General features: G+C 58.3%; 65 protein-coding genes, 1 tRNA gene and 1 pseudogene (1 of these 67 cut by a window edge). 27 read left to right on the top strand and 40 right to left on the bottom strand.

Annotation, left to right across the window (positions count from 1 at the left end):
• Positions 1 to 134, bottom strand: the start of a protein-coding gene (locus ACOZK9_RS10010) for a hypothetical protein (RefSeq protein WP_058413998.1). It extends 217 nt beyond the left edge of the window; only the first 134 of its 351 coding nucleotides appear in the window; it begins with the start codon at positions 132 to 134; the stop codon falls past the left edge of the window.
• A 212-nt stretch (positions 135 to 346) separates the two neighbouring features.
• Between ACOZK9_RS10010 and ACOZK9_RS10005 the strand changes: the two genes are divergently transcribed.
• From ACOZK9_RS10005 to ACOZK9_RS09960, 10 genes are all read left to right on the top strand, one after another.
• Positions 347 to 649: a DUF1883 domain-containing protein gene (locus tag ACOZK9_RS10005; RefSeq protein ID WP_058413999.1), complete on the top strand. Its 303-nt coding sequence runs from the start codon at positions 347 to 349 to the stop codon at positions 647 to 649.
• A gap of 26 nt (positions 650 to 675) precedes the next feature.
• Positions 676 to 846, top strand: coding sequence for a hypothetical protein (locus ACOZK9_RS10000; protein ID WP_421555754.1), 171 nt, complete (start codon positions 676 to 678; stop codon positions 844 to 846).
• Positions 847 to 849: 3 nt separating this feature from the next.
• Positions 850 to 1515, top strand: coding sequence for a DNA oxidative demethylase AlkB (gene alkB, locus ACOZK9_RS09995; protein WP_421555753.1), 666 nt, complete (start codon positions 850 to 852; stop codon positions 1513 to 1515).
• 75 nt (positions 1516 to 1590) lie between these two features.
• Complete coding sequence (gene ada, locus ACOZK9_RS09990) at positions 1591 to 2673, top strand: bifunctional DNA-binding transcriptional regulator/O6-methylguanine-DNA methyltransferase Ada (RefSeq protein WP_421555752.1); 1083 nt, start codon at positions 1591 to 1593, stop codon at positions 2671 to 2673.
• 73 nt (positions 2674 to 2746) lie between these two features.
• The gene (locus ACOZK9_RS09985; RefSeq protein WP_058414002.1) at positions 2747 to 3802 is read left to right on the top strand and encodes an NAD(P)H-dependent flavin oxidoreductase; all 1056 of its coding nucleotides are present in this window, start codon (positions 2747 to 2749) and stop codon (positions 3800 to 3802) included.
• A gap of 143 nt (positions 3803 to 3945) precedes the next feature.
• On the top strand, positions 3946 to 4719 hold the full coding sequence (gene modA, locus ACOZK9_RS09980) for a molybdate ABC transporter substrate-binding protein (RefSeq protein WP_421555751.1): 774 nt from the start codon (positions 3946 to 3948) through the stop codon (positions 4717 to 4719).
• Entirely contained in the window at positions 4720 to 5400 is a 681-nt protein-coding gene (modB, locus tag ACOZK9_RS09975) for a molybdate ABC transporter permease subunit (protein ID WP_058414004.1), read from the top strand.
• 5 nt (positions 5401 to 5405) lie between these two features.
• Positions 5406 to 6485, top strand: a complete 1080-nt coding sequence (gene modC / locus ACOZK9_RS09970; RefSeq protein ID WP_421555750.1) for a molybdenum ABC transporter ATP-binding protein — start codon at positions 5406 to 5408, stop codon at positions 6483 to 6485.
• Positions 6486 to 6557: 72 nt separating this feature from the next.
• A complete protein-coding gene (locus ACOZK9_RS09965; protein ID WP_421555749.1) occupies positions 6558 to 7607 on the top strand; it encodes a DNA topoisomerase IB in 1050 nt (349 codons plus the stop codon).
• Positions 7608 to 7690: 83 nt separating this feature from the next.
• Positions 7691 to 8395 (top strand): YoaK family protein, encoded by a 705-nt coding sequence (locus ACOZK9_RS09960; RefSeq protein WP_421555748.1) that lies wholly within the window; start codon positions 7691 to 7693, stop codon positions 8393 to 8395.
• A gap of 145 nt (positions 8396 to 8540) precedes the next feature.
• Here ACOZK9_RS09960 and ACOZK9_RS09955 read toward each other — a convergent pair whose 3' ends face one another.
• Positions 8541 to 8894 carry a hypothetical protein gene (locus ACOZK9_RS09955; protein ID WP_122251300.1) on the bottom strand — a complete coding sequence of 118 codons (354 nt, stop codon included), beginning with the start codon at positions 8892 to 8894 and terminating at the stop codon, positions 8541 to 8543.
• A 109-nt stretch (positions 8895 to 9003) separates the two neighbouring features.
• Here ACOZK9_RS09955 and ACOZK9_RS09950 point away from each other — a divergent pair, with 109 nt between their 5' ends.
• Positions 9004 to 9261: a hypothetical protein gene (locus ACOZK9_RS09950; protein WP_058414009.1), complete on the top strand. Its 258-nt coding sequence runs from the start codon at positions 9004 to 9006 to the stop codon at positions 9259 to 9261.
• Positions 9262 to 9576: 315 nt separating this feature from the next.
• On the opposite strand, the gene ACOZK9_RS09945 is transcribed toward ACOZK9_RS09950, so the two are convergent.
• From ACOZK9_RS09945 to ACOZK9_RS09935, 3 genes are all read right to left on the bottom strand, one after another.
• Positions 9577 to 9888, bottom strand: a complete 312-nt coding sequence (locus ACOZK9_RS09945; RefSeq protein ID WP_058414010.1) for an AzlD domain-containing protein — start codon at positions 9886 to 9888, stop codon at positions 9577 to 9579.
• Complete coding sequence (locus ACOZK9_RS09940) at positions 9885 to 10589, bottom strand: AzlC family ABC transporter permease (protein ID WP_152745098.1); 705 nt, start codon at positions 10587 to 10589, stop codon at positions 9885 to 9887. Before ACOZK9_RS09940 ends, ACOZK9_RS09945 begins: the two co-directional genes overlap by 4 nt.
• Before the next feature lie 71 nt (positions 10590 to 10660).
• A complete protein-coding gene (locus ACOZK9_RS09935) occupies positions 10661 to 10876 on the bottom strand; it encodes a hypothetical protein (RefSeq protein WP_058414012.1) in 216 nt (71 codons plus the stop codon).
• Positions 10877 to 11215: 339 nt separating this feature from the next.
• On the opposite strand from ACOZK9_RS09935, the gene ACOZK9_RS09930 reads away from it, so the two are divergent.
• From ACOZK9_RS09930 to ACOZK9_RS09900, 7 genes are all read left to right on the top strand, one after another.
• Complete coding sequence (locus tag ACOZK9_RS09930) at positions 11216 to 12499, top strand: arsenic transporter (RefSeq protein WP_058414013.1); 1284 nt, start codon at positions 11216 to 11218, stop codon at positions 12497 to 12499.
• 120 nt (positions 12500 to 12619) lie between these two features.
• Positions 12620 to 13231 (top strand): LysE family transporter, encoded by a 612-nt coding sequence (locus tag ACOZK9_RS09925; protein WP_058414014.1) that lies wholly within the window; start codon positions 12620 to 12622, stop codon positions 13229 to 13231.
• Positions 13232 to 13551: 320 nt separating this feature from the next.
• Complete coding sequence (locus ACOZK9_RS09920; protein ID WP_058414015.1) at positions 13552 to 13845, top strand: hypothetical protein; 294 nt, start codon at positions 13552 to 13554, stop codon at positions 13843 to 13845.
• Positions 13846 to 14080: 235 nt separating this feature from the next.
• A complete protein-coding gene (gene mgtA / locus ACOZK9_RS09915; RefSeq protein WP_421555747.1) occupies positions 14081 to 16789 on the top strand; it encodes a magnesium-translocating P-type ATPase in 2709 nt (902 codons plus the stop codon).
• A gap of 65 nt (positions 16790 to 16854) precedes the next feature.
• Positions 16855 to 17202, top strand: coding sequence for a DUF2493 domain-containing protein (locus ACOZK9_RS09910; protein ID WP_058414017.1), 348 nt, complete (start codon positions 16855 to 16857; stop codon positions 17200 to 17202).
• A gap of 18 nt (positions 17203 to 17220) precedes the next feature.
• Positions 17221 to 18042: a hypothetical protein gene (locus ACOZK9_RS09905; RefSeq protein ID WP_421555746.1), complete on the top strand. Its 822-nt coding sequence runs from the start codon at positions 17221 to 17223 to the stop codon at positions 18040 to 18042.
• Between the two features lie 72 nt (positions 18043 to 18114).
• A complete protein-coding gene (locus ACOZK9_RS09900) occupies positions 18115 to 18642 on the top strand; it encodes a DinB family protein (protein WP_421555745.1) in 528 nt (175 codons plus the stop codon).
• Between the two features lie 2 nt (positions 18643 to 18644).
• Here ACOZK9_RS09900 and ACOZK9_RS09895 read toward each other — a convergent pair whose 3' ends face one another.
• Positions 18645 to 19193: a hypothetical protein gene (locus ACOZK9_RS09895; protein ID WP_421555744.1), complete on the bottom strand. Its 549-nt coding sequence runs from the start codon at positions 19191 to 19193 to the stop codon at positions 18645 to 18647.
• A gap of 225 nt (positions 19194 to 19418) precedes the next feature.
• On the opposite strand from ACOZK9_RS09895, the gene ACOZK9_RS09890 reads away from it, so the two are divergent.
• The 4 genes from ACOZK9_RS09890 (at position 19419) to ACOZK9_RS09875 (ending at position 21020) form a co-directional block, all read left to right on the top strand.
• A tRNA-Leu gene (locus ACOZK9_RS09890) sits at positions 19419 to 19505 on the top strand.
• A gap of 165 nt (positions 19506 to 19670) precedes the next feature.
• Positions 19671 to 19880 carry a hypothetical protein gene (locus ACOZK9_RS09885; RefSeq protein WP_058414019.1) on the top strand — a complete coding sequence of 70 codons (210 nt, stop codon included), beginning with the start codon at positions 19671 to 19673 and terminating at the stop codon, positions 19878 to 19880.
• 85 nt (positions 19881 to 19965) lie between these two features.
• Positions 19966 to 20307 carry a hypothetical protein gene (locus ACOZK9_RS09880; protein ID WP_122251296.1) on the top strand — a complete coding sequence of 114 codons (342 nt, stop codon included), beginning with the start codon at positions 19966 to 19968 and terminating at the stop codon, positions 20305 to 20307.
• Between the two features lie 26 nt (positions 20308 to 20333).
• Entirely contained in the window at positions 20334 to 21020 is a 687-nt protein-coding gene (locus tag ACOZK9_RS09875; RefSeq protein WP_152745103.1) for an SOS response-associated peptidase, read from the top strand.
• A gap of 164 nt (positions 21021 to 21184) precedes the next feature.
• On the opposite strand, the gene ACOZK9_RS09870 is transcribed toward ACOZK9_RS09875, so the two are convergent.
• The gene (locus ACOZK9_RS09870) at positions 21185 to 21952 is read right to left on the bottom strand and encodes a DNA adenine methylase (RefSeq protein ID WP_058411393.1); all 768 of its coding nucleotides are present in this window, start codon (positions 21950 to 21952) and stop codon (positions 21185 to 21187) included.
• 246 nt (positions 21953 to 22198) lie between these two features.
• On the opposite strand from ACOZK9_RS09870, the pseudogene ACOZK9_RS09865 reads away from it, so the two are divergent.
• Together ACOZK9_RS09865 and ACOZK9_RS09860 are read left to right on the top strand one after the other, a co-directional pair.
• Positions 22199 to 22984, top strand: a pseudogene (locus ACOZK9_RS09865) (MCP four helix bundle domain-containing protein); the annotation flags it as partial.
• Entirely contained in the window at positions 22958 to 23839 is an 882-nt protein-coding gene (locus tag ACOZK9_RS09860; protein WP_421555775.1) for a methyl-accepting chemotaxis protein, read from the top strand. The pseudogene ACOZK9_RS09865 and the gene ACOZK9_RS09860, both read left to right, overlap by 27 nt.
• A 288-nt stretch (positions 23840 to 24127) precedes the next feature.
• Here ACOZK9_RS09860 and ACOZK9_RS09855 read toward each other — a convergent pair whose 3' ends face one another.
• The 28 genes from ACOZK9_RS09855 to ACOZK9_RS09720 form a co-directional block, all read right to left on the bottom strand.
• Positions 24128 to 24661, bottom strand: a complete 534-nt coding sequence (locus ACOZK9_RS09855; RefSeq protein WP_421555743.1) for a glycoside hydrolase family 19 protein — start codon at positions 24659 to 24661, stop codon at positions 24128 to 24130.
• 58 nt (positions 24662 to 24719) lie between these two features.
• Positions 24720 to 25271 (bottom strand): tail fiber assembly protein, encoded by a 552-nt coding sequence (locus tag ACOZK9_RS09850; protein ID WP_421555742.1) that lies wholly within the window; start codon positions 25269 to 25271, stop codon positions 24720 to 24722.
• Positions 25272 to 25274: 3 nt separating this feature from the next.
• Positions 25275 to 25916 (bottom strand): hypothetical protein, encoded by a 642-nt coding sequence (locus ACOZK9_RS09845; protein ID WP_421555741.1) that lies wholly within the window; start codon positions 25914 to 25916, stop codon positions 25275 to 25277.
• 1172 nt (positions 25917 to 27088) lie between these two features.
• Complete coding sequence (locus tag ACOZK9_RS09840) at positions 27089 to 31006, bottom strand: TipJ family phage tail tip protein (protein WP_421555740.1); 3918 nt, start codon at positions 31004 to 31006, stop codon at positions 27089 to 27091.
• A gap of 59 nt (positions 31007 to 31065) precedes the next feature.
• Complete coding sequence (locus ACOZK9_RS09835; protein ID WP_152750262.1) at positions 31066 to 31677, bottom strand: tail assembly protein; 612 nt, start codon at positions 31675 to 31677, stop codon at positions 31066 to 31068.
• Between the two features lie 62 nt (positions 31678 to 31739).
• Entirely contained in the window at positions 31740 to 32075 is a 336-nt protein-coding gene (locus tag ACOZK9_RS09830) for a hypothetical protein (RefSeq protein ID WP_152750260.1), read from the bottom strand.
• An 82-nt stretch (positions 32076 to 32157) separates the two neighbouring features.
• A complete protein-coding gene (locus ACOZK9_RS09825; protein WP_421555739.1) occupies positions 32158 to 32664 on the bottom strand; it encodes a hypothetical protein in 507 nt (168 codons plus the stop codon).
• 364 nt (positions 32665 to 33028) lie between these two features.
• Positions 33029 to 33295: a hypothetical protein gene (locus ACOZK9_RS09820; RefSeq protein ID WP_421555738.1), complete on the bottom strand. Its 267-nt coding sequence runs from the start codon at positions 33293 to 33295 to the stop codon at positions 33029 to 33031.
• Positions 33296 to 33795: 500 nt separating this feature from the next.
• Positions 33796 to 34557 carry a C40 family peptidase gene (locus tag ACOZK9_RS09815; protein WP_152745108.1) on the bottom strand — a complete coding sequence of 254 codons (762 nt, stop codon included), beginning with the start codon at positions 34555 to 34557 and terminating at the stop codon, positions 33796 to 33798.
• A 39-nt stretch (positions 34558 to 34596) separates the two neighbouring features.
• On the bottom strand, positions 34597 to 35118 hold the full coding sequence (locus ACOZK9_RS09810) for a hypothetical protein (protein WP_099235200.1): 522 nt from the start codon (positions 35116 to 35118) through the stop codon (positions 34597 to 34599).
• Positions 35119 to 35476: 358 nt separating this feature from the next.
• Positions 35477 to 36229 (bottom strand): phage minor tail protein L, encoded by a 753-nt coding sequence (locus ACOZK9_RS09805; RefSeq protein ID WP_421555737.1) that lies wholly within the window; start codon positions 36227 to 36229, stop codon positions 35477 to 35479.
• Positions 36230 to 36240: 11 nt separating this feature from the next.
• A complete protein-coding gene (locus ACOZK9_RS09800) occupies positions 36241 to 36579 on the bottom strand; it encodes a phage tail protein (RefSeq protein WP_058415656.1) in 339 nt (112 codons plus the stop codon).
• Positions 36580 to 36582: 3 nt separating this feature from the next.
• Positions 36583 to 40059 carry a phage tail tape measure protein gene (locus ACOZK9_RS09795; protein WP_421555736.1) on the bottom strand — a complete coding sequence of 1159 codons (3477 nt, stop codon included), beginning with the start codon at positions 40057 to 40059 and terminating at the stop codon, positions 36583 to 36585.
• A 10-nt stretch (positions 40060 to 40069) separates the two neighbouring features.
• The gene (locus tag ACOZK9_RS09790; RefSeq protein ID WP_122251279.1) at positions 40070 to 40363 is read right to left on the bottom strand and encodes a DUF1799 domain-containing protein; all 294 of its coding nucleotides are present in this window, start codon (positions 40361 to 40363) and stop codon (positions 40070 to 40072) included.
• Positions 40364 to 40380: 17 nt separating this feature from the next.
• Entirely contained in the window at positions 40381 to 40770 is a 390-nt protein-coding gene (locus tag ACOZK9_RS09785) for a phage tail assembly chaperone (RefSeq protein ID WP_421555735.1), read from the bottom strand.
• A gap of 2 nt (positions 40771 to 40772) precedes the next feature.
• Complete coding sequence (locus ACOZK9_RS09780; protein ID WP_421555734.1) at positions 40773 to 41444, bottom strand: phage tail protein; 672 nt, start codon at positions 41442 to 41444, stop codon at positions 40773 to 40775.
• 68 nt (positions 41445 to 41512) lie between these two features.
• The gene (locus ACOZK9_RS09775) at positions 41513 to 41932 is read right to left on the bottom strand and encodes a phage tail terminator-like protein (RefSeq protein WP_421555733.1); all 420 of its coding nucleotides are present in this window, start codon (positions 41930 to 41932) and stop codon (positions 41513 to 41515) included.
• Positions 41929 to 42525, bottom strand: a complete 597-nt coding sequence (locus ACOZK9_RS09770) for a hypothetical protein (RefSeq protein ID WP_421555732.1) — start codon at positions 42523 to 42525, stop codon at positions 41929 to 41931. Before ACOZK9_RS09770 ends, ACOZK9_RS09775 begins: the two co-directional genes overlap by 4 nt.
• A 1-nt stretch (position 42526) precedes the next feature.
• Positions 42527 to 42919, bottom strand: coding sequence for a hypothetical protein (locus ACOZK9_RS09765; protein WP_421555731.1), 393 nt, complete (start codon positions 42917 to 42919; stop codon positions 42527 to 42529).
• A gap of 2 nt (positions 42920 to 42921) precedes the next feature.
• Positions 42922 to 43299, bottom strand: coding sequence for a hypothetical protein (locus ACOZK9_RS09760; RefSeq protein ID WP_152750238.1), 378 nt, complete (start codon positions 43297 to 43299; stop codon positions 42922 to 42924).
• A gap of 10 nt (positions 43300 to 43309) precedes the next feature.
• Complete coding sequence (locus tag ACOZK9_RS09755) at positions 43310 to 43615, bottom strand: HeH/LEM domain-containing protein (RefSeq protein WP_099235211.1); 306 nt, start codon at positions 43613 to 43615, stop codon at positions 43310 to 43312.
• A 56-nt stretch (positions 43616 to 43671) separates the two neighbouring features.
• A complete protein-coding gene (locus tag ACOZK9_RS09750; protein ID WP_122251273.1) occupies positions 43672 to 44649 on the bottom strand; it encodes a major capsid protein in 978 nt (325 codons plus the stop codon).
• Between the two features lie 3 nt (positions 44650 to 44652).
• Positions 44653 to 45420: a hypothetical protein gene (locus ACOZK9_RS09745; RefSeq protein ID WP_421555730.1), complete on the bottom strand. Its 768-nt coding sequence runs from the start codon at positions 45418 to 45420 to the stop codon at positions 44653 to 44655.
• 89 nt (positions 45421 to 45509) lie between these two features.
• Complete coding sequence (locus tag ACOZK9_RS09740) at positions 45510 to 45995, bottom strand: DnaT-like ssDNA-binding protein (RefSeq protein ID WP_421555729.1); 486 nt, start codon at positions 45993 to 45995, stop codon at positions 45510 to 45512.
• An 8-nt stretch (positions 45996 to 46003) separates the two neighbouring features.
• On the bottom strand, positions 46004 to 47116 hold the full coding sequence (locus tag ACOZK9_RS09735) for a minor capsid protein (RefSeq protein ID WP_421555728.1): 1113 nt from the start codon (positions 47114 to 47116) through the stop codon (positions 46004 to 46006).
• Complete coding sequence (locus ACOZK9_RS09730; RefSeq protein ID WP_421555727.1) at positions 47034 to 48494, bottom strand: DUF4055 domain-containing protein; 1461 nt, start codon at positions 48492 to 48494, stop codon at positions 47034 to 47036. The genes ACOZK9_RS09735 and ACOZK9_RS09730 overlap by 83 nt, the downstream gene beginning before the upstream one ends.
• Positions 48494 to 49984 carry a terminase gene (locus ACOZK9_RS09725; RefSeq protein WP_421555726.1) on the bottom strand — a complete coding sequence of 497 codons (1491 nt, stop codon included), beginning with the start codon at positions 49982 to 49984 and terminating at the stop codon, positions 48494 to 48496. Before ACOZK9_RS09725 ends, ACOZK9_RS09730 begins: the two co-directional genes overlap by 1 nt.
• A 1-nt stretch (position 49985) precedes the next feature.
• Positions 49986 to 50585 carry a hypothetical protein gene (locus ACOZK9_RS09720; RefSeq protein WP_421555725.1) on the bottom strand — a complete coding sequence of 200 codons (600 nt, stop codon included), beginning with the start codon at positions 50583 to 50585 and terminating at the stop codon, positions 49986 to 49988.
• 78 nt (positions 50586 to 50663) lie between these two features.
• Between ACOZK9_RS09720 and ACOZK9_RS09715 the strand changes: the two genes are divergently transcribed.
• Positions 50664 to 51110, top strand: coding sequence for a hypothetical protein (locus ACOZK9_RS09715; RefSeq protein WP_421555724.1), 447 nt, complete (start codon positions 50664 to 50666; stop codon positions 51108 to 51110).
• A gap of 32 nt (positions 51111 to 51142) precedes the next feature.
• Here ACOZK9_RS09715 and ACOZK9_RS09710 read toward each other — a convergent pair whose 3' ends face one another.
• Both ACOZK9_RS09710 and ACOZK9_RS09705 read right to left on the bottom strand, forming a co-directional pair.
• The gene (locus tag ACOZK9_RS09710; protein ID WP_421555723.1) at positions 51143 to 51397 is read right to left on the bottom strand and encodes a hypothetical protein; all 255 of its coding nucleotides are present in this window, start codon (positions 51395 to 51397) and stop codon (positions 51143 to 51145) included.
• Entirely contained in the window at positions 51394 to 51585 is a 192-nt protein-coding gene (locus ACOZK9_RS09705) for a hypothetical protein (protein ID WP_421555722.1), read from the bottom strand. The genes ACOZK9_RS09710 and ACOZK9_RS09705 overlap by 4 nt, the downstream gene beginning before the upstream one ends.
• A 258-nt stretch (positions 51586 to 51843) precedes the next feature.
• Between ACOZK9_RS09705 and ACOZK9_RS09700 the strand changes: the two genes are divergently transcribed.
• Positions 51844 to 52062, top strand: a complete 219-nt coding sequence (locus ACOZK9_RS09700) for a hypothetical protein (protein ID WP_058415636.1) — start codon at positions 51844 to 51846, stop codon at positions 52060 to 52062.
• A 53-nt stretch (positions 52063 to 52115) separates the two neighbouring features.
• A complete protein-coding gene (locus ACOZK9_RS09695) occupies positions 52116 to 52379 on the top strand; it encodes a hypothetical protein (protein WP_421555721.1) in 264 nt (87 codons plus the stop codon).
• 10 nt (positions 52380 to 52389) lie between these two features.
• On the opposite strand, the gene ACOZK9_RS09690 is transcribed toward ACOZK9_RS09695, so the two are convergent.
• From ACOZK9_RS09690 to ACOZK9_RS09680, 3 genes are read right to left on the bottom strand one after another with little or no spacing between them, the layout of a single operon-like run.
• On the bottom strand, positions 52390 to 52536 hold the full coding sequence (locus tag ACOZK9_RS09690; protein ID WP_099235311.1) for a hypothetical protein: 147 nt from the start codon (positions 52534 to 52536) through the stop codon (positions 52390 to 52392).
• A gap of 10 nt (positions 52537 to 52546) precedes the next feature.
• Entirely contained in the window at positions 52547 to 52924 is a 378-nt protein-coding gene (locus tag ACOZK9_RS09685) for a hypothetical protein (RefSeq protein WP_421555720.1), read from the bottom strand.
• Positions 52921 to 53244, bottom strand: a complete 324-nt coding sequence (locus ACOZK9_RS09680; protein WP_099235224.1) for a phage holin, lambda family — start codon at positions 53242 to 53244, stop codon at positions 52921 to 52923. The genes ACOZK9_RS09685 and ACOZK9_RS09680 overlap by 4 nt, the downstream gene beginning before the upstream one ends.
• Positions 53245 to 53308 lie beyond the last annotated feature (64 nt).

Raw genomic sequence — 53308 nt, 5'->3', positions numbered from 1 at the left:
CGGACCACGCATGCGGCATACTCAGGCGGTTTTTTGCCTGAAATGACCACCAAGGTTGGCGGGGTCTGCTTGATATCTGCAACCGACGCACAGCCACCCAACGCCAAGGCAAGCACCAACACACTCCACTTCATACGAACACCTCCGATAAAGACCCTAGGACAGCGCCGAGAGAAAATTTCTCCCATCAATGTAGGACTTATCTCTAAAAACCTGAGAAATAACTGTTTTAAATTGTCGAACTCGTCGACGACGACCCGATAATAACCGCGCTAGGGCTGATAAACTCTATCTTATCCTACGTATCATTCTGATTTTTCAGAAAAAGCCCTTCTGGAGACACCCCATGAAATTCATCCACCAGCGCGAGCATCTCAACGAGGGCGACATCGTGGTCATCGAATGCTCGCAGACCTGCAACATTCGTTTGATGAGCGACGCCAACTTCCGCAGCTTCAAGAACGGTGGCCGCCACACCTACCACGGCGGCGCATTCGAGGACTTCCCGGCCAGAATCACCGCGCCGAGCACCGGGTTCTGGAACATTACCCTGGACGTGGTCACCCGCCGCGCCATCAGCGTTACCCGCAAGCCTGCTTTGTCCCACAAGATTCGCATCGTTCGTCGCACCAGCAGCAAACTGAGCTGATCCGAACACTCGACAGGAAGATAGCTGTGACCACCACGACTAAATACGTCATCAATTACAAGCTTAACGGCGAGCGCCGCTTTGAGTTCGCCCAATTGCATACCGATAGCGTCGATGAAGCCAAACAAGCACTGGCAAAAATGCACCAAGATGCCAGCGACGAAATCACCGATGTAAAAGTGAGCAAGGCGCTGTAAGCCATGCCAGGCCCTACTGCTGATTTGTTCGCCGATGACGCCCTGCAACAACCCGCGCGGCGCGAGCAGATTGGCGAAGAGTCTTACGTGCTCAGGGGCTACGCCCTGCCCTGGATTGAGCGCCTGCTGCCTGAACTGCGTCGGGTGCTGGCGCAGTCGCCGTTTCGGCAGATGGTCACGCCCGGCGGGTTTACCATGTCGGCGGCGCTGAGCAGTTGCGGCGAACTGGGCTGGACCACCGACAGTGCCGGTTATCGTTACAGCCCCCTTGACCCGCGCAGCCAGCAACCGTGGCCGGCGATGCCAGAGGCGTTGCGCCAACTGGCGATGCTGGCGGCGACAGACGCCGGCTTTGACGAATTTTTGCCGGACGCCTGCCTGATCAACCGCTATGTGCCTGGCGCTAAAATGTCCCTGCACCAAGACAAAAACGAGCGCTGCTACCGCGCGCCCGTGGTCTCGGTGTCGCTCGGCCTGCCGGCGATTTTCCTGTTTGGCGGCCACGCGCGCAGCGACAAGACGCAGAAGATCTCACTGTTCCATGGCGACGTGGTGGTCTGGGGCGGCGTTGATCGCCTGCGCTTTCATGGGGTGATGCCGATCAAGGAAGGTGTGCACCCGATCATGGGCCCGCAGCGTATCAACCTGACCTTTCGCACTGCCGGCTGATTTGACCGCAAGCTTGAGGGTGCCCAGCATGACCAACCCGGTTAATCTGCGCGTGACCCGTCAAGAGTGCAGGCCATGAGCAACCAACAAGACCCCCGCTGGGCCGCCATCGTCGCGCGCGACGCCAAGGCCGACGCGGTATTTGTGTATGGCGTAAAAACCACCGGCGTGTATTGCCGCCCCAGCAGTGCCTCGCGCTTGCCGCGCCCGGACAATATCGAATTCTTTGACAGCGCCGCCCTCGCCGAAGCCGCAGGCTATCGCCCGAGTAAACGCGCGCTGGGTGACCAGACTCAATTGGCCGCACACCAAGCGCAGTTGGTGGCGGATGCGTGCAGGCACCTGGAGCAGGCTGAAACGCCGCCCAACCTGGAAGCGCTTGCGCGCTTGGCCGGGTTAAGCCCTTTCCATTTCCATCGGGTGTTCAAAGGCGTCACCGGCCTGACGCCGAAGGGTTATGCCAGCGCCCTGCGTTCGCGCAAAGTACGTGATGGCCTGCACAGCCAGCACTCGGTGACCGAGGCGCTGTACGAGGCCGGCTTCAACTCCAACAGCCGCTTTTATGCCGCAGCCGACCAACTGCTGGGCATGAAACCCAGCGATTACAAAGCCGGCGGCAGCCACAGCCAGATTCTGTTTGCGGTGGGCCAATGCACGTTGGGCGCGATTCTGGTGGCGCAGAGCCAACGCGGCGTCTGCGCGATTTTGCTCGGGGACGACCCGGACACGCTGGTGCGCGAGCTGCAGGATAAATTTCGCAACGCCGAATTAGTCGGCGCAGATCAGGGCTTTGAACAGTTGATCGCCCACGTCGTGGGGTTTATCGAAGCGCCTGCGCTGGGGTTGAATTTACCGCTGGACTTGCGCGGCACCGCCTTTCAGGAGCGCGTGTGGCAGGCGCTGCGCGAAATTCCGCCGGGCAGCACCGCCAGCTACGCGCAGATCGCCCAGCGCATCGGCGCGCCCAAGTCGTTTCGTGCGGTGGCTCAGGCCTGTGCCGCCAACGCGCTGGCGGTGGCGATTCCGTGCCATCGCGTGGTGCGCAGTAACGGCGAACTGTCGGGCTACCGCTGGGGCATAGAACGTAAGCGCCAACTGCTGGAGCGAGAGCACGGCGGTGCAGAGCTTCACGAAACGTCGCCGTCGTCCAGTGAATAAAACGCACTGGCCGGGCGCCAAGCGCCCTGCTACAACAGCGCCACGCCTTACTGACGCTGGAGACGCATCCGCTATGAGCACCTGGCCAGACACTCGAATTCTCGACCTCTTGGGCATTGATTTGCCCATCATCCAGGCGCCCATGGTCGCGGCGACCACCACCGCCATGGTCAGCGCCGTGAATGCAGCGGGCGGCCTCGGTTCGATGCCGGCGGCCGGGGTGAGCATCGAGCAACTGCGCGAAGCCTTGACCACCCTGCGCCAGGCAAACGTGCGCCCGCTCAACGTGAATTTCTTCTGCCATCAACCGCCTGTGGCCGATGCACAACGTGACCGGCACTGGAAGGATTTGCTGGCGCCCTACTACCGCGAATTGGGCGCCGACTTTGACGCGCCGACCCCGGTGTCTGATCGCGCGCCGTTCAACGATGCCGCCTGCCAAATCGTTGAAGCGTTTCGCCCAGAAGTGGTGAGTTTTCACTTCGGCCTGCCGGAACAGGCCTTGCTCGACCGGGTAAAAGCCACCGGCGCCAAGGTGCTGTCGTCAGCCACCACCGTGGCCGAAGCCGTGTGGCTGGAACAGCACGGCTGCGACGCAATTATTGCGATGGGCATCGAGGCAGGCGGGCATCGCGGGTTGTTTCTCAGCGACGACCTGAATACCCAGATTGGCCTGATGGCACTGCTGCCGCAAATTGTCGACGCGGTCAGCGTGCCGGTAATTGCCGCAGGCGGCATCGGCGATGCACGCGGGGTTGTCGCGGCATTCGCGCTTGGCGCATGCGCCGTGCAGCTTGGCACCGCGTACCTGTTTACAGACGAGGCCAACATCAGCGCTTCCCACCGGCATGCGTTGCAACACGCGCAAGCCAGCGACACCGCGTTGACCAACCTGTTTACCGGCCGCCCGGCGCGCGGCATCGTTAACCGCGTAATGCGTGAACTCGGCGCGATCAACCCGGCAGCGCCTGCATTCCCCACCTCGGGCGGCGCGTTGATGCCGCTCAAAGCGCTTGATGAAGCGGGTTTTAGCAACCTGTGGTCGGGCCAGGCACTGCGCTTGGGCAAACACATGTCCGCTTACGACCTGACGCGCGAATTGGCCGAGCACGCGCTGGCCAGGCTGTAGCGTTTCAACACTGAGGCGGGTTGCCTGGAGAACTTTGCACTGTACCGGCGATGGCCAACCGCTATATATTCCCGTACATAGCGGTAAAGCCACCTGCCTATAACGCAACGTACAATCCTCGCCTCATAAAAAGGAGCTGCTTCATGATGATCCGCGCCTCACGCCTGGCCCCGACTGCCCTGGCCAGCCTGATTGCCGCCTTCGCCTTTGGTTCGGCCCACGCCGATGAAGTGCAAGTCGCCGTCGCCGCCAACTTCACGGCGCCGATCCAGGCGATTGCCGCCGACTTCAAAAAAGACACCGGCCACACACTGGTCGCCGCCTACGGTGCCACCGGCCAGTTCTATACGCAGATCAAGAACGGCGCGCCGTTCGAAGTGTTCCTCAGTGCGGACGACACCACCCCGCAGAAGCTCGAAAGCGAAGGTGACACGGTCAAAGGTTCGCGCTTCACCTACGCCGTCGGCACGCTGGCGCTGTGGTCGGCAAAAGAAGGCTACGTGGATGCCAAGGGCGATGTGCTGAAGAAAAATGACTTCAAGCACCTGTCCATCGCCAGCCCGAAAGCTGCGCCGTACGGCCTGGCCGCCACCCAAGTGCTGGCCAAGGAAGGCTTGACCGAGAAGGTCAAGGACAAGCTGGTCGAAGGCCAGAACATTACCCAGGCCTACCAATTCGTATCCACCGGCAATGCCGAGCTGGGTTTTGTGGCGCTGTCGCAGATTTACAAGGACGGCAAAGTCACAAGCGGCTCGGCCTGGATCGTCCCGGCGTCGATGCACGACCCGATCAAGCAGGACGCGGTGATCCTCACCAAAGGTAAAGACAGCGCCGCAGCCAAAGCCCTGGTTGAATACCTCAAAGGCCCGAAAGCCGCTGCGGTGATCAAGGCCTACGGTTACGAGCTGGCCAACTAAATGCCGCTGTCGAGTGCCGATTTTTCGGCGATCTGGCTGACCATCAAGCTGGCGTCACTGACCACCGTGATTCTACTGATCATCGGCACTCCGATTGCGCTGTGGCTGTCGCGCACGCGTTCCTGGTGGCGCGGCCCGATTGGGGCCATCGTCGCCCTGCCGTTGGTGCTGCCACCGACGGTGATTGGTTTTTACCTGCTGTTGAGCATGGGCCCGCATGGCTATTTCGGCCAGTTTACCCAATGGCTGGGGCTGGGCACGCTGACGTTCAGCTTCGCCGGGCTGGTGATTGGCTCGGTGATCTACTCCATGCCGTTTGTGGTGCAGCCGTTGCAAAACGCCTTCTCCGCCATCGGCACCCGTCCATTGGAGGTGGCCGCGACCTTGCGGGCGAATCCGTGGGACACCTTTTTCACGGTGATTTTGCCGCTGGCGCGCCCCGGGTTTATCACCGCCTCAATTCTTGGCTTTGCGCATACGGTGGGCGAATTTGGCGTGGTGCTGATGATCGGCGGCAACATCCCGGACAAAACCCGCGTGGTCTCGGTGCAAATCTACGACCACGTCGAAGCCATGGAATATGCCCAGGCGCACTGGCTCGCGGGCTCGATGGTGGTGTTCGCGTTCCTCGTGTTGCTGGCGCTCTACTCCAGCCGTAAAACCAAAATGGGCTGGAGCTGACCACGATGATAGACGTACGACTGCACCTCAACTATGCAGGCTTTGCGCTGGACGTCGACCTGCATCTGCCCGGCCGTGGCGTGAGCGCGCTGTACGGGCATTCCGGCTCCGGCAAAACCACCTGTCTGCGCTGCATCGCCGGGCTGGAGCGCGCCGAAGCCGGGTTTGTGCAGGTTAACGATGAGGTCTGGCAAGACAGCCGTCACGGGCTGTTTGTGCCGCCACATAAACGCGCACTGGGTTATGTGTTCCAGGAAGCGAGTCTTTTTCCGCACCTGTCGGTGCGGGCTAATCTTGAGTTCGGTCTCAAGCGCATACCGCGCCAACAGCGGCGGGTGGACATGGCCCAGGCCACCGAACTGCTCGGCATCGGCCACCTGCTTGAGCGCCATCCGCAGCACTTGTCCGGCGGTGAGCGCCAGCGCATCGGCATTGCGCGCGCGCTGCTCACCAGCCCTAAATTGTTGTTGATGGATGAACCGTTGGCGGCCCTCGACAGCAAACGCAAAGGCGAAATACTGCCTTACCTCGAACGCCTGCACGACGAGTTGGACATACCGGTGCTGTACGTCAGCCACGCGCAGGACGAAGTAGCGCGGCTGGCGGATCACATCGTGCTGCTCAGCGACGGCAAAGCCCTGGCCAGCGGCCCGATCGGTGAAACCCTGGCGCGGCTCGACCTGCCGCTGGCGTTGGGCGACGACGCCGGCGTGGTGATCAATGGCACGGTCAGCGCCTACGACGCGCACTATCAACTGCTGACCCTGCAGTTGCCTGACAGCCCGCTGCAGATGCGCGTGGCCCACGCGCCGCTGGCGTTGGGCAAACAGTTGCGGGTCAAGGTGCAAGCGCGCGACGTCAGCCTCAGCCTGCAGGCGCAAGAGCCGAGCAGCATCCTCAACCGTTTGCCGGTGACGGTCACCCAAGACATCGCGGCGGACAACAGCGCCCACGTGCTGGTGCGCCTCGACGCGGGCGGCACGCCGTTGCTGGCGCGCATCACGCGCTTCTCCCGCGACCAGTTGCACCTGCACCCCGGCCAGCAACTGTGGGCGCAAATCAAGGCGGCGGCGGTGCTGGCCTAACTAATTGGCACGCGCGCAAAACTCTGCGGTCAATCAGACATACCGGCCTGATCTTGCCAAGGAATTTGCACCATGCCCGACTCTGCGATGCTTGCCGACCTGCCCCGTGACCTGCATTACGTTGACGATACTCAGCCCGGCATCCGCCGTAAAAAACTGCGCGGCAAGTTCCAGTACGTCGACGCTAAAGGCCAGCGCATTACCGATAAAGATGAGATCAAACGCCTGAACGCATTGGCCGTGCCGCCCGCCTACACCGATGTGTGGATTTGCGCCGACGCGCGTGGCCATCTGCAAGCCACCGGGCGTGATGCGCGCGGCCGCAAGCAGTACCGCTACCACGCGCGCTGGCGTGAGGTGCGCGACACCGACAAGTATTCGCGCCTGCAAGCGTTCGGCGAGGCCTTGCCCAAGCTGCGCAAGCAACTGGAAGCACAAATCGCCGAGCCAGGGTTTACCCGCGAAAAAGTTCTCGCCACCGTGGTGATGCTGCTCGACGCCACGCTGATTCGCGTCGGCAATACCCAGTACGCGCGCGACAACAAATCCTACGGGCTGACCACCCTGCGCAACCGCCATGTCGACGTCAAAGGCAGCGAGATTCAGTTCCAGTTTCGCGGCAAAAGCGGGGTTGAGCATCAAATCAGCGTCAAGGACCGGCGCTTGGCCACGGTGGTCAAGCGCTGCATGGAATTGCCTGGGCAAAACCTGTTTCAGTACCTGGACGAAGACGGCGAGCGGCACACCGTCAGCTCGCATGACGTCAACGCCTACCTGCACAGCCTCACCGGCGCCGACTTCACCGCCAAGGATTACCGCACCTGGGCCGGCACCGCGCTTGCGCTCGCGGTGTTGCGCGAGCTGGAATGGCAGCCGGAATCGGATGCCAAGCGCCACGTGGTAGCGATGGTCAAGGACGTCGCCAAGCAACTCGGCAATACCCCGGCGGTGTGCCGCAAATGTTATATCCACCCTGCCGTGCTCGAGCATTTCAGCTTGGGTGAGTTGTCGAAACTGCCCAAACCTCGGGTGCGCAAGGGTTTAAAAGCCGAGGAAGTCGCGCTGGCGATGTTTCTTGAGCAGTTGGCGGCGGACTTGCCGAACAAAGCCAAAGCGAGTTAGCCGCTGATGCTCTGAAGCCATTGCGCAGCCAATCAAAGCGTCTTACGGTAGTGGCCAAATAATCCCACCCGGAGCCCGGCCGCATGCTGCCGTCGTCGCGCAAGCCTTACGCCAACGCCGCACTCGCGCATCGCCATCGATGGCGCGGCCGGGTCGGCTTGATGCTGGTGGCCAGCCTTTCGGTGCTGGCAGGCATGACCGATGCCATCGGGTTTATGGCCAGCGGCGATTTTGTCTCATTCATGAGCGGTAACACCACGCGCCTGGCCGTGGCGATCAGCGCGGGCGACCTCGGCCTGACGGGGCGTTTGCTGTTGCTGGTGGCGACGTTTGTTGTCGGCAATGCGTTGGGTGTGGTGGTCAGCCGCATCAGCCGGCGGCATGCCCTGCCCTTGCTGTTATGCATCGCCGCCTTGCTGTGCGGCGGCGCCGTGTGGCCTGCAAACGATGCGTTGCCTGCGCTGTTGGCGGCGATTGTCGCGATGGGCATGCTCAATGCTGCCGTCGAAGAGGTCAACGGCCTGCCGGTCGGCCTGACTTATGTGACGGGCGCGTTATCACGCTTTGGGCGCGGGCTGGGCCGCTGGGTGCTGGGAGAAAGGCGCAATGGCTGGCGGGTGCAACTGATTCCGTGGGGCGGGATGTTTTTGGGCGCGATCATCGGCGCACTGCTGGAGCAGCAACTGGGGCTTAAGGCGTTGCTGGTGAGTGGTGTATTGGCCGCGGTGCTGGGGCTGGTGTCGCTGAAGATTCCGCGGCGCTGGCACTTGGGTTACATGCCGCGATAAGCCGGTAAAGACGCTCGCCCGACGTTTGGGCCTCGACGTCCGTGTACTGGTAAAGAGCTTTGGCGTCGAGCGAGCGGTGTGAATCATAGGCCAATGCTCGGCGGCTGTCCCGCCGGGCATTTCCGAATATCACGCAGGCAACGGATTAAAGGCAGGTCGCGAGAGCGGCCAAGCGACGTTTGGCCGGCATCGTGTCGTCGCCAGCAAAGTAATTGACGGTAGCACCGGCGCCAGCGCTGCGCACGTCGGCAAAATAATCGCCGCCAGTGGTGTACACCGTGAAACCGCCAGCCTCGATCGGCTCCTTGAAGCCACCCGCGTCAACCCCGAACACGGCCTCGTCCTGCCAGCCGAACTGGATGCATTGCGCAACCACCAACGGCGCCTTCTGCGAAGCCAGGGTTTTGTAGGGCACGCCGGTGCGCGCTTGGGTCATCTTCGAGCTCGCGCAACCGGACAATGCTGCCACTATTAATGCGCCAATTACCAACGTTCGCATGCCATCGCCTCCTTGGAAAAACCGCGACTCTACCATTAGCAGGCGACACCCAAGCATTATTACGTCACCCTGTCGCCTACTTGTGACTGCACCTTTACCTGGAAAACCGATGACGCCCAACGCCGAACGCTATAACCCGTCCACCGACTACGCCGACAAGCTGATCAGCCGCATCGGCCAGACGCCAACGTGGATTGCCAAACGCATCGGCGTCACAGACAAGCGCATCCGCTACATACTCGATGGCGAGCGCACTGTGAAGGGCGAAAGCACGCCGATCCAGATGACCTACACCGAGCAGTTTGCGCTGGAGTGCCTGGCGGCAGAGGCCAAGGCCAAGAAGAAGCCAGTTCCGGCGGCTGAATAAATTTAGTTTCACTGTGAAGGGAGATTGCGCCGCTTATAGTGAGCAGGCTCATTTTTTAGAAGTCTCCCTTCTGCCCGCCCTCCCGCGGGCTTTTTTTTGCCTGCCGGTCGTGGTTTAACGGGGCGACTTGGATCAAAAGCGGGGTTTGCATGCACAGCAGATCTGCTTTTTTGCTTTTTGTGGGAGGGGGCTTGCTCCCGATAGCAGTGTGTCAGTTGAAAAATATTTACCTGACACACCGCAATCGCGAGCAAGCCCACACAGTTTGACCATATTCTGTTTGGGGGATGGGGTCGGCTTTTGAGCCGCCTGCATTCAGAGCCACCAGCGCAGCAAATAGAATATCGCCATGCTCAGCAGCACCGTGATTAATACGCTGCGCGTGTAAACCATCAACGCCACGGCGCAAACACCCGCCAGCATGTACGGGTTGGCCAAACTCACGTTAAGCCTATGCTCGGCAAGAAAAATGATCGGCCCGCAAATCGCCGTCAACATCCCCGGCACTGCAAACCCCAGAAACTCGCGCACGCCGCGATTGAGCCGCACCGGCAAGCGTGGTTCGATAAACAGGTAGCGGTTGAGGAACACCACCAAACCCATCAGCACAATCATGCCGTAAATCATCGCTGTGCTCCCCCCGCCAGTCCCAGCCGCTTGCACGCATAACCCGCGCTCATCCCCAGCACACCCGACACCACCACCGCCGACTCCCAGTGCAAGTAACTCAGCCATACCGAAAACAGCAGCGAAACAGCGACGCAGACCACGGTGGGTACATCGCGCACCACCGGGGTGATCAACGCGATAAACGTCGCCGCAATCGAAAACTCCAGCCCCAACTGGTCAAGGCCCGGAATGCTTTTGCCGAGCACGATGCCCGCCAAGGTGAAGAGGTTCCAGGCGATATAAAACGTCAGGCCGACGCCCAGCGCATACCAGCGGTTGAAGGTTTGACGGTCGTAATGGTTGACCAACGCAAAGAACTCGTCCGTCAACAAGAACCCCAGGCTCATGCGCCAGCGCGTATTGAGCGCCGACAACGTGGGGCGCATGTGCATGCCGTAGAGCAAGTGCTGGGACGTCAGCAACAAGGTGGTCAGTACAATCGAAATCAGGCTGGCGCCGCTTTTGACCATGCCGATAGCCACCAGTTGGGCAGCCCCGGCGAACACGATGGCGGACAAACCCTGAGCTTGCAGCGGGGTAAATTGCGCATCAATGGCCATCGAGCCGGCCAGCAGCCCCCACGGCGCACAGGCCAGGGACAGCGGAATAACGGCAATCGCACCGCGACCGAAGGCGTAATAAGGCAGGGTTGCAGGCATGGACACGGCTCATCGACAGACAGTCGACAAGCATGCCAGCGTCATGCGGTGGTTGTCTTGAACGATCTTGCTCAGGCGAGCTTTACCGACACCAGTTCTACCGAGTCGCGCGCCAGGCGCAGCTCGTGAGCGTCTTGGTTGAGACGATGAATCGTATTGAGCAGGCGTTGACGCAGCACTTCATCGCCGAGTTTTTCGACGGCGCGCATCAGGTCAAACGCCGCCGTTTCGTTATTATCGGCGACGGCATCAAGGGTCTTGCGCAGGTTGCGAGTGGCACGGGTCACGCTGGCGTTTCCTTCTTTAGCAGTGGGAGGCACTTTAGGACATTCGTGTTTCAGTTTAATTTCAAACACTTGTGGTCGATTTACGCGCATTTGATCCACGTCAATCGAACTCGGGATTTTCCCTACGTACAGACATATGCGTATTCACAAAGGCGTAGGGGAATGCCCGGCCGGTGCCCTCCGCGTGCGATTGAGGTTATTCACTCTGCGCGCCGGCGAACTTTGTGCGTACGAACTGATCCATGCCTTGGCTACGCAACGACGCAAAGCGTCTTGCGGCAATGGGCAACAGACCACAACGGGCAAGCACGTGCTGCTGAGCCCCCGGAGCGTTTATTCATGCTTGTCGCACTTGCGATTTTCATTTTCACCATCGTGTTGGTCATCTGGCAGCCCAAGGGCCTGGGCGTCGGCTGGAGCGCAACGATGGGCGCGATCCTGGCCCTGGCCCTTGGCGTCGTCAGCCTGGCTGACATTCCGGTGGTGTGGCACATCATCTGGAACGCCACTGGCACCTTTGTCGCGCTGATCATCATCAGCCTGTTGCTCGATGAAGCCGGCTTTTTTGCCTGGACCGCCCTGCACGTGGCGCGCTGGGGGCGTGGGCGCGGCCGACGCTTGTTCGCCTATATGGTGCTGCTCGGCGCGCTGGTGTCGGCACTCTTTGCCAACGACGGCGCGGCGTTGATTCTGACGCCCATCGTGATGTCGATGCTGCTGGCGTTGCGTTTTTCACCGGCCGCCACGCTGGCGTTCGTGATGGGCGCGGGGTTTATCGCCGACACCGCGAGCCTGCCGCTGGTGGTGTCGAACCTGGTGAACATCGTCTCGGCGGATTACTTCAAGATCGGCTTCAACCAATACGCCGCCGTCATGGTGCCGGTGAACTTCGTCAGTGTGGCGGCCACGCTCGCGGTACTGATGTGGTTTTTCCGCCGCGATATTCCGCAGACCTACGACCCGGCCGACCTGGAAGAACCGGCGAGCGCCATCCGTGACCGTGGGACTTTTCGCGCTGGCTGGTGGGTACTCGGTATTTTGCTGGTCGGCTGTTTCGCGCTGGAACCGCTGGGCATTCCCATCAGCGCGATTTCCGCCGTGTGCGCGGTGTTGCTGCTGGTGATCGCCGCCAAGGGCCACACTATTTCCACGCGAAAAGTGCTGAAGGACGCACCCTGGCAGATCGTGATCTTTTCCCTCGGCATGTATCTGGTGGTCTACGGCCTGCGCAACGCGGGCCTCACGACCTACCTGGCGACCTGGCTCGACACCTTCGCTACCTACGGCGTATGGGGCGCGGCCATGGGCACCGGGGTGCTGACGGCACTCTTGTCGTCGGTGATGAACAACTTGCCGACGGTGTTGATCGGCGCGCTGTCCATCGAGTCCAGCCATGCCGTGGGCGTGGTCAAGGACGCGATGATCTACGCCAACGTGATCGGCAGCGACCTTGGCCCCAAAATCACCCCCATCGGCAGCCTGGCCACGTTGCTGTGGTTGCATATTCTGGCGCGCAAAGGCATCACCATCACGTGGGGCTACTACTTCAAGGTCGGGATTGTGCTGACCTTGCCGGTGCTGTTGATCACCCTCGCGGCGCTGGCCTTGCGCCTGAGTGTGTAAGCGCTCGACTGAGTTGACGGCTGCAGGAGCGCACGCTGCGGCCGTCAACGCGCCAACCGATACTCGATTTTGCCACCGCTGCCGTCGTATGCTTTTGCACTTTGTCGAAAGGACGCGGGCATGTTGACGATCTTTTTTTACGCACTGGTGTTCGGTTTTGTATTTTGCCTGTCGCCGGGGGCGGTGCTCGCGGAGACCTTGCGCCGTGGCCTGCTGCAAGGCTTTACCCCGGCATTGCTGGTGCAAGTCGGTTCGCTGGTCGGCGACGCGGTGTGGGCGGTCATTGGCCTCACCGGTATTGCGCTGTTGATCCAGCATGACGCGGTGCGTGTGCCACTGACCATCGTGTGCGCGCTGTACCTCGCGTGGCTGGGCGTGCGCAGCCTGATCGATGCCTGGCATTTGCCACAAGAAAGCAGCGCACCGGCCGGCAGCGCGCAGAACGCGCTGGCGGTAGGCGCCGCGATTTCCCTGGCCAACCCTAAGAACATCGTTTATTGGGGCGCGCTGGGCAGCGCGTTGTCCGGCATCGTTGGCGCGACGCCGAGCCATGCGCAGACACTGACGTTTTTTGCAGGCTTCATGCTGGCGTCGGTGCTCTCGTGTTTTCTGACGGCGGCACTGGTCAACCTATTGCGCAAGAATGCATCGCCATTGTGGCAGCGCGTCAGTTATGCACTGTGCGGGCTGGTACTCTTGTATCTGGCTGTTCTGGCTGCACGCGGTGTATGAAGTTACAGTGCGCGAGTAACTTGTGAGTGCAGCGTGTCTGAATAAACTCTGAACACCGCAAGGTTTAATTAATCTTGCGTTGACATTTTGTAAGCGCCTGAGTAAATTCCCCCTGCCCGCAACTGGGGCCTTTTTTAAACCTCACAAAAGAAGCCAATGGACACAGTATCTAGTCGCTGCTCGAGCACCGCATCAGCGGGCATCGGGCGCCAAACCCAGAATATGACAGGACTCGCCGTTTCGGTCCGGTAAGCTGCGCTAGAGCTTGATGCTCCACCGTAACTGCCTCACCGGTCGCCCGTCCGGTCCCGAGGTGTGTTATGACCTTCCAACTGATTGCTTTGCCCGATGTACGCACACTGGCCGCCGCCCTGCGCGCCAAGTTGCGCCGCGAGCCCGTGGGCTTTTCGCCTACCCGCTCGACCTTTGCTGCACCCTCCCCTCAAGTACGCCCGGCGCCCCCGCTGGCGCACTGGCGCGCCTGCCCTGTCAGCGGCCAATTGCTGCAGCAGTGGGAGCACGCCGATCCTCAAGACCCGCAGAGACCGAAGGTTTCCACGCGGGCTCAAGCAGGCCTGATGCTCGGTGTTTACCTGAGCCATCGCGCCGCCTGAACCGGCTGGAAACAGCAACTTGCGCATAACCGTTCTGGCGTTCTTTATGAACATGGCCAGGCGTAGCCCGCTGCGCGTTAGTTAATTAACGCCTGCGTGGCGGGCACTGTAGAAGTTAAGTAACTCTCTTATTTAAACCGATCGCAAAGTTTGCGGCTCGGCATGCTTTCGCTTGCCTGTCATCAGGTAAGTACCGGGCATGTTTTGTCGTGAATTGGCGACAGGAGTACACACAATGAGCGCCGTAAAAAACACGCCTCTGCACACCAAAAATGGCACCGACACTGCACTCTCGATGCGTGCCGCGCGTGAAGCCCGCAACGGCCTCTCGGCGACCCTCGCCAACGTGCGGGCCACGCAGGATGGCCTGACCGAGCTGGACGCCAGCGCACGCCTGCAACGCGAAGGCTATAACGAGGTGGCGCATGACAAGCCGCCGCACGCCATCGTGCAGTTCCTGCAGGCACTCAACAACCCGTTCATCTACGTGTTGCTGACCCTGGCCGGCATCAGCTTTGTCACCGACTACTGGCTGCCATTGCAGGCCGGTGAAGACGTCGACCTGACCAAAGTCATCATTATCATGACCATGGTGCTGCTCAGCAGCCTGCTGCGTTTTTGGCAGGAACACCGCTCCGCCAAATCCGCCGAAGCCCTCAAGGCCATGGTGCGCACCACCGCCACCGTGCTGCGTCGCGAGCAAGTCGGCGCCGCACCGACCCTGCGCGAAGTGCCAATGCGTGACCTGGTGGCCGGCGATATTGTGCAGTTGTCTGCCGGCGACATGATCCCGGCCGACATTCGCCTGATCGAATCGCGCGATCTGTTCATCAGCCAGGCCGTGCTGACCGGCGAAGCGTTGCCGGTCGAAAAATACGACACACTCGGCGACGTCACACAGAAATCTGCCAGCTCATTGGCGGTCGACCAGGGCAACCTGCTGGACCTGCAGAATATCTGCTTCATGGGCACCAACGTGGTCAGCGGCCGGGCCAAGGCCGTGGTGGTTGCCACGGGGCCACGCACCTACTTTGGCTCGTTGGCCAAAGCGATTGTTGGCTCCCGGGTGCAAACCGCGTTCGATCGCGGGGTGAACAGTGTCAGTTGGTTGCTGATTCGCTTCATGCTGGTGATGGTGCCCATCGTGTTCCTGCTCAATGGCTTCTCCAAAGGTGACTGGGGCGATGCCTTCCTGTTTGCCCTGGCGGTTGCCGTCGGCCTGACCCCGGAAATGCTGCCGATGATCGTCAGCGCCAACCTGGCCAAGGGCGCCACGGCCATGGCCAAGCGCAAAGTGGTGGTTAAACGCCTCAATGCGATCCAGAACTTCGGTTCGATGGACGTGCTGTGCACCGACAAGACCGGCACCCTGACGCAGGACAAAATCATCCTCGAACACCACGTCAATGCGGCGGGTCAGCGCGATGACGCGGTGCTGTCGCTGGCGTGGCTGAACAGCTTTCACCAGAGCGGCATGAAAAATCTGATGGACCAGGCCGTGTTGCAGTTCTCGGAACAAAATCCGAAGTTCAAGGTGCCGTTTGCCTACAGCAAGGTCGACGAACTGCCGTTCGACTTTGTGCGCCGTCGCCTGTCGATCGTGGTCAAGGACGCCGCTGGCGATCAACTGCTGGTGTGCAAGGGTGCGGTGGAAGAGATGCTGAGCATTTCCACCCACGTGATGGAAGCCGGCGAAGCGTTGCCGCTGGATGATCGCCGCCGTGAAGCGCTGCTGGCACTCGCCAATGACTACAACGAAGACGGCTTCCGTGTGCTGGTGGTCGCGACGCGCAACATTCCCAACGCACTGGCGCGCCAGCAATACACCACGGCCGATGAGCGCAACCTGGTCATCCAGGGCTTCCTGACCTTCCTTGATCCACCCAAGGAAACCGCAGGCCCGGCGATTGCGGCACTGCAGCAAATCGGCGTGGCGGTCAAAGTGCTGACCGGCGACAACGCCGTGGTCACCCGCACTATCTGCCGCCAGGTCGGCCTCGACCCAGGCCAGCCACTGCTGGGCGTTGAAATCGAAGCAATGGACGACGCGACCCTGCTGCGCCGCGTGGAAGAACGCACGGTGTTTGCCAAGCTCACGCCGTTGCAAAAATCGCGGGTGCTCAAAGCGCTGCAAGCCAATGGTCACACGGTCGGCTTCCTCGGCGACGGCATCAACGATGCACCGGCGCTGCGCGATGCCGACGTGGGCATTTCGGTCGACAGCGGCACGGACATCGCCAAGGAGTCGGCCGACATCATCCTGCTGGAAAAGAGCCTGATGGTGCTGGAAGAAGGTGTGCTCAAGGGCCGCGAAACCTTCGGCAACATCATGAAGTACCTGAACATGACCGCCAGCTCCAACTTCGGCAACGTGTTCTCGGTGCTGGTAGCCAGTGCATTCATTCCCTTCATGCCGATGCTGGCCATTCACCTGCTGCTGCAAAACCTGATGTACGACGTCTCCCAGCTCGCGTTGCCGTGGGACAAGATGGACAAGGAATACCTGGCCAAGCCGCGCAAGTGGGACGCGAAGAACATCGGCCGCTTCATGATCTGGATCGGGCCAACTTCGTCGATCTTCGACATCACCACCTTTGCGCTGATGTGGTACGTGTTCTCGGCCAACAGCGTGGAAATGCAGACCCTGTTCCAGTCCGGCTGGTTTATCGAGGGGCTGCTTTCGCAAACCCTGGTGGTGCATATGTTGCGCACGCGCAAGATCCCGTTCTTCCAGAGCACCGCCGCCTGGCCGGTGTTGATGATGACGTGCGTGGTGATCGCACTGGGCATCTACGTGCCGTTCTCGCCGCTGGGCACACTGGTAGGCCTGCAGCCGCTGCCGCTGGCGTACTTCCCATGGCTGGTCGGCACCCTGCTCGCTTACTGCTGCGTCGCCCAACTGATGAAAACGATCTACATCCGCCGCTTCAAGCAGTGGTACTGATCACCCCCGCCGTTTAAACGGTGGCGGTCGCCCGGCCGCCACCGCGCAATAAAAGGAACGCCCGCATGCGCGTCTTGATCTGTGCAGGTCGTCATTACGCCGACAGCAAAAAATCCCGCCAAGTACTGGACGCCTACCACCGCCTGCGCCCGGTGCAGGTATTGATACACGGCGGCAACCAGTTCCTCGGCAGTGACATTGAGGAATGGGCGCGAGAAATCGGCATCGACGTGGTGCGCTACCCGCCCAACTGGCAACGCCACGGCAAGCAGGCGGAACGCCAGCGCAACCATTTCATGCTCACCGACAGCCGCCCCGATGTGGTCATCGCCCTGCCGGGTGGTGACGACACTTCACAACTGATCTGCCAGGCAAAAGCCTGCGGCATTTCGGTGCTCACCGTAGAAAGCTGACTTCAAGCGAGGTGCATCATGCACAAAAAAACCAACCCAAAGCGGCAGGACGGGTTCGCCAAATACCGCGCGCGTCACTACCGCGGCGCTCGCCATACCCTGCTGTTGTTGCCACCGGCCAAGCGCCGCGCACTGCAGCGTAACCTGACCTTTATCGGCGTAACCCTGGGCCTTGTTTTGCTGATTGCGCTGTGTTCAAAGGCTCACGCGGCCGGCGGTGCTTATGCCGTCGACGACGGCGCGGTGAACGCGCCGGGAGAATGCAACGTCGACGTTTGGTACACCGCCGACCGGCACGCAGGCCGTGTGCATAGCCAAACCCTCAACCCCGCATGCACGTTCAGCGCACTGCCTGCCGTGCAATGGAGCGCGGCGCTGTCTCGCGCCAGCGACACCGGCGATGCCCAGAGCCAGGTCAGCCCGCAAGTCAAGGCGCAGGTTTGGTCACAGGAAGATTTGGGCCTGCAAATGGCGGTGTCGGCAACCGGTCATATTGCCGTCAACCGCGCGCATGCGTTCGACGGCGCGGACTTCAACCTTCCGCTGACCTGGCAACCGGTAGAAGCGCTGCGCCTTAACCTCAATGGCGGCTGGATGCATGCGTATGACGGCGGCGAGCAAAACCATCGCCTGACATGGGGCACCGGCTTCGAATATCAGTTGGCGGACGCGCTGACGCTGATCGGTGAGCGTTACGGCCAGGCAGGCGGCGACCAAGCGTGGCAAGCCGGGCCGCGATTGCACGTGGGCAAACTGATCGACGTAGACCTAATCGTCGGGCAAAGCCTCAGCGGTGACCGCAACCAATGGCTGACCACCGGCGCCACCGTGCGGTTCTAAGCGTTAGCTGGCATGACTGCCAGGCAAGCACGCTCTATGATGGCCCCACCGCGCCATCCAGAGAGCACGCACGTGAACCGCATTGAGCACATTACGTTGATGGCCGAGTACAACCAGTGGATGAACCGCAAGGTTTATGCGGCCGCCAGCACACTGACGGACGCCGCGTTAGCGGTGGATAGACAGGCATTTTTCGGCTCGATTATCGGCACGCTGAATCATCTGGCGTTAGGCGATACAGTCTGGCTGAAGCGCTTTGCCGAGCACCCGGCAGGTTTTGATGCGTTGGCGGCATTAAGCTCCGTCGCCACGCCTCGCGATCTGAAGGCGTTGGCGTTTGCTGATATTCGTGAGCTGTCGGCCCATCGCGCCTGGCTCGATCAACTCATCATCGATTGGGCGCAAAGCCTGCGCGAACCGGACCTGGATCACCGCCTGACGTACCACAACATGCGCGGCGTTGGGACCAACAAGCCGTTCTTCGGCTTGTTGGTGCATTTTTTCAACCACCAGACCCATCATCGCGGCCAGGTAACCACGCTGTTGACTCAGGCCGGAGTGGATGTAGGCGATACCGACCTGCTGGCGCTGATCGACTGAACTTATTTGACCTTGCTGCTTAACGTGTCGATGCTTCGCTTGAGGTCACTGATAGTGCGGTTCTGATCACTGACATCGCTTTTCAGGCGGGACAGATCACTGGAGCTGGAACTCGAATTGGAATTTGATTTGCTTTTCAAGTCTTCCACTTCGCTTTTCAGCTTGTCGATGGCGCTCTTCTGATCTGCAACCGTACGCTTCAGGTCCGACAATTGACTGTCACTGGCGCTTGAGCTTGACCCGTCCTTACGCTTGAACTCGTCGAAATAGCGCGCCTGCTCTTGCAGCTTGCTGTTCAAGCGCAGCAACTCCTGGTGATCACTTTTCTGGCCGTCCAGCAGCTTTTCAAGATCGCCCACGCTAAACGCGGTGGTAGACAACACGCGCTTCGCGCCCTCTGATGAACTGGTCGTGAGCTTATCGCCACTGCCTGGTCCGAAACTTCCCCACTGCACCTCACTTCCCGCCTGCGCCGTATTTACCCCTGTGGCGACCAACAGCCCGATTACGCCTGCAGCAATCATCCAAGAAGGCTTGCGAACACTGAGCATCAACTGATTCCTTTCCATAATGCCGGGATGGCATATCGCTATGACTGCGATTACCAGACCTTGTTCCCGCGCCTCCAGGATGTTTCGCAACAGACTAAAAATCGCCTGTAGATCACTGATCTACCGAGCTTTTTCAGGCAATCTTTTGTACAAGAAAGGCACCCTGTGACCTTGCATCGAAGCGCCCGGGTCTATATATTCCCAACCCTGCTACACCGCGCTACCGCCCGAATGGCGAAACTGGTAGACGCATGGGACTTAAAATCCCCCGCTCGTAAGGGCGTCCCGGTTCGATTCCGGGTTCGGGCACCATACATATCAAGGGCTTGCATGATGAACTTCATGCAGGCCCTTATCTTTAACGCTTCGCAATTTCCAAGCTTGCTCCGCAATTCCCCTCTCCGGCGTTCTGCCGACTCAAATCAAACCCTCCGTTTCGCCAACTGCTACGCTGTTCACTCCACCAGAGGAACACCGATGCCTAACTCAGACCTAATGCCCTCCCTTCTCTCCAAGCTCTACGAAAACCAGCTGGCTCTCGAATCCGCGATCATGGAGATTTCAAACTGGGTCGAGCAGCGCGGCTCAGCCGAAGTTTCCGAAAACGTGCGCGGCGCACTGCACACCATTGACGCTAATGAGGACTTCGTAAAGCTGACCTTGGCAGTGTTGATGGCGCCTGATTAAGACAGCACTGCAGCTCGTCGCCTCGAATAGCGCCATGCCCCAACCTCGATTACTGTGCATGCATACAGTATTCGGAATAGCCACCATGGACATTATTGACGAAGACACCTTCGGGTGGCTCGGGCTTCCTACGCCTCTCGAAATGTACAAGCAGCATTGCCTGTTGCTTGAAAACGAGATACGGGAATTGAACTCGCATCTGCGAAAAGCGCGAGCAGACGTTTTCTGCATCAGCCAGACGCTGCTGGAAACTCAGGCTAAGAACGCTGAGTTTTCTGGATACCTACGGGAAAGAGGTGCCGAAGCGGCGGTTATGCGCAAACAGTTAGAAGAGCTCACCACAGCGAACAGAGTAGGCAAGCGAGAATTGGACGAACTGCGCAGGATCGTAAATGAAATGAGGCCTCGCCCAACCACGATTGTCTAAGCTCAATTCAACATTGAGGAATAGCCATGTGTGGAAGACTGACGCAGTACCGGGGAATTCACGACTTCGTTGCGGCGCTGAGCATGCCCAATGCTCTGGCGAACTCTGTGGGCGAATTGCCCCTAGAGCGCTACAACGTCGCCCCCACAACTCAGGTCGCACTGCTCCACATCCAGGGCGAGCTGCTACTGGCCGATCCGGTGCGCTGGGGTTGGAGGCCGCATTGGGCCAAAGACCGCGCCGCGCCGATAAACGCGCGCGTCGAGAAGGTTGCTCACGGTCCATTCTTCCGGGCGATATGGCCGCATCGGGCAATCACGCCAATCGATAACTGGTTTGAGTGGGTGGATGAAGGCGGACCGAAAAAGCAGCCCTACCTGATCCGACGGCGGGATGGCGCACCATCACTGTGCGCAGCCATTGGTCAACTGCCTGACTCCGATGAGGGGCCGGGCGAACATGACGGCTTCGTGATCATCACCGCCGACAGCGCAGGTGGAATGGTGGACGTGCACGACCGGCGACCCGTTGTGCTGACGCCGGAATTGGCGCGTGAATGGCTTGACCCGGCCACACCCAAAGAGCGAGCCGAGCAGATGGTTCTGCACCAAGGCGAACCGTCAGAGGTCTTCGAGTGGTTCAAGGTCGACACAGCCGTTGGCAATGTGCGGAACAAAGGGCCGGAGTTAATTCAGCCCATCACTGCGCAGTAGCCCTGAAGTAAGCCTGGCAAGCTCGGAACGAGGACGCGGCAGAGCCTGGAATAATTTGCGCCGGCTTTTGCGCGCCGCTGTCTAGGGCTCCTGTTCCATCTTCTTTACATGGATTGAGGGCATTTTTTCATGCCCTCCGATGCAAAAGTCCAGGCACCCACTGGCTACCAGCTCATGATCGCCAACTCGCCAGTCACAGCGGCAGATGCCTTCCTCGGGTTGGCCGTGGTGTAACGAATATCCATCGCCTCCACGCGAAACCCCTCAAACACCCGCCGAATATCTGGGTGATCATTGATGCTCACCATTACCTTGCCTTCGCAGCTGCGCATGAACTCTGCCATGCGCTCGTATTCCTCGAAACCAAACTGGCCACCATACCCAGCGGTCTGCCAGTAAGGTGGGTCCATGTAATGGAAGGTGTGCGGCCGGTCGTATTTAACTGCGCACTTGAGCCAGGGAAGGTTTTCAACGTACGTGCCAGAAAGCCGTTGCCAAGCCTCTGACAAGTTTTCCTCGATCCGAAGAAGGTTGATAGGTCGGCCCGTGGTCGCAGTGCCGAAGGTTTGCCCGGTGGTTTTGGCGCCGAAGGCGTGCTGCTGGAGATAAAAGAACCGCGCAGCCCTCTGTATGTCCGTCAGTGTTTCCGGCACAGCCATTTTCTGCCACTCGAAGATTTGCCGCGAGCTGAGCGCCCACTTGAACTGGCGAATGAATTCCTCGAGGTGGTGTTGGACGACACGGTACAGGTTAATCAGGTCGCCATTCAGGTCGTTAAGCACCTCGACTTTGGCGGGCTGCTCGCGCTTGAAGTACAGCGCCGCGCCGCCAGCGAAAGCCTCAACGTAGCATTCGTGATCAGGGAACAGCGAAAGCAGGCGTTTCGAAAGGCGGCGCTTGCCGCCCATCCATGGAACGATTGGGTTTGTCATTTGCAATCCTTTGCAATGGGCTTTGGTGGTGGTTCCTATTTGCAGCTGATCGTCCGTAGCTGATCAAGCCGCGTTGTAAAGCTATGGCTCATCATTTAGAGGCGAATACCCCAAGTCTGGTTAGCGATAATCGTCATCTCTTACCGTCTGTCGTCGATCACTCAAGTGAATGGCTATCCGCGCTGATACAGATAATGGTCCAGAAATTTCTGGGGTTCAGGACAATCCATTAACGGTAGGCGCTTTATGAACCTTTTGCGTAACACTAAACTCGGGCCCAGGATGGTCACCGCCTTCGCAGCGTGTGCTGTAATTACTTTACTTGTAGGGTTGGTAGGTCGATCGGGGATAAATACGCTTAGCGATAGCCTTGACGGTGTTATATCTAACAACCTCGTATCAGTATACAAAACAAGCAACGCTCGGGCAAACGCTATTGCCCACTACCGGGACATACATCGTGCCCTTTTGTTAAAATACACTAAAGCACCAGCATCTCAATACAACGATACTGTAAAGTCCATAACAGATAACCAGAAAGAGGTAGAACAGCTTTTCAATGAGTATCGTCAGACACCGCTTGCTGACGATGAGAGAGCGGCCGGAGACAAATTCGAAAAAGACTGGCCAACTTACATTCGCATTTCAGATCAAATAATTTCTCTAATAACCCAGGGGAATCTTGATGGCGCTGCGGAGCTTCTGGACAAAGAAGGAGTGACTGCTTATAACACTGTAAATGATGAATTAAAAATTATCGTGAAATCAAATAACGACCAGACTGGCCAAGCGGCCGAAAGCGCAACACGCTCAGTATCCAAAGCTATTTGGAGCTTGGGCATTGGTGTCGTAATAGCTTTCATTGCAGCCATAATGCTAGGTATTTTGATCACGCGTTCTATCACCAGGCCACTTTCCAGCGCGCTTAAGAGTGCAGAGCAAATAGCCGATAGAGATCTGTCAAGGGTAGTGATAGTTGACGGGCGTGATGAGGTCAGCGATTTGATGGTCGCCCTTTCCAAGATGCAGAAAAATTTAAGAGATACTGTAACAGAAATCGGAAGCGCAGCAGATCAACTAGCATCAGCATCTGAAGAGTTGAATGCAGTTACTGAAGAGAGCTCGCGAGGTCTGCTACGACAAAACGATGAGATTCAGCAAGCTGCTACTGCGGTTAACGAAATGACCGCAGCCGTTGAGGAAGTCGCTCGCAACGCGACGGGCGCTTCCGAAGCCTCGGAGCAGGCAAGTTGTAATGCTATTGAAGGACGAGATCAAGTTAGAAATGCAGTAACCTCTGTCACCGCAATGGCAGATGAGATCTCTAGCTCTACAGAAAAAGTAGAAAACTTGTCGAATCGTATAAGTGAAATTACGAAGATTCTTGATGTAATAAGGGCCATCGCGGAGCAAACAAATTTGCTAGCCCTTAATGCTGCTATTGAAGCGGCCCGAGCGGGGGAGCAAGGAAGGGGCTTTGCTGTAGTGGCAGATGAGGTACGTGCTCTTGCTCACCGCACTCAAGCATCCACTACAGACATCGAATCTATGATGAAGCAGGTTAGAACCGGTGCTGACGAAGCAGTGATGGCAATGGTCAAGAGCAAGCATTTAGCATCAAAAACTCAAGCGGAGGCCATCGAAGCAGGTAACGCGCTTAATCGCATTACTGACGGAGTATCAATTATCAATGAAAAAAACATGGTTATTGCCAGCGCTGCTGAAGAGCAAGCTCAGGTAGCGAGGGAGGTAGATAGAAATCTGGTGAACATTCAAGACCTCTCAACTCAGACAGCAACTGGAGCGCACCAGACCAATGCATCAAGCTCTGAACTGTCCAGGCTTGCAAGCTCATTTGGAGTGCTTATAGGAACTTTTAAAATCTAGATTTTTTTTAGTTCTCTAGCCGTGTAGTTATTTTTTTGGAAAGCCCATTTTTTCCAATAGCTTAGGTACGAGGTATTTATTACTCGCTACCTTGGCAAGAGATGGTAGCAATCAGTTCATCTTCGTTGAATTGCTGCGCGCGGCGCAGCATTTCAACCTTATGCTGAAACTGACCATGGCGCGAGATCTATCAGTCAATCGCATGGTCGTAGACCGCGACAAACTCACCAGATAATCGCTGCAACGTTTGCCGTCAGCGCCGAATCAAACCCACAAAGCTCAAGGGCGTCATGCCAGCACCGCCAGCGCTTTGTCGTACAGCGACCGGCGATCTGCCAGGCCGTTGATGCCGCCGTTGATTCGGCGTGTGATTTTTACGAACTCCCCTTCGTCAGCGATGGTATTCAGCCCTCGCGTCGACCAAAACCAAGCCGCCGACATCGCAGCATGCTGCGGCTGCTCGAGCAGCTCCGGGTGATTGATCAAGTCCAGACCCAGCGATTCGCCGCAAGCGGCGTAATTGGCGCGCCCGGTGATCTGGATCAGGCCACGGCCACGGTACTTGGAGCCGTCACCCTTTACGGTATTGCCCAAGTCCTCCCGGCCCTCGTATCCAAGCTGCTGGGCGGTTGGCCCCCAAATTTCCCGCACGTAATGCAACTGGCCAGACTCGTGGCCGATCTGAGCAATAAACGCCGAGGCGCGCGCCGTGCCCACAACCGCGTACCGGTTCATGGCCGCGTTTAGAGCGGATACAAAAACGCCGGCTTGGCGGCCGGCGTTCGGGAGGATTTTCAACAACTGCTGCTCGGTGATCGGCATGGCTTTCTCCAGGCGAAAAAAAACCGCTCGGCGGCGGGTATTAGTGCGAACGCGGGCTCTACTGGGGAGCCTCGGGCCACGCAATGGCCTGCGGGTAACCGGGCTGATCGGGCACTCGGTTGAGTGCGACACGAAACTTCTTCCAGGATGTCAGCATTGCCAAATCTGAAGCGGTCGCGTCGTCAACATCGACCGCGTCCTGCAAAGGCGCGATTGCGTGGTCAGCGGCCGCGCGCAAACGATTGATCTCAGCCTGCGCATCCACCATCGGATCGGCGGCCGGCGGCGGGACGACGATCACCTCCAAGTCCGGTACCAGGATGTGCAGCGTGATCATTGTTTTCAGGTCATACGGCTCGCCATCCATCGTGACAGTGATGGTCAACAGCCCATCGTCGAAGGACGTATCGACCAGCGCCTGGCTTTCCGACGGGTGCAGTGAAAAGCCCCACCCCTGATCCAGTGGCGGAAACGGCACCATGCCCAGGGAACCCGTCACGCAGTAAACACCCACATCTTTGCGATAACTACCAACATCGAAGCCGCCAAGTGAGGTCAGGTCGTACATCGCGCCCGTAGAACCCACGATATTGATTGCTGCTCTTGCCATGCTTTAGATCGCCTTGAGGGTGCCGTCTTGGGCACGGGTGGTATTGCCGTCGTGGTAGATCTTGCGCCACGGGTCGCCGCCGCCGTTGCCGGCAGTAGTGCGGAACATGAGGTTCATGCTGCCGCCGGTAACGACTTGGGCTACCAGGTCCATCGCACAGTTCTGGTAAGGATACTGAGCCCTGATACCCGCCCAGTACGCACCGCCGGAAGGGACCACCGTTGTGCTGTCGCCGTAATTGATGAAGTGGCTGCCTTGCTCAATAAAGGCTGAGTTGCCGACCATGGGCGCCGGTGCGCTAACGTCCTGAACATTGCCTGCGGCACTGCCAATGGTTTTGAGCGCGGCGCTGCCGAGCGCCAGGTTTGCGCGTGCTGCGGCCGCCGAGGTTGCGCCGGTACCGCCGTTGGCAACGGGTACCACGCTCATGCTGGCCACCGGGCCAAGCCCTGCCAGTGTCGCGCCCCACTGCTGCACCATCTGATTGACCGCATCGGCCAGCGCCTTGGGATAGCCGTTTACGGGCACGATGCCGTAGGTAGCACCGGCGGCGCTCACGCCACGGTAATTGGGGGAAATCGATACCGATGTATCGCTCACCGGGTTGGTTACCTGATAGATGCCGCTGTCAGGACCGACAAACATATCGCCCGGTCGGCAATTAGAAAACTTTGTACCGGCTCCGGTTACTACGGCGCTGCCGTTGGTAACTGTGACCGTCCCTTCTGTGTACCAAGAAGCCATATGTTTCTCCAGGCAAAAAAATACCCGCATCGCGGGTTATGTAAGTTGTTTATTGAAACAAGTATCAGGTGCCGGGCAGCCGGGCAAATACTGCGCCGGGCGATCCCATGTCTGACCATGCGCCTTGCGCTGTTATCCCGAACACTTGCAAGCAGCGCTCAGCATGGCTGAATCTAACTCCTATCTGAGTCCATCCAACTACCTGAGGTGTAAGTAGCCCTCTAGAAAAAGGATTTATCATAAAGTACTCGTCAGACAGCAAGGGAGCCGTTAGCGCGCTTCTCCAGTAGTAGCCATTAGTGATAGCGTTGATCACTACCCGCCCTTGGAATGACCAGGAATGGCTGGCACGACTGAATAGAACCGGCACGGCGCCGGAATCATAAATAAGGCTTCGGTCGGCGGCCCACATTCTCATTCCGTAAGTGTCTGTGCTTTTTGACGCAAACACGGCGGCGAACCACTTTCCATTCGGCCGCATATCTGTTTGTAGTGAGACTATCTGGAATCCCGTCCAGGCTCCAGCGGAGCCCAGTATGGTCATACTCGTATAAAGGTCGCCCGGATTCGACTCGCTGTTCCTTAGGAAAATGCAGGGAGGCTCTAGAGTAGTTATCGCTGCCGGGAAATAAACGTTAATGGCGTACGCTGTAGCGGCGTACACGCCGCTATAAATAACGCACAGTCTAGGCGTCTCGGAATCTATCTGCACGAAGCCGCTGTCGTTTATAGCTTTGAGGCCGTAACTCAATTTTTATACCTCATTACAAGCAGTCTAAACTTCATAAGACTTCTCCAGTTTCCCGGCTCCCCCGGATTCTTGCCTCTAATTGTGACGACTCCAGGCGCTACGGACATGTAGGGAAGCGCGCTCGACGAGTTCTCACCTGCTGCCGGTTCCGTGGGTAGAATTACGGCGACGCAAGTATCTGCGCTAAATCCGGGTATGTTAACGGTTATAACGAGAGTAGAGGTCAAATCATAAAGCGCATTATGAACTATCTGATAAGTAAAACTATCTGTATCCATCTGGAGGGCGCTGTTCGCCCCCCATACTCGAACACCAAAACTCATTAGGAAAGCCTCCCCGCCATAAGCCTGAGGACCTCATTCAAATCGAACACAGCCAGACCGTCGTTGTTCAGCACGGAAGATCCGCCAGTGCCAGCACTACGAACAGTAAACGTACCTGCCGGTATGTTGATTTCGAGAAGTGGCCGGCCTTTCGAGTCGACAGTAGGCGAGCGCAGCACCATGCCCAGAATGATTTCCTGAACGAACGCCTTGCTGATGATCGCCGTGTTGAACACTGCCTGACCGTTCTCGATGACAAACATCGGAACAACCTTGCCGTCGATCTCGTTAACGACAGCCATCCGTTGAGCCATGATCAGGAACTCTGACTGCTCGCCGTTGATGCCGAAGGCCAGGCCTGTGGTGACCTTTCGCCCATCTACGATTGTTTGAGCCTTCAGGGTGACCTGAGACGATACCCTCCCGTCGAGCCCAACGAGGGTTTGGCTGACCTGCTGCACTGACGCGCTGGTTTGGCCGATGCTGGATTGCAGCGTTTCGGACGTCTTGGCCTGCGCCTCGTTGGCCGTCGCCTGCACTCTCTTCTCAGCAACGAATGTGGCCGTGGAATCCCACGCTTTGACGGCGTTGGCCAACTCGCCGGCGCCGTCGTCACCGCGCACCGAAGCGCGCAGCGTGTCATTGCTCGACGCCATTGAGGTGATCTTGCCGTCCAGGTTGATGACCTTCGTATCGAGCCCCGAGATCGCAATGCCCTGCCCAGTAATTACCTGAGCCTGGCCCGCGATGGTGCCTCCTTGCACATCAACCTTGTCCGCAGTGGTCTTGAGGTCGCTCTTGAGCTGCGTCACCTGAGTGGCCGCTGTCTCTCGGTTGGTTGCCACCACCTGCTCCAAAACAGTCAGCGACGACCTGTTGTCACCAATCTGAGCCCCGAGCGTTAGGAGCTGCTGGGCCGTGGCGAGAGTTTCAGACGCCCGCGTTTTTCGCTCAACCGCCAGATCGGCCGTGGAGTTCCAACCCTTCACCGCATCGGCCAGGTCGCCAGCACCATCATCACCGCGAGCAGCAGAGCGCAGCGCCTCAACAGACGAGGCTGTCGAAACAACCTTGCCGTCGATTTCCTCGATCTTGGTTTCGATGATCCGCACCTGGGAGGCCAGCGCGTTGGCTGTCTCCAAGATTGTGCCGATGTCGGTCCAGTAGGCGGCGTCAGGCGGCGTGGCACCGGCGGGCACCGTTCCTTTGGCCTGATACAAGCGTTGATCCAGGCGAACGATGTCACCCTTCGCATAAGCCTTAGCAGGGTCGTATGCCAAGGCATCACTCACCTGCTTGATCAGGTCCTCCAGTTCCTGCTTGGCCTCCTCCAGGCGATCATTTACAGAGCCTGGGCCGTCGCCGGAAATCAGCTCGATCTCTTCGCGCAAACTCTGATACAGCGCGCCCTTGCCGATCTTGTCGGCGTAGTATTTCTCGTACTCGCTTTCGTCCGAGCTGGCTTGGCCGTTCACCGCGCCAGGCACAGGGAAGAATGGGCCGATGTTCCCGGTACGGTCCACGAGGCGCGCCCAAAAGAACAGGCTCGCACCTGCCAGCAGCGCATGCATCTCGTGCGTGGCCTGCGGGTAGCTGAAGTCGCTCAGCTTGATCGCAGTGGTGAGGTCGGCTGATTGGCTATACCAGATCTCCGTGCGCTGGGTGTCCTCGGCGCCTGGCGGGAATCCCCACTGAATGCCGATGCCATAGACCAAGCTGGTGGTGGTCAAGAACGACACCGCCGGCGGCAAGCCGACCTTCCCTTCCAGATTGGTCAGGTTTGAGCTTTTCCAGATGGAAGATATTTCAAAGGCGCTGACCGATCTTACCCGGGCCAGATAGGCGCCCGAATAAATCCCGGTGACATCGACGCTCGTAGAGCCCGTGCGTTGCACCTTGATCCAGTTACCGCTGTCCTTGCGCCACTCCACGTCATAAGCGGTAGCGCCGCTCATGGCGGGCCACGAAATGTTCATGGTGCTGATGGCAATGCCCTGATTCACGGCGTAGCTCGACGTCAGCGTAACGCTTGCCGGTGCTGGAACGATCGTTATCGGGATAACACTGATCGGCCGCTCTTCCAGGCGCGCGCCGGTATCGATGTGCGCAAACTTGCTCGGGTCGTATTGCACGGCCGAGATTTCGAAAACACCAGGCTCTGGTCTCGCCACGCTCACAACGCGGTACAGCGGGATAGCCAAGTCATCAGCATCCAGCGCCCAGACCAGCTCACGCTCCGGCGCCACCGAGTAGGCCACGGTCACAGTGACCTGCCGGCCGCTAACCATTTGCACGGTGCGCCCCTCGCACTTACCATCGGGCAGATTCAGGATCAGCCGATCGCCAGGCTTGGCCTGGGTATCGCGATCCAAGGTGATGACTTTTCCATTTACCGCCGAAACGCGACCGCCCACAGGCCGCCCAGCGAGCAGTTCGTCGGCGATTGGGATTACGTAGCCTGGCAACGGAATGCGTCCGTCCAGCCCAACCTTAAACGTCACCGCCCGATCCTTGGAGTTTGTGAGCAGCGCCCATTTGCCCCGGCGCTGAGCCTCGGATTCGCGGGTGCAGCCGATAGCGCTGATCTCGAGTGGGTTATCGCCGTATCGGCGCTGCAACTTCTGGTCGGCGACGGCCGTTACATCGGTGTCGTAGTTATTCAGCGGGTTGTCGTAGCTGACCAGTGCGCGCGTATAGCGGGTGCGCTCCGATGCGCTCGAGTAGGTGAACGGCTGCTTTCCTTCCTTGATCACATTCGCCCCGGTGTAAGCGAAGTCGAAGTCGGTGGCGCGCGGCATGTCCGAGAGAGTGAATACCTGGCCTTGAGCCCAGTAAGTCATGCCACGGTAGATCGCCGAGATGTCACGCAGCAGAGACCAAGCGTCAGCCTTGCTTTGCAGGTTCAGGTTGCAGATGAAGCGCGGCTCTTGACCACCCTTCCCGTCCGGCACCATCTGGTCGCAGTACTGCGAGATCCGGTAGAGCTCCCACTTGTCCACCATCCACGGCTTGATGCGCCGGCCGAGGCCGAAACGGTCGTTTGTGGTGATGCCAAGCGTTGCCCACGTTGGGTTGTTGGTGTACGCCTCTTTGAAGGTGCCATCCCATACGCCTGTGTAAGTGCGAGAGGACGGATCGTAATTGCTCGGCACCAACCATTTGCGCCCCTTGCAACCGACTGTCACGGCTGGAATGCTGCGGAATTGCTCTGCTGAAAATTCGATGTATAGCAAAGCGGTGTTCGGGTAACGGATCTTGGCGTCGATGACTTCCGAGAAACCAGCAATCTGCATCGTGTCGGAGATTTTGTTGTTGTTCTGGTTGATCGTCAGTCGCGTGATGCGCATCAACCAACCGGTGGTTGCCTTGGGCAGGTCGATACGACGGGTGCGCTCGTACACGGTCGTGGTCTTGCCATCGACAGCCTCACTCAGCACTTGCTGGTAGGCGCCACCGTCAGTGGCTACCTCGACCGTGTATTCGATTCGGTAGCCATTGATATTGCCACTGGCGTCGACCGACTGGAGTACCGGCCAAGCAAAACGTACGCGTACAGCGGAAAGCTGTGTGTTGTTAAACGCCCGCACCCACGGAGTTCCACTGCGAAGGTCAGTGCCGATCGTGGTTTCGTTATCGATCGACGGGATGCCCTGGATATGGGGCTGGTCGACAGCCCCGGTGCGCCACTCCCACTTCACGTTCGGGAAGTTCATATTGCCTTGCGGGTCTTGCAGCGGCGTGTTGTCGAGATAGATGTCGCGCGCGGTCGGCGTGCCTTCAAACTCGCCCTCGCCGATAGCTATGAGCATCTTGGCAACGGCGACAGAGCGCAGACTGTCCGGAGCTTCGGTTGGATTCTTTGGCTTTTCGGAACCGCCTTTGGCGCCGTAGACATCGATCTTGCGTGCTGCGCCCATGCTTTTCTCCAGGCAATAAAAAGCCGCCTCGTGGGCGGCTGCTGTGATTCTGACTTCGATTACATCTGGTCTTCGGCGTAGATGGCGGCACTGATGATTGCGCCACCCCACCGACGCTCCCCGATGCACAGCGGTACTGGGTTGCCGGATGCAGTCGTGTTCTTGGCGCTGCCGAAGGCGTAGCCGGGCGTATTCTCCGGCGCAGCGCTGGTCTTAAGGCCGCCGGCCTGTGGGCTGAGCAACTGGATTACGCCGCCGGCGACAAGGCCTATACCGCCAGAAATCATGGCAGCGCCTAAGGGCGCCGCAAGGCCAAACGACATTCCACTGACGACAATGCCGGCCACAATCATTACAGCGCCCACTATCGTTTGAAGTACGCCGGCGCGCTTGCTACCGGTAATCACTGGAGCGATGCGGATATCTCCCAACCCTTCAAAGCCCAGTTCCTTTTCTTCGAGGTTTTTGCTTCCTCGAAACAGTGCAAACTCGATCCCTCTCGACTTTGCATTAGAGATAAACCGCTCAAATCCTGGGATTTGAACACAGAGCGCTTTTATGGCTTCTGCGGGCGTTCGCACGGCCAGTCGAAAAGAGCGTCCGAATTGCCGAAGTTGCCCATACAGCAAGATCGTAGTCATTGGTTGATATTCGATAGCGAGTGCGGCCATTGCTTTTCTCCAAGTGTAAAAAAGCCGCCTCATGGGCGGCTTTTATTTTAGCGATAATGTATTTAGATGCAGGCCTTGGCAGCGTCCTTCCAACCAGCCGTTCCGGCCCAGTCCATTGGGAGAAAAACTTTCACAAGCGACCCGCCTGAAGATTTATCTACAATTGCGAGAGCGACAACCCCGGTAAAAGCTGTCGAAGCGGAAAGCTTATAGCCACTCTCCGTTTCTAAAGAGCTAGTTGACGGGTTGAATTCCTGCCATTTTGGGCCAAGGCAGCGAGCATACTGCTGTGGTGTCTTCTGCGATTGCGCGGAAAAGGAAGGCGCCCCCTGCTGCACTCCAGATGTCGAGCACCCCGCCAGCACCATCATCGCTACCGCCGCTATCAAAATCCGCATGTCGTTCCCTCTTTGGTTTGGCGGGACTGTAGCATTGCGGGGTGGATGTAAAAAGCTTAGTGCGAGATGAAGGCTTGTTAAGCTACGACTCAGCGCGGACGCCATGGGCGAGTCGATGGATAGAAATCTGAACTTGATCAGCGCTAACGCCATAACGCCTTGCAACGGCTCTGGATGCCTCTTCAAAATCCAAAGATGGCGGAAGAGGGCATGGCCGGACAAGCGTAGATTCATCGATCAGAGATTTCTCCACTATCTCCTTTTGAGAATTGTGTAGCCAAATGTTTTCTTTGAGATTTTTGCTAATCGCCAACGATAGCAAATACACGCGCTCAGAAAATTTCGAAAAAATAACTGTGCGTTGACCGCTTTCACTGGCGCTCAAACGCCAATCACTAATTTCCGCAATAACTTTCCACTCATCATTCACCGCAACAGCCACATAGCGATACTTCAACATTGCCTCGAACGAGAAATCGTAGCCTTCCGGAAGTTTAAACTCCCAAGAGGATCGTAACTTCAGATATTCATCATCGTCTAGGTGCAGAATGAGACCGATATTTTCTTTCTCAAGATAAGTTAATACCATGATTTTTCAAGCTCCATTTGTGACGACTTGCAATGATCTCTCAATGGGTTGTGTAAGGCCATCCTGGCCAGGCATCCAGCGTGGATGGAATACCAGTGGCGTAGCGCCAGCGTACAGGAGTAGTTTCTTCCTTCGTCAAATCAAGGATCAGCCATGCTAATCAAAAGTCTCTCTAAAAACTTGCCGCCAGATCCTGACAACAAAGGCTGTGTCCTTGGTTGGGCAGTACTGAGAGAGCGCCCTGCCGTTTGGCACCTCATTGACGTGTATGCGAGCAAGCACATAGCTGACGCTGCAGCATCCCACCTCAACAATGAATACGCCGTGAGATATGGCTCTCATAGGCTGGGCACGGATGACTTCGTCAGCGGACTGACGTCGCCTGCCTAACCTCAGCTTTCTCAAAAAGAACTCGACCCGGCCCAGAAGCAACAATGGCCGTAAGCCCAGGCTTGCCAGTGTAGGCGCGGGCGTAGCCATCTTTGCTCTGGCACTTGCCTGAAGACCTCACTCGATCAATCTCGACACCGCCATACAGAATGGCGACCTCGTTTTCAGCTCCAACGACACCGGCATCGGTGATGATGAAGAGGTCGTAAATGGTCAGCATGTAGGTTTGGCTTGGCGGCATGCGGCCCTCCTTCTGCCTTGCGGGCAGCGAAAAATGAATTTAAGGATTTAACTGCTCTACGCCTGAAATCTCTAGGTTCGGAGTTGCGCCAGTCTCGGCGCGTATAAAGCAAGGAAAACAACAATGCTGCTAGGTAAAATTCAATTCCCCTATGTTCTCTTATCATCGAATTTAAATCTTTCCAGCAGATGCCATGAATTCGCGCTGGGTGGAGTTGAGACCGGTCTAGGGGTTAGCACTTTTCGCTCGGAGAGTGACCTCGCAACGATTTTTGAATCTCTGTGCACGGTTTCAACCGATTTTTCTTTGATACAGACAGAGGGCGTAAAATACTCGGGCGACAGACGCTTCTCGAGAATATTCGGGCATATCACATAGGTCAGGATCAGCAGCCAATCCAGCTCAGTTCCCCGTGATCGATTGCGATATATACCCCTCTTTCATACGCTATGGGCCGCTGGGAACATCTTCAGCGTCTCACTCGTAAGCTTCGAAAGATTTCAGCTCTCTACGCAGAGTTTGTGCCTCAGGATCAAGCGAGTTCGGTCGTACCACGGACCGCCAAAAACGACGATCTCAGACGGCCTGCCGTATAGGTGGTGCAGCAGAAATGGGCCGGGGCCGAACGCTCCCGACTCTTCGCCGGGTAGCGCCGGATCAGTACCCAAGTAGATACCGGCGTGGTTCGGGTGCACCGTTCGACCGACATGCATAACGATCATATCCCCGCGCTGAGGCCGGTCCACGCGCACAAAGCCTGCGGCCTCGTAGTTTGCCTCGTACAGGCTGGCGTTTTCCGCGCTCTCCCACCAGCCATCAGCTCGCTGGAAGGCTTCAAACTCCAGTCCCCACTCACGCTGATACCAGTCAGCGCAAACCTGCCAGCAATCCCAGGCACCGTGCACAAACGGGCGCTTCAGCAGCGGCGTGCTGCCGGTTGGCGTGATGGTGCGCAAATCCCCCTCAGGCCACGACAAGATATGCCAGGGCAAGGCAGTGGCCTCGCACATGGCCAAGTCGTGCGGCGACGGCCTGCTGGTGGCATCCGGATGCGAGTGAACGATGCCGATCACCTCGCCCGCGTCTTCCGCCGCCGCGTAATCCTCTGGATCAAGCCGGAACTCTTCTTTTGGCTCCGTGGCGATGTTCCGGCACGGAAAGTACTTCTGCGCGCGCCCGACCGCCAACAGCAAGCCACAGCACTCTTTCGGATACTCGGCTGCCGCGTGCGCCTGGATGGTGGTGATGATGTGTTTTCGCATTATTTGCGCCCACTAAAAAGGGCGCCGAAGCGCCCTTGGTTAAGCAAACATTTTCCCGGATTGCGGAGGCCTAAGTAGTGCCCGTCCGATAATTCCAGCCTTTACTCTATTGCGCATGGTCGCCTGGCTCACTCCGGCTATTTTCGCCCACTCAACGACTGTTTTCTCTTCGCCATCGATCAGCAGAGTCGCATTATGTTTGCGCACGGGCTTTGAGGCTGCCTCATCAGGAGTCATCCCAGCATCGAGGCGGTTGTAAAACGTAGATTCTTTTATGCCAGCCTCGCGCCAAACACTGGCGATATGCCTCTGATTGCCGAGGCGCGTGACAATGGCATTGTTCCGCTTATGCTCGCCCTGACCTAGAGCGTCAGTCCATCGGCAGTTTCCTGGCTCGTAATCGCCATTCTCATCAAGCCGGTCGATGCTCTGGCCTTTCTCCTTCGCCCCCATTCCGGCGACGAATCCCGCAATGTCTTGCCACTCATTACACACCCGAATACCTCGACCTCCGTAATCTTTGTAGTCTTTGGAATCAGGGTTGTAGCAGCGATCGATCATCGCCTTCCATGTCCCATAGGCAGAGTGCCTGTGTAGTCCGTGGGTAGTGTGGGTTTCTTTAACCCGCATTCTCATAAAGCAGCCGCAAGACACTTGTACGCCACACACGAGCGCAGATCTTTGGACGACTCGGGAATTGCCGCATACACATCGGCAGTCCCAAAGACTGACCCTATAAGGTCTATCGTTTGGCGCTTCGCTGACCACCGTGAGCCTGCCAAACTGCAAGCCCACTAAATCTTTTGGGTATTTCCTCTTCAATTCACACCCCTAAAGCGTGAGACCTAACTGAAAGGAGTGGCAGGTCGGTTAGGTGCCGACTTTTCGGGTTGCATGCCCTAGCCACATAGTCATTCTACTACGATCTGGACACGAGGCTCACAGCCGGAAATCCGCCGAAACTGAGCTCGTTGTTCTCTCCGAAGCGCAACTTGCAGGACGACAGGCAGCCCTTGCACTGGTCGAGCGTTGGGTCATCCGTGGGGTTGTCCTCGTCGTCGAACATCGCCGCGCCGGTGTAGCCACAGTCAGGCCCGCGGTAGCCATTGGTCATGGCCCAGTGGCAGAAGGTCGTCATCTGCCGACCGGGCAGCCCGTGGTTGTCGATCTCGCCGGGGGAAGAAAGCTCCCAGACCACGGCCTCGCCGTCCTCGCTGGTTTTCTGGTCGATGTACCAGATTTCCAGCGCCTCCTGTGTTGGGTCAGCAGTTGGGTTGCCATCGGGGAAGTTGGCCGCATCCAGATACTGTGCCAGGGTTTCGCGCACCGTCAGTTTGAACTTCAGCATGTCCTCGAAGGCAAGGCACAGTGCCGTAACGCGCCCGTTGATGTTGCCGGCGGCGAAGGTAGGCCGGGAGGCGCTACCGTCGCTGCTCGAGGAAATACCCTCCATTTGCACCGGCCACGCCGCGTACTCCTCTCCCTGCCACCAGATCGACTTCGCCGGTAGGTCTTCTTCCGAATGCTCGTAGGCAAGCAGTTCCTCCGGCGTATGCGGAATAGCGTGACCGTGGAAGCGCAAGTAATCGGCGCCGTATTCGGTCCCGTCAATTTCGAACAGGCGGATCTCGCCGCCGGGCTCCAATTTCTGGATGTCCGTTATCAGTGACATGCGCGGTTATCTCAGGGATGAAAGGTTTGTTGGAATGTTGCTGTGATGGCGTAGACCTGGCCGCCTCGGTGAACCGGCTTGTAGCCGTTGCACTTGTATAAGCCGAGATCGCCCAGCGGGGGCTCCCACAGGAAACCCTTGGAGCCTTTATGCCGATCGAGGAACACCATTATTTCCTTGATGCGGGGCTTCATGCCGGTGAACGTGACCGGCCAAGATTGGGCTCGGCTATTGATCCCATCCTCGACCGACTGCTCGTAGCCGTCCCCGAACTGCTTGGAGCGGACGCGCTGGGTGATTTCCCCCTCCGCGCCTTTTTCCGTTGCCCAGGTGAATCGCTCGATTGCCATAAATCATCCTTTTACGTTTCGGCTGCTCACGCCGCCTTGGCGCCAAGACTTGGCGATCTCTTCTTTCGCAACGGTGCGCATGCGCTCCTGCATGTTTCGCTGGAACAGTTCGGTATCGAGTTCGTCGCCTTCCGACTTGCCCGATTCTTCGTCTGTCATGACCATGATCGGCATTGAAAGACTGACGGAGGTGCCGCCGCCACCGCCTACCGACATAACGCCCAGCTTGCCGTTGGCCGTGCGCGTCAGAGGCATGATCGCCTCGTCTCCAGCCTCGCCCATGACACCGGTTTTGCCGTTGGCCATGCCGAACGCAGTGGGTTTACTTACGACGGAGTTGGTAAAGGCGCCGCCGTCGGCAAACATCTGCACGCCTTTGGACCAGGCGCCGCCTTCAGCCTGGAGGTAAGTCGACGAGTAACCCGCTTGGGAGGCGCCGAGGTTCGATGAGACTGCACCGGCTGATCCCGCCGCTAATCCATTGCCCGTGCCCGCGGCAGCGCTTCCACCGAAATAGGTGGCCGTTGCGCTGACCAAGCTACTCAGCAATGCCGAACTGGCCTGACGGGTAGCGATACGCGCCATATCCGCCAAAATCGACTTAGCGAAGTCCGAGAACGATGCTTTGCCGGTCATTGCAAAGTTGACGACCGCATCCTCCATGCTGCTGAAAGCATTGCCGAACAGGCTTTTTGTCTGCCCAGCGATGTTGCGAGCCGAATCGAGGTAGTTTTCCCAAGCTGCTGAGGCGCCTTTCGTCCAATCGCCCTGAGCGGCTTCAACGTCCGCATAGTTCTGCCGGATCTGGTCGGTAGCGTTTTTGTTCGCATCTGCGAGCGCCTGAGATTTGCGCTTGAATTCCTCCTCCGACATATTTCGCGACGGGTCGGACTTTTGATTCGCTAGCTCCAGCGCCTGCTGAGCAAACCGGTCTTGCTGGCTGTTCAGCTCACCGTTAAGTGCGTTCTGGCGGTCACCCTGGCCAACGCCAACTACGGCGCGCTGCCCGGCAAGCTCCAGAGCGCGCTGCTGCTGTCCAAGTGCCTGGACGTAAGAGGCGATTGACCGCTCCTGTTTCGCCAGGCGCCCCGTCTCGCTCGTCGCCAGCACTTCAAGCTGGCTATCAGCATCCTTCTGAGCCTTGACCATACCGGCGCGTGCGTCGGCGATCTTCTGGTCCAATTGGATGCTTTGTGCGGCGGTGGTTGTCTTCTTACCCTGGGCGGTTTCTAGAGCGGAGATTTCCGCCTCGTATCCGGCGGTGACCTCGTCCTTCTCAGCACGGATCAAGACTGCGCGCTGCGTTGCGTAATCAGCCTGCGAGATCAACCCGGCTTTCTGCGCTGCGTCCAACTGCCTAAAGGTGTTGGTGTACTGGTCCTGAATACCCTTGAGCGCGTTCTGGGCGTCGTTATATGCCGTGAGGTCTACAGCGCCAGCGGATGCAGCTTGGGGGTCTTTGTTCTTGTCCTTGATGTTCTGAAGGGTTTTGGCGACATAGTCGGCCTGAACCTTTGGATCATCAGGGTTGGCTTTTTTCAGCACCTCGACGTCGCGCAGGTACGCTTTGGTCAGCTTGTCGCGCTTCTCAGCGTTGCTGAGCATTGAGTCGCTAATTTGCTTAAGCCGCTGCTCAGCCTCGATCCCCTCTTTCTGGCTTTTGGCATTGTCGCTATTGCGCTTTAACTCCTCGTCCTGGGCTGCCTTCTTGTCCTGCAGCAGGCTCAACTCGTCTTTGAGTGCCGTCAGGCGAACTTTCGCGTCGCCTTCCTCAAAGCCTGTTCCGACAGTCGATTCCAGGTAAGCGATTTTCTGATTGAGTTCTGTGACCCGAACGGCATCACCCTGGTCCCTGCCAATGTTCTTGATCGCATCCAGCGATTTCTTGGCCTCATCGGTGATGCCCTTCCAGGCTTTCTCGACGAAACCCAGGTTGTCGGTGATCTCCGTGGATCGGCTTTTAACGGTATCCGCGTAAGTATCAGTAAGCAGCTTTGCGGCGCCAATGGTGTCGCCCTGCTCCTTAAGAGCAACGATTTGCGAGTAAACCGAAGCCGTCAGGAAGTGATACTGATCGTTCAGTTCCTTCGCGGCCGCAACTGGGTCCTTAGCGATCTTGACGAACTCAGCAATGGTCGCGTCCACCGACTTGCCAGTAGCGTCTTCCATCGCCGCGGCGGCATCCGCGATAACCTTGAAGCTGTCGCCCGCGATAACTCCGCTGGACGCCAACTTGGTAAGCGATGCGGCCGCCTCGCTGGTGGTGCCATTCGTCGCGCTGACCTGTTGCGCCAGATCAGCCAAGCGACTCGCAGATGTTCCTGCGTAATTGCCGGTCAATATCAGTGCTTTGTTGTACTCGTCCGCCTCCTGACTGCCGGTCTTGTAGCCGTAGACCATGGTGCCGAGCGACACGACCACGGCGGCCAGCGCGAGGGCCATACCAGCAGCGCCGAACGTGACCCCGCTCATTGCGGGGCGGATAGCGCCTACGGCCTTCTGCGCGTTCTCGGCCGCCTCCGCAGCTGTGTTCGAGCTTTCAGCCAGGTCCGACAGACTTTCACTTGCCTCGCCAGCGCTTTCAGCGGTGTCCTTCGCGCCGGAGGCAATACCCGCAAGCGACTCTCCCAATACAGCCGCACCGGCGCCGCCGGAAAACAACGAGCGGAACTTGTCCCTGAGTGCGTCCATCGTCGGCCCGATGCCGCCGAACGAATCTTTTATCTGACCGCCCTGCTGGATGAGTACCATCAGCGGGTTTTGCCCGCCTGCCAGGCTGGTGAAGATGTCAGTGAACTGTGCTGGAAGCTGACGCAGCGCCGCCTGTGTTTGCCCGGAGCTGACGCCAGTTTTTCTCAACCCCTCGTCGAACTCCCCCAGCTTCTGGCGGGAGGCGTCGATGCGAGCGGAGTACTCGCGGAAGGTGTCGGCATCAATGACGCCGGCGGCCTTGTATTTCTGCAGCTGAGCCTGCTGCTGATCGAGCTTATCGAGCGCAGCCATTGTTGGGTTGAGTTTACCGAGCAGCTCTTGCAAGCCTTCGGCCTGGGCGCCGGTCGCTGCCGCCGCCTTCTTGGTCGCCTCGGCCTGGCGATCTGTCGAGCCGATCAGGGCGTCGGATTCAGCCTGTAGACGGCGCTGGAGCGCAGCCAAGCTGCTTGCCGACGAACCGGACGACTCCATCGCCGAAGCATTGGTGTTCACGCTGGTGGTCAGGCGCTGGTAATACTCACTCGACTCCAACGAGGCTTTCGCCGTGGCCAGCAATCGCGCCTTGGCTTCGTCGAGAGACTCGGACAGCTTGCGCTCTGATGCCGAGAGGTCGGATGCAGCGGTTGCAGCCTTGTCAAAACCAGACGCCACACCATCAGCGGCTTTCTCAGCCTTGGCACCAGCCTTTGCAAGATTCTCCAGATCGGAGGTGGCCTTGACCGCTTCGCCTGAATTTACCGCAATGCCAAGCTCAGCGATCGTAGACATGAGTGCTCCATTATTTCGATTGCTCAGACATAACGAGCAACGCCTCGGCCTCCATTATTTGAAGGTCGGGGAAGATCTCTCTGAGTTGTTTTTTCTTCATGCCGATCAGCTCGGCAACGCTGGTGATTGCGGTGTAATCAATGCCGGTCGCGCCGCACGCGCCGGTGCGCCACTGTGTTGAGAGGCCGTCGAACAAGCGGAACGCAGGCCAGACACACGGCCACACCTCAAACGCTTCTTCCATGTCCGAGGCGTCGAGACCGAATGCCGCCAACTGCTCGGCACTCGGAGGGGGCTCATACAGGGCGCGTGCGACGCGGATCAGTTTCCCGTGCGGGCCGGTGCGTAAGCCGCTTGATAGGCCGCGACAATGGCCTCACCGGCGCCGGCAGATGTTTCCACCAGCGCGCGGATCGACTCAGGGCTCAGCTTGTCTTCAAACCCCCAACCTTCAACCAATGCCTGGACCTGATCTGCCTGGCGCTCAATGTCCGCATCAGTGATGTCGACCAGAGTCAAATCATCAGCTTTGGCCTTGAAAGCCTCCTGATCGTCCTTTGCCCGTTGCTGCCACCCCGCAAACAGGGCCGCCAGCTCATTGCGGTTTCGATACTTGAACTCAAACGGCACCTTGATGAATGCACCGCCAACGCGCGGAATTTCCACATCCGCATTGAAGGTAGCGCCTTGCGCGATCTTGAACTTCGCCATGATCAGCTACCCCCGCCAGCAGCCACTGGCGCGCGGTACGCGGTAATCTCGGCGTTAATGGTGAAGCCAAATGTCACAGCTGCACCCTCGTTGCGCACCAGCGTTGGGGTTTTGTTGAACGACGGGTAACCGGCGTAGTAGATCGTTTTACCGTTGGGCAGAGACATGCGCAGAATCCGCACTTCCTTCTCACGATCAGCCTTATCCAATTCTTCGTACCAGGCCAGGCTGTCGTCGTCGGCGAGCTGGAACGCAAACGCCTGGGCATTCTTGGTAGTCGGAATCTGCTTGTCGCGGCGAGCCTCCAGCGGTGCATACGTCCAGTATTGCTGCTCACCGCCAGACATCGAGTTACCGATCACCTGGTTCACCGCAACCCAGCCGGTGACCTTTTTGGCAGTGCCCGCGCTGATGCCGTCCGGAAAGAACGCAACGTTCGAGGTATCGATGCCTTCCAGCGTGAAGGCTCCGGCTGCAGCGTTGGATACGCGCACGGCTCGCTCGTTGATGTCCTCCCAGCCCGAAGTAACCAGCAGGATGTCACCGTTGGAGAAACCGTTGGCCAAAGCCGTGGCCACGCCCGGATTTGCGTTGCTGATGGCGGAGATCAACTTGGCGGCAGCAAAGCCGGTTGAGATCGCAAGTGTTGCCCCGTTGGGGAAGTAGATCGACATGGGTTTTCCTCTTTGCAGAAATGACAAAACCCGCACTTGGCGGGTTCAGGATTTGCCCAACGGGCGGATTATGGTGTGGTGTCGGTCCGGTACGAGAACGACAGCGGGACGGTGTAGGTGGAGTCGCTGGTGATACCTGGCCCCTGATCTACCGGCGTCATGGGCGTGACAACGAAGCCGTTTTTCGTGTCGCGCACATACAGCGGGAACAGGTCTGTCAACTCAGCCACAATCGGATTCGTCTTGGTCTTGCCGGTGCCCGCCGGAGCGATGATGCTCACCTGGAACACGCCGGTGAACAGCCGGTGATCACCGCCGAGCGTGTTGCTCGCGGTGTCGCCCGGGATCGTGAACGCCCTCAGGTAGGTCTCGTCCGCCGCCGGCGTGTAGGCCGTGTTCTCGAAGACGATCTTCAGATTATCCGACCTGGCAGCGTTCCAGGCGATGAGCTTTGCCTCGTAGATCGAAGCGATGATTGCGTGACTCATACCTGGTTGTTCCTGATGGCCTCCAGCACGATCTGCTGGAAGCGGGCCACGGTGACCCGGACCATACCGCCGGGTGCTTGGGTCGAATGGCCGAACTCCAGCGGGATGGCATAACCGAGGCTGTTGGTGATGTAGCAGGTGTCGCCCGCCTTGAATTCGATAGCGCCGGAGGTAATGCGCGCCGTCGACTTGACGCCGCTCGGGTCGACTTCTTCAGTTGTGCTGCCGTCCGGGGTGCCGATACTGAACATCCAGTTCCCGCGAAACCTGCCGCCCACGTAGCCTGCGGGCGCCGCAATGTCCATGCTGTCGTGCACCTTGCGCCCTGGCTTTAGCCTGCCTGCCTTTGTGAGGTTGGCCGGGTCGCTACGCAGCGCGCTGTTGTGATCGTCGACGGCCTTGTTGTACTGGGTCGCCACAGCGTTCTGCGCCCAAATCTCCGGGTTACCCACGGGGGACATGCGGATCAGGCTGCTGCCGACCTCAATGATGATCTCGCGCATGCTTGCGTCGAGGGCTTCGGTAGCCTGCGCGGCGAACGCGGCCAAGCTCAGTGCGAAGCTGCCGGACTGGCCGGCGCCTTTGCTTGCCATCTCACTTCCTCAGTTGCGCGGTCCATGTTGCGTCAGCAGGATCGGCAGACACGTTCATCACCCGGAGGCCGTTGATAATGTCCCCGATAACTGGTAACGCTGGTACCGCCGTTGGCAGACCAGCCTCGGAGACGAACAGCTCGTTTTGCAGTACCAGAAGCTTTTTGTCGGTGGACTGAATCAGGCTGCCGTCGATTTCCTTGGACAGGTAGCTGCCCAGAACTCCGCGCCCCGTGTAAGTCAGGGTGGTCTCCGGCGTTTCGCCACCCAAGTCAGGGTCATACTCGCCAGCAACCTTACGCACGCCCGCCACCGGCTTTACCGCGTCCGCCAGGCCATCAGGATCGTCGAACGCTTCAGCCAGGTCGGCCTGGATCTCTTCACGCATGCCCATTATCAGATCCTTTTCAGCATCATCACGCCGGAGCGTTTGATCCAGGGTGCCAGCAGGGCTAGTGCGAAATTCTCGCCCGCGGACTGATCGGTAGAGCCTGCCACGTAGGTCTTGCTTACAGACGTGCCGGACTGAGCCGAAACCGTCTTGCTCTGCACTTCCTTCTGCGTGGACGTGTACAACTTGCCCGCCGCAGCCTCTTTGGCGACCTGGGCGCCGGCTGTTTTGATCTCCGTCGGGACCAGATCGGGAACAGCCCGCTTAATCTTGGCCGTGAGCCAGGCGTTGGCCATGGTCACAGCAAGGACCGGATCACCGGTGCCCGCCCAGCCAAGACCCAGCGAGGCGTCAACATCGGCAACGGTGATGAAATCGGTCATATGCTTGTCCTTATTCCGCTGGCACCAGGGCCTGCAGGTCTTCTTTCCTGGCGGTTGGGTCGAAGGTAATGCCCTTCGCGGTCAGCCACTCTTTCAGCTCGGGGACCTTCATTTTGAGAGGGTCGGTTTCAGGGATTTCCTGCTCCTTGCCATCGGAAACCTTGATGCCGGCTGCTTGGTAGGCATCGAAGATATTCGGTGCATCGCCATCAACGACCACCTCGGTCGCGGACCCGATGACGCCGAAGAATTCGCTCAGCAGGCGGTAGCATACGCCGCGCTCTTTGCCCGGCTTGTCCGTGTAGATCACTTTCATGAGTCACCTCAAAAGCACCCCGGCGCCCATAAAGACGCCAGGTTGTGTGGGCCGGATTACGGCGTTGTGGTACCGCTGATGACAGCAGCGAACGGTACCTGCTTGCGGCTGAACACACGTTTCCAGTTCGCAGCGGAGGCGTACTGGGTTGCATTCGGGCTGAGGTTCTGAGCCTCGGTGCCCTGCCAGCTGAAGCCTGCAGGCTGGAGAATGTAGGTCTTCCGCTCCCACAGCACTTCAGCACCGCCACCGTTGCCACCTCCTGGCTTACGCTCCAACTCTACTGGCACCTTCGGCGAGCCTTCGCCGTAGCCGAAAGCGCCCTGGCCGTAGAACACCGACAGGTACTTGCCGGAGCCATACACCAAGGCATCGTCCATGAACACCGGCTTGCCCAGGTAGGTCGCCAGGATGATCTTGCCGTCCGAGTCACGCAGGTACTCGATAAGGTCTTGCTTGACCATCTGGTTCATCACGACCGAGTGCACGCCAATCGCGCCGAACTGGTCGGCTGCGTCACCGGCGGTAAACGCGGCATCCTGGAAGGCGTTCGCACTGATGGTCGCGCCAGCGTCGATGACCATGTCACCGCCGTTATTCGCGATGTTTGAGGCGATGATGCCGCGAGACGCGCCCAGGGTGTAGCGCTGCCACTGGCGAGTCCAGTAAGTGCCGAATCGATTGCGGATCTGCTGCTGAGGCTCGCTGTTCGCAAGCTCAGCGGTCAGGTCGGTTACGCCGTAGCCTTTGTTGAGGTACAGGACACGGGCACGCATGCTGTCCTGGGTCACCTTGCCAACTTCACCTTGGTCGTTCGGGTCATCGTTGCTGATGTTCGGAGCTTCATCGGCGTTGAGATCCTGCCAGTAGCTGATCTCGGCGGTGCCCTGGCTGCCGGACGCGATCGCATCCAGCACGGGCGAGCGGGTCACAATGCCCGACTCGTATACAGCGGTCTTTTCCGGGCTGTTAACCGGCGCCAGGGAGGCGTAGTAGTCGCCGACGAAGATGTCGGTCAGTTGGGTAGTTGCCATGAATTAGGTTCCTTTGGTGGCCTGGATTTTCTTGAACAGCTCAGGGTTGTCACGGGCAATCGAGGCACGCTCGACCTCCGTGTACTCGCCCCACTTTTTCGTGGCCTTGCCACCGTTGTCACCGGTCTGCCCGGCGCCCTGGGCCCTTGGCCACAGGTGTGTTGCGGTTTCACGCAGCGATTCCGCCCATTCGAGCGGCGACAGCGGGGTTTTCCCGTCCTTCCCGTAAACGACCTCGCCGTCACGGTCGGTGGCAATCGCCTCGCCGTCTTCACTGAGTTTGAAAGTGCCCCGGGCACGCAGGATGATGTCCTCGGCAGCCTCGGGGAGCGCGCCGGCCTTGATGGCAGCAGCACGGATGGAATCAGCCAGTACCTTGTCGCTGTACTTGGCGGCGAATTGCTCGGCCTTGTCGGCGCGGGCCTTCTCGGCTCCCAGCTTGGTGTCGTAGTCGGTGCGCAGGCGCTCGGTACGGCGGGTGATGACCTCGTCCAACTTGCCTTCGGCAATTAGCTTGGTCTCTTCATCCTGTCCAACCTTGGTCAGCAGCCCTTTCACGGCGGCGATGTCCAGGCCTTCGAACTGGGCCTTGAAGCCGTCCAGCTCGGTTTTGGTGGTCCGGAGCGAGCCAAGCAGCTCGGTGTTTTTCGCTTTGAGTCGAATGACCTCTTGGTCAATTAGCGCCTGAATTTCAGGGGTTATTGCAGGACCACCTCCACCCTCGCCACCTTCATCAGAAGCATTCAGAAAGAGTTGTTTAAGCTTGAACATGGGTATCCCCTCGGGATTTTTGGGCTACTGACCTAATCAGCAGGCATAAAAAAACCGCCCGTTGGGCGGCTTGGTGTGAATACTGTGTTTTATCGGACTATCGAAAGCCCGCGCATCACCAGGTAATCAGCGAACTGCGTCCTGCTTGGCGCGTATGGCGGCGGCCGCATGCGCAGGCCGGGCGTATCTCGGTTGAGTCGCGTACGCCGGCCATTCGGCTCAGTGCAATGCGTTGGCTCTTCGATCTGAAAGCCCAGCTCGACGGCATACAGCTCAACCGCCAACCGCACCTGGCCCCACTCAAGCTCAAAGGGCACGAACGTCTCCGACAGTATCTGGTATTCGATCTTGCAGTTACGTCGGGGCCAGGCCATGGCCTGGTCAGGATTGGCCTTTCTGCCCTTCCACTGGCGACCGTTGATGTCGGTCGCCCCGCGCAGCAGCAGTTCGACCTGGTCAGCCTCTGCTTCAGGTATCCGAAACCCGTAATAGTCGCGGTAGAAGGTCAGCTTCTCCAGCGGCACGAAGCTATTCGCGTCTGGCTTGCCCTTCCCGTCCTCAACGATGATCTGCATGTGCTATCTCAACCTGGTGAAGCGCCGAGTGTAACGCCTGCTCGGATAAACATGTCTGGCTCTGCTTCCTTCAACTGCGCCAGGGTCAGCGGCTTGAAAGACTTGTCGAGCTGCAGCTTGGCGAACTTCTCCGGCGTCAGCCCTCCATCGCGGAACAACTTGCCCCGGACAGGCCCGAGGGCATGATCCTGGAAGCTCGCCGGTTGCGTTGCCAGCCACTCGTAATAATTCAGGCCACCGTCAACCTGAGCCCCACCGTTATCGCCCACCGAGGCGCGTGTGCCGTCCTTGGCAAACATCTCCGAAAGCCTAGTGGTCGGCACCGTGGTTGATCGGCAGTTGATGTGGGCCGGCGGCAGCGGTCCCTTGCCCAGGTCGAAGCGCATGCCGTCCAAGCCCTTGCACTGCTGCGAGGTCTTGCGATCGAGCGTCGACACCCAGCGGTAGCCCAGCACTACGTCACTGTTGGCTTTCAGCGTTTCCATCCGTGCCGTGGTGGCGACATGCTGGATTGCTGTCTGCACCACGGTGGCAGCATTGCGGTTGCTCACCGCCAGGACGCCATCCGTGAAGTTCTGAGCCGCGGTACCGCGAATCGCCTGGATGATCTGGGCGTTGGTCTGGCCCTGGCCAAAGCCGAGCCGGATGGTATTCGTGACGCGCATCGTCTCGGTGCGCGTCCACCCGCTGACGAAGCTCTTCAGTAGCTTGCCACCGTCGATACCCTTGACCTGCAGCGGGTAGGAGAACACAGCCGCGCGGATCACTGTGTTGGTCGGCACCACCGCGTCGATAGAGAGCGCATTGCTCAGGCTTTTGGCCTCAAAACTCGATTCGTAGAGCGCGAGGTCGACCAGATCAGCCTGCACCAGGTCGCCGTAGGCCTTGTATATCTCCAGTAGCTTGCCGTCCACTCGGGCCAGGAACTGCTCAAGCCGGTCCCGGCTGTAGGTGGTCAGTTCATTGCGGGTCAACTGCTCCCGTACCAACGTGTCAATCTGGCGCAGGTATTCCTCGAACTTCTTTACCTCACCGGCCTTAAGCCGCTCCAGCATTACCGAGTGGCGAGTCGTTTGCTCCAGCAGTTGGCTTTCCACCTGCGCCTGGCTTGTCGTTGGCATCGTCTTTGTCCAAGTTGATGCCGGCCGACTCGCGCTCGTCGCTGATCAGTTCGGCCTCGTCTTCGTATGGGCGCTCCGGCAACTTGCCGGTGGTGAGGTAATGCCAGTAGGTGTCAGCGCTGATCGTGCCAGCCATCACGCCCTTGAGCAGCTCAGCAAGAACCTGGGCGTCGACCACTGGGGTGACGAACTCAGGGTTGACCTTAAACTTCACCTGCTTGGGGTCGTAGCCCTTCCATTCAGCGGCGTAACGCAAGCCCTGTTCCACTGCCTCAGCAACCGTAATGACGATACTGTGCAGTGTGGCGTGCTGATCGTTCTGGCGAGTTTTACGTGCCTCACCAGACTCGGTGCCGCCCACGTCCATGACCTTGGCACCGGCTTCAAGCGCGGCGTTCTTCTGATCGTCCATGGCCGTGCGAACGGCTTCGATGCCCGCGCCCTTGAACTCCAGGTAGCCACATTCGCCATTCAGGCCAAGATCCCATGCGGCAGATGGGCCGGTTACGCTCAACTCCACAGCCTCATCCAAGCCAGAAACCCAAGGCTGCGGGTGGCTGGTCTGGTGCAACGAAGTGAAATAGTCGGCGCTCAACTGGTAAGACTTCAAAGCTGCCCGCGCCATTGTCAGCAGCGGCACCTCGTCAACTTCCGGCGAGTTGTCGGTCGAGCCGCAATAGATCACCGGTAGGTAGGGCAAGCCTTTGACCAGGCGATTGTCTGTACCAGTCGTGCCCAGCGGTCTCTCATCCTCGACGAGCTCGCCACCCTCATTACGCACCGCGGTGTAGCAGACGTCTCCCAGCATGAAGAACTCACGAAACACCGTGTCGCAGTCATGGCTGTATCGGTCACCGCCCTTCTTGCGGAACTCACGGAACACCGAAAGCACCAGATCTTGCCGGCCACCTTGATCAGCGGTGCCCCAGTTGATCGCATTGCGCGTAGCGTACGTAGAGAAATACGGCTCGCCGCTATCGTCGATGTTCACCACCAGCGGCACGCGACCGTGCGAGATTGCCTGGCGCACCATGCGGAAGAACAGTTGCTTTAAGCCGAAGCCGTCAGCTGTGGCGTTGTCCTCGAGCCCCCTTAAGCGGGCGGGAAGCTCGATCTCGGGGATGAGTCGAGAAACCAGCCCCATCATCGAACGCAGCGAGTCGCGCACCCAGTGCTCGTACTGAGCCCGGTTCGTGTAGTTCTGGTAGAGATACCTGTTGCCGGTGGCGTCCAGCTTTTCAGCCTCCACCATTCCGCTGGGCTTTGGGAGGTTTCGCTCATTACGCTTCACGGCGCACTCACCTTCGAGCGCGTCGTCCATCATTTCCCACTCGGCGATATGCGCGTCGTAGTCGGGGTTTGTCGATTGCACTGGCATCAGGCCAAGCCTCCAATTCGGCGTGTTCCGCCTGTGCGTTTGCGTCGGCCCATCGACACGGCGAAGTAGCGGAAGGCGTCCGCGCCGTGTGATGACCAGTCGTGAAGTGGTTTGTCTTTCCAGCAACCCCGCTTGTCGTCCCACTCCTTGCGGTAGTTTTCTAGGCAGGAAATGCCCAGCTCGCATTTGGATTCGTCGAACGCGCAGTTCGGGAGTATTTCCCGGACATGCTCAATGCCCTCGTCGATACCGATCTTCGGGACAACGCTGAACTTGATGCTGTATTTCTGGCCGTCGATCTCGTAGCCCTCGCGGGCGATCTCGCGCCGGGTCTTGCCATCGCTACCGAACTCTCGATTGTCGATGTCGTGAGGCCCCCAGTGATCGCCATATGTGTATTTGCGATCCTTGAGCACCTTCATATAGTGCCTAAGGCCCTCCCCACTGTTCTCGTAGAAGTCGATGACGTGATATTCCTCACCGACAATCCGAACAAACCAGATAGCCGTTGAGTCGCCAACACCAATATCCCAAATCGTATGCACCGGAAGATGGCTGTTGTCCGGTAGCGCGCCTATCCGCTGCGCGCCGTAAAGCTTTGTGAACTGCTTGGCGTAGTAAGCGCCCTCGATTGACTGCTGGAAGGCTTCCGCAGGCAAAGACGGGTACTCTCGCTTCATGTCGTCGCCGAGCGTCTTCTCCTTGGCCGCATACCAGGAGCGTTGCCCGTCATCTGTGACGATTCCGTGTTTGGTGTGCAGTTCCTTGAAGTAGTCGGTCAGGCGCTGCGGGATCACAACCTCAGTCGGGTCAAGGCTGTAGGCCTTGTTGTTCCACCAACTGAAGAAAAAGAATTTCCAGTCGAGCAGGCCCAGCGGAACGCCGGCCAGTTTCTGGCGCTCCGCCGACTGGCTGTAATCAAAGAAATAGCCAGCCCTGCCTTCTGCCGTCGACTCGATAGTGACGAAACACTCAGCAGCGACAGCCTCGAAAGCACCGGTGACGATCTCCCGTGCCTTGTGCGGGAACTTGGCGCAGATCTTCCCGAACTCGGATACGTGCAGGTAGCGCAGCGTGCCACCCCGAAACGAGGTACTGACGTACAGCGAACCGCCCTTGCTAAACACCAACTCACCGGCGGCGTCATTTCGTGCCGGGTTGGCAGCACGCAGCTCTTTCGGCAGGTTGTCGTAGGCGTACTTGACCTTCTCCCGGAACAGGCGCTTAGCGTCGTTCAGTGTGTGAGCGATCAAAGCGCACTTCGCAGCTTCGAACAGCGCTGCATCCAACTGGACGATGCACACCAGCGTCGTGAAGCCCAGCTGACGAGCCTTCAGGATGATGTTCCGGGTATGCATCCCCTGAAAGTAATCAATCTGCTCCTGCGTCATGCGGAAGCGAACCTTCTTCCCTTGCTTATCCGTGATGAAGTAGAGATTGTTCAGCCGCCAGAATCGGTCCCGAAGCAGTTTCATATGCTCGGGCTTCATGTCAGGCGTCCTGTGTTAGTTCATCCATCATCTTAGAGATCTCGTCGGCGTCGTCCGTCTTCTCCTTCTCGTCCAAGCTGAATGCCTGGCGCTCCAGCACCTGGAGGTTCTTCATCGCCGAGGACAGCTGAAACAGTGTTTTGGAATTGCTGGGTAGCGCTACAGCAGCGAGCATCGAGGCCCGGCGCATGCCGTTGTTATCCTCGCTTGTCTCGTCGATGATCGCGTCTTCGATCTCTTCGCGGCGCTGAATGGTAGTAAGCAGATCATCCATTAGCAGGTTCGCAAGGTTCGTGGCTTTGCGAATATCTCGGCGATGGCTGCGAACCACCCGAGCGCCTTCCTCTGCGGCTTCCTCGATGATCTCGGCGTCAAGTTCGCAGTTCGCGCCTTGGTCGTTGCGAACCTCACCGCGAACCAGCTTGCTGCGAACCTCTTTACGCACCTGATCAGAGAGGTCTCTCGCCCACCCTTGAACCTTGGCTTTCTTTCGAATTGCGGTGTCGCTCACGCCTTGGCGCTCAGCGATAGTTCTGATGGAAAGTGACCCCGCCCGGTAGGCGCGCTCAATTGCCTCCCAGTCGGGTTGCTTGATTGTCATGAGCTAACTCTGATACTTGAAATGATGGCGGGATGCCGGTATTGATGGCGACTTCAAAAAGTAAGGAAGCTAATCCCCATGCTATCCATCAAAGCCAGCTCACTCTTCGTATGCCTTCTGGGCGCTACCGCAATCGCCGGATGCACCGTAGGTCCCCAGTCAACATGGACCAACTTAGGACCTGGTGGAATAGCAACCAAACGCAGCCAAATCGCCTGCTATACAGACGCAAACATCATCGACGGAAAGCGAGTGGAAGGCACATTGTGCGCGTTTCCAACATCAGGATTCCTGAGCGACGGTGAACCAACCATTATCGCCAGGATGGGCTATGGGCAGAAATACACTTTGGAGTTCAGCAAGACCCTTGCAGGGTTTGAACTACCATTTGAGGACAAGAAGGGAGTTCTGAAATGCGATCCTATGAAGACTGAGCCAGGCAGGACAATACCTGAGAGCTTTTGCACTCTCACGGTCAACGGTCAAAAATTGGTCAGCGCTAAGATACTTTTCGGTGGAATGTGACAGCCACCCGTGCCGCCCTCCCTGCGGCACACCTACCCCTCCGCGTTATCCAGCAGCACATCAATCAGCTTCTGCTCACCTAAGCGCATCGCACCCAGACATTGCAGGTCGTCGCACTTAGGGCCAAGGCCGAACACGGTCACCTCTCCCTTCGCGCCGATCAGCGTCAAGGCACCTACAGTGCATTCGGGATGCACACCGGCGTCAAGGTCATCGGCGATCTTACGTAGGGTCTTGGCGGCGTCGCGCCAATCCTCTCGTTTGAACTCCAGAACCTTGACGGTCATTCGGTCACCATCTGGTGCGTCTGTGCGTGAGCGTGACCGTGGAGCAACCCAACGATCAGGCCTTGGGGCAACCCGGCGTTCTTGGCGGCGTCCACGGCATCTGCAATGGCCTTGTCCAGTGCGGTCACAGCATCGTTGATGTCTGGACTCATCGGGAGGGCGTGCCGCAGGCGGATTACGTTGCTCATCCGCCCCCCCCAATACTGATATGAGTGCCAATCCAGATGGCACCCTCAATGACTCCCCAGCCAACCACGGCACAGGTGACCGCGCCGATGACAAAGGCTCCGGTCATATTTGGCAACTGGCTCATGCGAACCCTCATAATTGCGCGCCGCAATTTGGCGCATCTGAAAACGTGGCGCGGATTTACGATTGGGATAAACTAGGTCAAAACCGATAAAGCAGAGCCCCTGCTAAGCTCGCAACCAAAAAAAGAGAAGCCGATGCCAATTGATGCAGCAACCGCAATGGCTAGGGCAAGAGACAATTTCAAGTATCTGGCTGAAGCAAAAGATGATGCTCACCTCGCCAAGCTAAAGGGAGGCGCTTGCGGCTATAACCAGTCACTTTTGATAGCCGGCCTGATCAGCCCCAAGCAATTGGATCAACTGAACAGAGAGCTCGATGAAGCCTGTCTGGCTTACAAATCACCCTTAGCTTGAATCAAATGATTCGCCCTGTCCGCAGACAATCAACGCTGCTGGATAGATTACGATTGAGCACGTTCATCAAGTGCCTGGTCGGCAAACTTTTAGAGAAGATGCACATGCCAGCAGACACAGAGTTCGCGATGACCGCAGCCCGCATAAACTTCGGGCGCTTGGCTTCAGCCGTAAGCAAGTCGGATCGTGAGAACCTGACGAACGATGCTCACCGTTTTAACCAAACATTGTTGGATGCTGGCTTTATCAGCCGCGAGCAATTTAAGCAGTTGAACTCTGAGCTTGAGCGGGCCTTCAGGGCTCATATCCCGCATTGACCTTTTACGTTTACTTGCTCTGGCTGCGAACGATCTGGGCGTCCACCTGGTCAGCGCAGGTATCCAGCAATTTGATCGCCTTGTCTTTGAGCTCCCACACATCACCGTTGAGGCGAAGGTCGGCCTGGTCTTGTTCAACGCGCTCGCAGGGGATCAACTCGGGCGCTTCAATTCTTACCGCTTGGGTTTTTGTTACTACTGCCGGCTTTGCCGCGCAGCCCGTCAGGTAAAGGCTGATTAGCCCAGTCACGAACAGGCTTGCTGCTGCGCTTGAGTTCTTCAAAGTCTTTCCTCGCCTTCTCGGCTTTCTTCTCGCTGGCCTTGATTCGCTTGGCCAAGTCGGATGTGTACGCGGCGTTGCGCAGCGCTTCGGCGCGCAAAGTTGTGATAGTGGCCTGGCTCTCGGCATTGGCGGCGAATGCTTTGGACTTCTCGCCAGCTTCGAATGCCACCTCCCCGCGAAGGGCTATGACACGCGACTGCTGTATGCCCACCAGTAGCAGGCCGACCAAAGCGATGATGATTGCTGCTGCGAAGGCCTTCATGCTGAATCCGCCTTGCGACCCAGGAAGCGGGTCACCATCTCGCGAATAGCAGTCACCCCGAGGAACCCAATAGTCCCTCCAGCAGCAACAGAAAGACTTGGCGGCCAAGCCATCCATTCGATCACGCTTGAAGCAACCAAGCTTAGCGACCCACAGATCAGTGCTTCAAACACGATCCGGCGCTTGCTCGTTTCTTTCGCGTCATACATGACACGCAATAGTGAGACGGTGATGGACATGATCACGCCCTGCCAGAGCGGATTGCTCAACGCCAGCCAGATCTTGGCCCAGGTGTCTGGCTTATCAGGCATGTTTGGCATCCGGGTTACTCCCTCTCGGGGAGATTGATAAATCCAGCCCCGGCAGCACTCCCAGCCATAGCGA

It is taken from the genome of Pseudomonas kitaguniensis (assembly GCF_049199985.1).
Lineage (GTDB): Bacteria > Pseudomonadota > Gammaproteobacteria > Pseudomonadales > Pseudomonadaceae > Aquipseudomonas > Aquipseudomonas kitaguniensis.
This window is presented reverse-complemented; position numbering and strand designations above follow the sequence as displayed.

Bases quoted from the DNA above. Each gene is read 5' to 3' on its own strand.
- ACOZK9_RS10005 (WP_058413999.1), top strand. From the start codon at position 347: ATGAAATTCATCCACCAGCGCGAGCATCTCAACGAGGGCGACATCGTG.
- alkB (WP_421555753.1), top strand. From the start codon at position 850: ATGCCAGGCCCTACTGCTGATTTGTTCGCCGATGACGCCCTGCAACAA.
- ada (WP_421555752.1), top strand. From the start codon at position 1,591: ATGAGCAACCAACAAGACCCCCGCTGGGCCGCCATCGTCGCGCGCGAC.
- ACOZK9_RS09985 (WP_058414002.1), top strand. From the start codon at position 2,747: ATGAGCACCTGGCCAGACACTCGAATTCTCGACCTCTTGGGCATTGAT.
- modA (WP_421555751.1), top strand. From the start codon at position 3,946: ATGATGATCCGCGCCTCACGCCTGGCCCCGACTGCCCTGGCCAGCCTG.
- modB (WP_058414004.1), top strand. From the start codon at position 4,720: ATGCCGCTGTCGAGTGCCGATTTTTCGGCGATCTGGCTGACCATCAAG.
- modC (WP_421555750.1), top strand. From the start codon at position 5,406: ATGATAGACGTACGACTGCACCTCAACTATGCAGGCTTTGCGCTGGAC.
- ACOZK9_RS09965 (WP_421555749.1), top strand. From the start codon at position 6,558: ATGCCCGACTCTGCGATGCTTGCCGACCTGCCCCGTGACCTGCATTAC.
- ACOZK9_RS09960 (WP_421555748.1), top strand. From the start codon at position 7,691: ATGCTGCCGTCGTCGCGCAAGCCTTACGCCAACGCCGCACTCGCGCAT.
- ACOZK9_RS09955 (WP_122251300.1), bottom strand. From the start codon at position 8,894: ATGCGAACGTTGGTAATTGGCGCATTAATAGTGGCAGCATTGTCCGGT.
- ACOZK9_RS09950 (WP_058414009.1), top strand. From the start codon at position 9,004: ATGACGCCCAACGCCGAACGCTATAACCCGTCCACCGACTACGCCGAC.
- ACOZK9_RS09945 (WP_058414010.1), bottom strand. From the start codon at position 9,888: ATGATTTACGGCATGATTGTGCTGATGGGTTTGGTGGTGTTCCTCAAC.
- ACOZK9_RS09940 (WP_152745098.1), bottom strand. From the start codon at position 10,589: ATGCCTGCAACCCTGCCTTATTACGCCTTCGGTCGCGGTGCGATTGCC.
- ACOZK9_RS09930 (WP_058414013.1), top strand. From the start codon at position 11,216: ATGCTTGTCGCACTTGCGATTTTCATTTTCACCATCGTGTTGGTCATC.
- ACOZK9_RS09925 (WP_058414014.1), top strand. From the start codon at position 12,620: ATGTTGACGATCTTTTTTTACGCACTGGTGTTCGGTTTTGTATTTTGC.
- ACOZK9_RS09920 (WP_058414015.1), top strand. From the start codon at position 13,552: ATGACCTTCCAACTGATTGCTTTGCCCGATGTACGCACACTGGCCGCC.
- mgtA (WP_421555747.1), top strand. From the start codon at position 14,081: ATGAGCGCCGTAAAAAACACGCCTCTGCACACCAAAAATGGCACCGAC.
- ACOZK9_RS09910 (WP_058414017.1), top strand. From the start codon at position 16,855: ATGCGCGTCTTGATCTGTGCAGGTCGTCATTACGCCGACAGCAAAAAA.
- ACOZK9_RS09905 (WP_421555746.1), top strand. From the start codon at position 17,221: ATGCACAAAAAAACCAACCCAAAGCGGCAGGACGGGTTCGCCAAATAC.
- ACOZK9_RS09895 (WP_421555744.1), bottom strand. From the start codon at position 19,193: ATGCTCAGTGTTCGCAAGCCTTCTTGGATGATTGCTGCAGGCGTAATC.
- ACOZK9_RS09885 (WP_058414019.1), top strand. From the start codon at position 19,671: ATGCCTAACTCAGACCTAATGCCCTCCCTTCTCTCCAAGCTCTACGAA.
- ACOZK9_RS09880 (WP_122251296.1), top strand. From the start codon at position 19,966: ATGGACATTATTGACGAAGACACCTTCGGGTGGCTCGGGCTTCCTACG.
- ACOZK9_RS09875 (WP_152745103.1), top strand. From the start codon at position 20,334: ATGTGTGGAAGACTGACGCAGTACCGGGGAATTCACGACTTCGTTGCG.
- ACOZK9_RS09870 (WP_058411393.1), bottom strand. From the start codon at position 21,952: ATGACAAACCCAATCGTTCCATGGATGGGCGGCAAGCGCCGCCTTTCG.
- ACOZK9_RS09860 (WP_421555775.1), top strand. From the start codon at position 22,958: ATGGTCGCCCTTTCCAAGATGCAGAAAAATTTAAGAGATACTGTAACA.
- ACOZK9_RS09855 (WP_421555743.1), bottom strand. From the start codon at position 24,661: ATGCCGATCACCGAGCAGCAGTTGTTGAAAATCCTCCCGAACGCCGGC.
- ACOZK9_RS09850 (WP_421555742.1), bottom strand. From the start codon at position 25,271: ATGGCAAGAGCAGCAATCAATATCGTGGGTTCTACGGGCGCGATGTAC.
- ACOZK9_RS09845 (WP_421555741.1), bottom strand. From the start codon at position 25,916: ATGTTTGTCGGTCCTGACAGCGGCATCTATCAGGTAACCAACCCGGTG.
- ACOZK9_RS09840 (WP_421555740.1), bottom strand. From the start codon at position 31,006: ATGGGCGCAGCACGCAAGATCGATGTCTACGGCGCCAAAGGCGGTTCC.
- ACOZK9_RS09835 (WP_152750262.1), bottom strand. From the start codon at position 31,677: ATGGCCGCACTCGCTATCGAATATCAACCAATGACTACGATCTTGCTG.
- ACOZK9_RS09830 (WP_152750260.1), bottom strand. From the start codon at position 32,075: ATGCGGATTTTGATAGCGGCGGTAGCGATGATGGTGCTGGCGGGGTGC.
- ACOZK9_RS09825 (WP_421555739.1), bottom strand. From the start codon at position 32,664: ATGGTATTAACTTATCTTGAGAAAGAAAATATCGGTCTCATTCTGCAC.
- ACOZK9_RS09820 (WP_421555738.1), bottom strand. From the start codon at position 33,295: ATGCCGCCAAGCCAAACCTACATGCTGACCATTTACGACCTCTTCATC.
- ACOZK9_RS09815 (WP_152745108.1), bottom strand. From the start codon at position 34,557: ATGCGAAAACACATCATCACCACCATCCAGGCGCACGCGGCAGCCGAG.
- ACOZK9_RS09810 (WP_099235200.1), bottom strand. From the start codon at position 35,118: ATGATCGATCGCTGCTACAACCCTGATTCCAAAGACTACAAAGATTAC.
- ACOZK9_RS09805 (WP_421555737.1), bottom strand. From the start codon at position 36,229: ATGTCACTGATAACGGACATCCAGAAATTGGAGCCCGGCGGCGAGATC.
- ACOZK9_RS09800 (WP_058415656.1), bottom strand. From the start codon at position 36,579: ATGGCAATCGAGCGATTCACCTGGGCAACGGAAAAAGGCGCGGAGGGG.
- ACOZK9_RS09795 (WP_421555736.1), bottom strand. From the start codon at position 40,059: ATGTCTACGATCGCTGAGCTTGGCATTGCGGTAAATTCAGGCGAAGCG.
- ACOZK9_RS09785 (WP_421555735.1), bottom strand. From the start codon at position 40,770: ATGGCGAAGTTCAAGATCGCGCAAGGCGCTACCTTCAATGCGGATGTG.
- ACOZK9_RS09780 (WP_421555734.1), bottom strand. From the start codon at position 41,444: ATGTCGATCTACTTCCCCAACGGGGCAACACTTGCGATCTCAACCGGC.
- ACOZK9_RS09775 (WP_421555733.1), bottom strand. From the start codon at position 41,932: ATGAGTCACGCAATCATCGCTTCGATCTACGAGGCAAAGCTCATCGCC.
- ACOZK9_RS09770 (WP_421555732.1), bottom strand. From the start codon at position 42,525: ATGGCAAGCAAAGGCGCCGGCCAGTCCGGCAGCTTCGCACTGAGCTTG.
- ACOZK9_RS09765 (WP_421555731.1), bottom strand. From the start codon at position 42,919: ATGGGCATGCGTGAAGAGATCCAGGCCGACCTGGCTGAAGCGTTCGAC.
- ACOZK9_RS09760 (WP_152750238.1), bottom strand. From the start codon at position 43,299: ATGACCGATTTCATCACCGTTGCCGATGTTGACGCCTCGCTGGGTCTT.
- ACOZK9_RS09755 (WP_099235211.1), bottom strand. From the start codon at position 43,615: ATGAAAGTGATCTACACGGACAAGCCGGGCAAAGAGCGCGGCGTATGC.
- ACOZK9_RS09750 (WP_122251273.1), bottom strand. From the start codon at position 44,649: ATGGCAACTACCCAACTGACCGACATCTTCGTCGGCGACTACTACGCC.
- ACOZK9_RS09745 (WP_421555730.1), bottom strand. From the start codon at position 45,420: ATGTTCAAGCTTAAACAACTCTTTCTGAATGCTTCTGATGAAGGTGGC.
- ACOZK9_RS09740 (WP_421555729.1), bottom strand. From the start codon at position 45,995: ATGCAGATCATCGTTGAGGACGGGAAGGGCAAGCCAGACGCGAATAGC.
- ACOZK9_RS09735 (WP_421555728.1), bottom strand. From the start codon at position 47,116: ATGCCAACGACAAGCCAGGCGCAGGTGGAAAGCCAACTGCTGGAGCAA.
- ACOZK9_RS09730 (WP_421555727.1), bottom strand. From the start codon at position 48,494: ATGCCAGTGCAATCGACAAACCCCGACTACGACGCGCATATCGCCGAG.
- ACOZK9_RS09725 (WP_421555726.1), bottom strand. From the start codon at position 49,984: ATGAAGCCCGAGCATATGAAACTGCTTCGGGACCGATTCTGGCGGCTG.
- ACOZK9_RS09720 (WP_421555725.1), bottom strand. From the start codon at position 50,585: ATGACAATCAAGCAACCCGACTGGGAGGCAATTGAGCGCGCCTACCGG.
- ACOZK9_RS09715 (WP_421555724.1), top strand. From the start codon at position 50,664: ATGCTATCCATCAAAGCCAGCTCACTCTTCGTATGCCTTCTGGGCGCT.
- ACOZK9_RS09710 (WP_421555723.1), bottom strand. From the start codon at position 51,397: ATGACCGTCAAGGTTCTGGAGTTCAAACGAGAGGATTGGCGCGACGCC.
- ACOZK9_RS09705 (WP_421555722.1), bottom strand. From the start codon at position 51,585: ATGAGCAACGTAATCCGCCTGCGGCACGCCCTCCCGATGAGTCCAGAC.
- ACOZK9_RS09700 (WP_058415636.1), top strand. From the start codon at position 51,844: ATGCCAATTGATGCAGCAACCGCAATGGCTAGGGCAAGAGACAATTTC.
- ACOZK9_RS09685 (WP_421555720.1), bottom strand. From the start codon at position 52,924: ATGAAGGCCTTCGCAGCAGCAATCATCATCGCTTTGGTCGGCCTGCTA.
- ACOZK9_RS09680 (WP_099235224.1), bottom strand. From the start codon at position 53,244: ATGCCAAACATGCCTGATAAGCCAGACACCTGGGCCAAGATCTGGCTG.